The organism is Solirubrobacter soli DSM 22325 (assembly GCF_000423665.1).
Taxonomy (GTDB): domain Bacteria; phylum Actinomycetota; class Thermoleophilia; order Solirubrobacterales; family Solirubrobacteraceae; genus Solirubrobacter; species Solirubrobacter soli.
On sequence record NZ_KE384072.1, the window covers coordinates 164,661 to 219,551 of the forward strand.

Here is a 54,891-nt window from a genome sequence, read left to right on the forward strand (position 1 = left end):
CGCGGCCGGGTCGCCCCGACCACTGCCATTCAGGTAGGCAGTACCCGGTTGCGCTGGTTGAAGCCGATGTCGCCGTACGGATATGAGGCGGGTGCGGGGTCGGATGCCGCGTCCAGACGCGCGGTCTCCTCGGGGCTCAGGTGCAGGCCCGCGGCGCCGAGGTTGTCGTCGAGTTGCTCCATGGTGCGCGCGCCGAGGATCACCGAGGTCATCAGCGGGCGGTCGTGCAGCCACGCGAGGGCGACCTGCGCCATCGACACGCCACGGTCGGCGGCGATCGCCTGCACCGCCTCGATCACGTCCCACGTGCGCTGCTCGCTCGAACGGCGGTCGTAGGCCTCGACGCCCCGGTTCGGGTCGTCGCCGAGGCGGGTGGCGCCGGTCGGCCGCTCGTCGCGGGTGTACTTGCCGGTCAACCAGCCGCCCCCGAGCGGGGACCACGGCAGCAGCCCGAGCCCGGTCGACTCGCACGCGGGGATGACCTCCCACTCGATCTCGCGGGCCAGCAGGTTGTACTGCGGCTGCAGTGTCACGGGCCTCGCCAGGCCGCGGTGGTCCGCAAGGTCGACGACCTTCTGGACCTGCCAGCCGACGTGGTTGGAGAGCCCGACGTACGCGACCTTCCCGGCGCGGACGGCGTCGTCGAGGAAGCCCCAGGTCTCGTCCAGCGGCGTCAGCGGGTCGAACGAGTGCACCTGGTAGAGGTCGATGTGGTCGACCTGCAGGCGCGCCAGCGAGGCGTCGAGCGCTCGGCGCAGGTGCCGCCGCGAGAGGCCGAGGTCGTTGTGGTTGGACCCCATCGCGAAGCGGCCCTTGGTGGCGATCACCAGTTGGTCGAGCGTCTCGGGCGACTGCTTGGCCAGCCAGCGGCCGATGATGCTCTCCGACGCGCCGCGGGTGTAGACGTCGGCGGTGTCGATCAACGACCCGCCCACCTCGACGAAGCGGTCCAGCTGCGCGTGCGAGCCGGCCTCGTCGGTCTCGTTGCCGAACGTCATCGTGCCCAGCGCGTACGTGGACACCACGCAGCCGCTGCGGCCCAGGTTCCGGTACTCCATAAGCCGCGACGTTACCCCGTCGCGACGTCGGCGAACGCCTCGAGCGTCGGCACGGTCAGGTCGGGCCGGGCGTCGGCGGGCGGCGTGGCGCCACCGCCGGCGCGGCCCTGGCGGCGGTCGATCCACACTGACGTCATCCCCAGCGCCTTGGCCGGCACGTGGTCGTGGAAGAGCGACTGGGCGACGTGCAGGATCCGCTCGCGCGGGACGTCGATGCGCTCGAACGCGAACTCGAAGTTCTCCGTCCGCGGCTTGTAGCCACGGGCCTGCTCGGCCGTGATGACCCAGTCGAACTCGACGCCGAGGCGCGCGTTGGAGGCGGCGAACAGGTCGTCATCGCAGTTGGTGATCACGCCGAGCTTGAAGCGCTCCTTCAGGCGGGCGAGCGCGGCCGGGCTGTCGGGGAACGCCGGCCAGTCCTTGACCGACTGCCCGAACGCCGCCTGCTCGTCCGCGGTCGTCTCGAAGCCGAACTCGACCCCGAGCGCCCGCAGGCACCCCGCCAGCACCTCGGCGTAGCGCTGGTACGGACCCGCCTCGATGTCGGACTCGTGGCGGGCGAACGCCTCCAGCAGCGCGTCGTCGTCGACCCCGGTCGCGTGCGGCCGCAACGCGGTCAGGATGCCGCTTTCCCAGTCGATCAGCGTGCCGTAGCAATCGAAGGTCAGCGCGTCAAAGGACCGGTAGTCGATAGGGCTCATGCGCCGCATTGTGTCTTCTGCTGGGATGCCCGGCCATGACCGCCGTCCTTTGGCTCCTACTCCTGATTCCGCTGGCCGGCGGGCTGTTCGCCCAGCGACGCGTCCAAGAGGTCTTCATGCGCTACCGGCGCGTGCCCAACCGCGCTCGCGTCAGCGGGTCCGAGGTCGCGACGCGGCTCCTGGGCGAGCACGGGCTGCAGCGCGTGCGCGTCGAGGAGACGCCGGGCGCCCTGTCGGACCACTACGACGGCAGCGCGGGCGCGCTGCGGCTGTCGGAGCCGGTGGCAACCGAGCGCAGCGTCGCCGCGATGGGCATCGCCGCCCACGAGGTCTCGCACGCCTACCAGGACGCCGACGGCAACCGCGCGTACCGGATCCGCAAGGCCGTGGCCGAGCCGCTGGCGAGGTTCGCCCCGTTCTCGGCGCTGTTCTTCATCGGCGGATTCTGGTTCGGAGTCCCCGTCCTGATGGCGCTGTCGCTGCTGTACGTCTTCGGACTGGTGGTGTTCGCGCTGGCGACGCTCCCCGTCGAGCTGGGGGCGAGCCGCAAGGCGCTTGACCTGCTCGCGGCGTCCCACCTCGCTGACGCGGAGGAGGTCTCCGAGGTGCGTTCCGTACTGCGCGCGGCGGCCTTCACCTACGTGGCCGGGCTGACCCGCCAATTGGGCTTCTTTGCAGCGCTGATCCTGGTCGCGGAGGCCATGGACCGCGCCACATGAGGATTTGACTCAAACCCTCACTTCTCACTCAATCACCACAGTGGCCACATAGCGTCACTCGCAAGATGTGACTCCCTGAGGAGGAAGTGTGAGAGGTAAGTTGGCTTACGGCGCGGCGACCGTCGCGCTGGCGGCTGCCGTAGCGGCGTGCGGGTCGAGCTCCGAGAGCTCCAGCACGGCGACCCCGGCGAAGACCGCGAGCGGCTCGACCGCGACCAAGGAAGGCGGCACCGTCACGGTCCTGATGGGGACCGCCCCCGACTTCCTGGACCCGCAGGAGGGCTACACGACGCAGTCGGCCGAGGCGACGTGGATCTCGTATCTCGGCCTGTACACGTACGCGCACAAGAACGGCGAGGACGGCGGCAAGGTCATCCCCGGCGTGGCGCAGGACTTCCCGACGGTGTCGGCCGACGGCAAGACGTACACGCTCACGCTGCGCCAGGGCCTGAGCTACTCCGACGGCTCACCGGTGAAGGCATCGGACTTCACGTACACGATCCAGCGGGCGCTGAAGCTCAATTGGGGCGGCAAGTCGTTCTTCACGGGCTACATCAAGGGCGCCGAGGCCTATGACACCGGCAAGTCGCACACGATCTCGGGCATCCAGACCGATGACAACACGGGCAAGATCACGATCACGCTGACCAAGCCCTACGGCGCGTTCCTGAACGTGCTCGCGTTCCCGGCCGCCGGCCTGGTGCCGACCGGGACCAAGATGTCCAACCTCTCGAACACGCCGCCCCCGGGCGTCGGTCCATACGAGATCAAGAACGTGGTCCCGAACCGCTCGTTCGACGTCGTCCGCAACCCGAAGTGGACCGCGACCATGGTGCCCGGCGTCGCGCCCGGCCACGTCGACGTCACGGTCAAGATCGCGTCCAACACCCAGACCGAGGCCGAGCAGGTGCTCAACAACTCGGCCGACATCTTCGACTGGGCCGACCAGATCCCGCCCAGCCTCATTTCACAGGTGACATCGAAGGCCGCCGGCCGCTACAAGCAGCAGAACACGATCTCGACGTTCTACTTCTTCCTGAACACCCAGGCCAAGCCGTTCAACAACCAGCTGGCGCGCGAAGCCGTCAACTACGCGCTGGACCGGCGCGCGCTCAACCGCCTCAACGGCGGCAACTTCACGCAGACCTGCTGGTTCTTGCCCGAAGGCCTGGTCGGCCATCCGACGAGCGCCTGCCCATACGGCGATCCCAACGGCGCGCCGGATCTCAACAAGGCCAAGGCGCTGGTCCAGCAGTCCGGGATGGCGGGACAGCCGGTGACGGTCTGGTCGGAGACGCGCAGCCCGCGCAAGGAGTTCGCGGCGTACTACACCGACGTCCTGAACCAGATCGGGTTCAAGGCCAAGACGAAGGTCATCGCCGACGCGCAGTACTTCCCCACGATCGGCAACAAGAAGACCGAGCCGCAGACGGGCTTCGCGGACTGGAACCAGGACTTCCCGAACCCGAGCGACTTCTACCTGCTGATGGACGCCGGCTCGATCCAGGACACCAACAACCAGAACTTCAGCCAGGTCAACGACCCGCATATCCAGTCGGAGCTGAAGACCCTCAACGCGGTGCCCGCCGACAAGCTCGACAGCGTCGCCAACCAGTGGCAGCAACTCGACCAGTACCTGGCCCAGAAGGCCTACATCGCCGCTTACGGCCAGGAGAAGCAGCCGATGTTCTTCTCGGACCGCATCGACTTCCCCGCGGCGGTCTTCAGTCCGCTGTACGGGAACGACTGGTCATCGATCTCGCTGAAGTAAGTGGCGACCACTGAAGTAACCGGGACGGAGTTCTCCTCGGGCGCCACGCCCGAGGAGAACGCCCCACCCGGGATCGGCCCGTACGCGCTGGCCTGGCGGCGGCTGCGGCGCAACAAGACCGCCCTGGCGTTCGGCGCGCTGTTCTTGGCCGTCGTGATCGTCTGCCTGCTGGCGCCGGTCTACGCCGCTCACGTCGCGCACACGACCCCCAGCGCGAACCACCTGACCGAGCAGATCAAGCTCGGCGGCAAGCTCCATGACGTCGTGAGCGTCCAGGGGATCCCGATCGGTCCCACGTGGCATGGGCGGTTCTTCCTCGGCGCCGACTCCAACGGGCGCGACGTCGCGGTCCGGCTGCTCTACGGCGGACGCAACTCGCTCGAGATCGGCGGCGTGGCGACGCTGATCACCATGATGCTGGCCACGCTGATCGGCGTGTCGGCCGGTTACTTCCGTGGCATGACCGACGGCGTGCTCTCGCGCTGTCTGGACGTGCTCTGGGCCTACCCGGCGCTGCTCCTCGGCGTCGCGCTGGGCGTCACGCTGGCGGTCGGCGGGCTCAACCTGGGGCTGTTTCAGATCAAGGGCAACTCGCTGATGGTGCCGGCGGTGATCATCGGCGTCGTCTACGTCCCGTACGTGGCCAAGCCGGTACGCGGGCAGGTGATGAGCCTGCGCGAGCGCGAGTTCATCGACGCGGCGCGATCGCTCGGCCTCGGGAACATCCGGATCATGGCGACCGAGATCGTGCCCAACACGATCAGCACCCTGATCGTGTTCGTCCCGCTGATCATCGCCAACGCGATCCTCCTGGAGGCCGGGCTGAGCTACCTCGGCGCCGGCGTGCAGGACCCGAACCCGTCGTGGGGGACGATGATCTCCGACGGCATCCGGCTGATCCCGAGCGCGATCCACCTGACGATCGTGCCGGGACTGATGCTGGTCATCGCCGTGCTGGGGATCAACGTCTTCGGCGACGGCGTCCGCGACGCCCTCGACCCGCGCGCGAAGGTGCGCATCGAGCACTGACATGGCGCGCTTCGTCCTCCGTCGCATCGTGGGCGTGGTCGCGGTCCTGTTCGCGATCTCGGTGCTGACGTTCCTGATCTTCCAGGCGATCCCCAGCGGCGACCCGGCGCTGCGCCTGGCCGGGCGCCTGGCGACCCCGCAGCAGATCGCCGACGTGCGGGCCCAGTGGGGCTTCGACAAGCCGATCTACGACCAGTACGTGACGACCATGGGCAAGATCTTCGGCGGGTCGGTCGTCTCCTACACGCAGCAGGTCAACGTGCTGCAGGAGATCAAGCGCGACCTGCCGGCGACGATCTCGCTCGCGATCGGCGCCGGGATCATCTGGCTCGGGCTGGGCATCGTCTTCGGCGTGATCTCGGCGCTCTCGGCGGGGAAGATCCTCGACCGGGGGTTGACGGTGCTGGCGCTGATCGGCGTCTCGACGCCGGTGTTCTTCCTCGGCGCGATGATGCTCTACTACCTCGGCTACAAGCTGGGGTGGTTCCCGCTCGGCGGGTACATCCCGCTGACGCAGAACCCGTGGCAGTGGTTCACCCACCTGCTGATGCCGTGGTTCGCGCTGTCGGTGCTGTTCATCGGCGTCTACTCGCGGGTGCTGCGCTCGACGATGCTCGACACGATGAGCGAGGACTTCGTCCGCGCCGCGCGGGCGAAGGGCATCACCCAGACGCGCGTGATCGTCCGGCACGTGCTGCGCAACTCGCTGATCCCCGTCATCTCGCTGTTCGGCCTGGACTTCGCCGCGGTCATCGGCGGCGGCGCGATCCTCACCGAGAGCGTCTTCGGGCTGCACGGCGTCGGCCAGTACGCGGCCGACTCGATCGGGCGCCTCGACGTCCCGCCGATCCTCGTCATCACGATGCTGACCGCGTTCGTGGTGGTCGTGATCGGCGCGATCGTCGACATCGTCTACGCCATCCTCGACCCTCGGATCCGCCTATGACCCCGTTGTTGTCCGTCGCGGACCTGCGCGTCTCCTTCGCCACCGAGGAAGGGATCCTGCAGGCCGTGGACGGGGTGTCGTTCGACATCGCAGCTGGGGAGGTGGTGGCGATCGTGGGCGAGTCGGGCTCGGGCAAGTCGGTGACGGCGATGACGATGCTCGGCCTGACCCGCTCACCGAACGCCCGCTTCGAGGGTTCCGCCGTGTTCGACGGCACCGAGCTGCTGACCGCGTCCGAGTCCGAGCTCGAGGGCATCCGCGGCAATGGCATCGCGATGGTCTTCCAGGACCCGATGTCATCGCTCGATCCGGTCTACCGCGTCGGCGACCAGATCGTCGAGCAGATCCGGGCGCACGAGCCCGACCTGTCGAAGGGCGCGGCGTTCGATCGGGCGGTCGAGCTGCTCGGGCGGGTGGGGATTCCCCGGCCGGGCGAGCGGGCGCGGTCGTTCCCGCACGAGTTCAGCGGCGGCATGCGCCAGCGGGTGATGATCGCGATGGCGCTGTCGTGCTCGCCGGAGCTGCTGATCGCCGACGAGCCGACGACCGCGCTCGACGTCACGATCCAGGCGCAGATCCTGCGCGAGATGAAGGCGCTGCGCGAGGAGACGGGGGCGGCGATCATCATGGTCACGCACGACCTCGGGGTCGTCGCCGACATCGCCGACCGCGTGCTGGTGATGTACGCCGGGCGGGTGGTCGAGCAGGGCACGTTGGACGAGGTGTTCTACGACCCGCGGCACCCGTACACCTGGGGGCTGCTGGGCTCGATCGCGCGCGTCGACCGCGACCGCTCGCGACGGCTGCCGGCGATCCCGGGCTCTCCGCCCTCGCTGCTGGCGGCGCCGGCCGGATGTCACTTCCGGCCGCGTTGCCCGCACGCGTTCGCCAAGTGCACCGAGGTCCCGCCGCTGAACGGGCGCGACCGGTGCTGGCTGTCGCTCGAGGAGAAGCGCGAGCTGCGGATGGTCGACGGCGCGATCGGCCTGGCGACCGAGGAGACGGTGACCTCATGACCGCGCTGCTGGAGGTCGATCACCTGAAGGTGTACTTCCCCGTGCGGTCGGGCCTCGTCGTCTCCCGCACCGTCGGCAAGGTGCACGCCGTCGACGACGTCTCGTTCACCTTGCAGGAGGGCGAGACGCTCGGGATCGTGGGCGAGAGCGGGTGCGGGAAGTCGACGCTGATCCGGGCGCTCATGCGGCTCGTCGACAGCTCGGGCGGGTCGATCCACTTCCGCGGCGTCGACATCACTCGCGCACGCAAGCGTGAGCTGGCACCGGTCCGGCGAGAGCTGCAGATGGTCTTCCAGGACCCGCAGGGGTCGCTGAACCCGCGCAAGCGCGTCGGTCAGATCGTCGGGCTGCCGCTGAAGCTGCGGGGCGTCTCCGACGTGGAGGGTCGCTCGCGCGAGCTGCTGGCGCGGGTCGGGTTGAACCCGGAGCATCTGAATCGCTTCCCGCACGAGTTCAGCGGTGGGCAGCGCCAGCGGATCGGGATCGCCCGCGCACTGGCCGCGGATCCGAAGGCGATCCTGCTCGACGAGCCGGTCTCGGCGCTCGACGTCTCGATCCAGGCGCAGGTCGTAAACCTGCTCGAGGATCTGCAGGGCGAGCTCGGGCTCTCGTACCTATTCGTCGCCCACGACCTGTCGGTGGTGCGCCATGTCAGCGACCGGATCGTGGTCATGTACCTGGGCAAGATCGTCGAGGTCTCCCCCGCCGAGGAGCTCTACGACAAGCCGATCCACCCGTACACGACCGGGCTGCTGAGCGCGATCCCGATCCCGGACCCGCGCGAGAACCGCGCCCGCCCGCGCGCGGTCGTCGAGGGCGAGCCGCCGTCGCCGATCGACCCGCCGCCGGGGTGCCGCTTCCACACGCGCTGCCCCCACGCGACCGAGATCTGCCGCGCGGTGGAGCCGCCGTTGACCACGTATTCCAACGGCCATCTCGCGGCGTGTCATCACCCGCGCAACGTGGGCTTCGGCGAGATCGTCGCCGCGTCGCGCTCAGAGGCGTCGCCGGTCGCGGCGGGAGCGGAGCTGCCGGCCGCGGAATAGTTCACACCCGACGGCCGTCTGCACCTCCATGGCGCGGTACGGCGATCTCTATGTGAACGATGTGACGGGTGAGCGGGCGGTGGTGCTGCGCGGCGACGAGGACGCGCCGGGCGAGCCGATGCTCGTGCACCTGCACGTGCGCCCTGGCGGCGCGGTCTCGGGCGAGCATCTGCACCCCGCGATGCAGGAGCGCTTCGAGGTGCTCAATGGTTCGCTCGCGACGCGCGTCGACGGCGTCGAGCGCAGCCTGCGCGAAGGCGAGGCGGTGACCGTCGCGGCGGGCGTGTGGCATGACTGGTGGAACGCGAGCGGCGCGCCCGTCGACGTGCTGATCGAGCTGACGCCGCCGTCGCCACGCTTCGAGCTGGCGATCGCGACCTCGTTCGGCCTCGCCAACGCGGGCCGCACGAACGCCAAGGGCGTCCCGTCGCTGCTGCAGGTGGCGCTGCTCGGCGCGGAGTTCTCCGACGTGATCGTCCGCCGCCACCCGCCGGCCTTCGTGCAGCGGCTCGCGTTCGGTGTGCTCGGCTTCGTCGCCCGTCGGCGCGGGCTGCAGGCGATCTACCCGGAGTACCTCGGCCCGCACGGCTCGGTCGAGCCGGAGCCCGACGCGCTGGCTGCCGCCGGGCTGTCGCCCATCAGCCGATAGGCACCCGCGCGCGGACGGTCGTGCCGGCGCCCGGTGGGCTCTCGACGTGCAGCCGCCCGCCGAGTGCCTCGACCCGGTCGGCGAGGCCGCGCAGGCCGCTCCCGCCGTCGGGGCTCGCGCCGCCGACGCCGTCGTCGGCGATCGCGACCGTCCCGGAGCCGACCTCGATCTCCACCTGCGTGGCCGACGCGTACTTGGCGACGTTGGCCAGCGCCTCGGCGGCGACGAAGTAGAGCGCGACCTCGACCGGCTCGGGCAGTCGCCCCTCGAGCGTGGCGTGGACCGTGACCGGCACCGGCGAGCGGGCGGCGAGCGCCTCGAGCGCGGGCACGAGCCCGCGCTCGCTCAGCACCGCGGGGTGCAGGCCGCGCGCGAGGTCACGCAGCTCCTCCAGCGCGCCCATCAGCTCCTGGATGATCGGCTCGATCCCCGCGTCCGGGCCGAGCTTGCGGGCGAGCAGGCGGAGATGGATCGCGAGGCCGACGAGGCGCTGCTGCGCGCCGTCGTGCAGGTCGCGCTCGAGCTTGCGGCGCGCGCCGTCCGCCGCTTCGACGATCCGGGCGCGCGACCGCTGGAGCTTCCCCTGCGCGTCGACGTTCGCGATCGCCTGCCCGACGAGCTCGGCGAACGCGCGCAGCCGCTCCTCGGAGTCCGCCGTGAACGGCGCGTCCGCACTGCCCGCGGCGACCGCGCCCCAGAGCTCGCCGGCGACGACGATCGGCGCGCCCACCCCCGCCCGGATACCGAGCTCGCGGACCTCCTCGACGTGCGCGCCGTCGATGCCCTCGTAGGAGTCGGTCCTCGCCGGGAGGCCGGTGCGGCGGATCTGCTCGAGCACTGTGCCGGGATCGAGGTCGATCGGCGTGGGGACCGTGAGCGCCTCGAGCCCGGGCGCCGCCCAGTCCGAGAGCACGGTGGCGACGCCGGGTCCGTCGAAGCGGGCGGTCATCGCCGCGTCGGCCTTCAGGTGGCGCGCGACCTCGCGGGTGACGAGGTCCAGGACCTCCTCCGGCGCCGCGTTGCGCGCGACGAGGGTGGCGACGCGCCGCAGCGCTTCGACCTCCTCCAGCCGCGCCTGCAGCGCGCCCTGGAGTCGTTCGTTCTCCGCCCGCAGGTCCGAGGCCACGGGCGGATCGTCGCAGACCGCTAGGTTGTGATCAGGATGCGAGACCTCCCCGTCGGAAACGAACGCACGGTGCGGGTGTACGACACCGGCGGCGAAGGCCCGGCGCTGCTGTGGCACCACGGCTCGCCCCACACCGGAGCGCAGCTGCCGCCGCTGCTCGACGCCGCCGATGCGCGCGGGCTGCGACTGGTCACCTACGCGCGACCGAGCTACGGCGGTTCGACCCCGGCTCCGGGCCGCGACGTGGCCGGCGCCGCCGGCGACGTGCGGGCGCTCGCCGACGCGCTCGGCCTCGAGCGCTTCGCGGTGATGGGCGCCTCCGGCGGCGGGCCGCACGCGCTGGCGTGCGCGGCGCTGTTGCCCGGCCGGGTCACGGCCGCAGTGGTCCTCGCCTCCCCCGCGCCCTACACCGACGCGTTCGACTGGTTCGCCGGAATGCACGACCCGAGCAGCCTGCGGGCGGGCCTGGCCGGCCGCGAGGCCCGCGCCGCGCTCCCCGAGACCTTCGACCCGGAGAGCTTCACCGCCGCCGACTGGGCCGTGCTCGAGGCCGAGTGGGCGCCGCTCGGCCAGGACGCGTTCGCCGCCGGCCAGGCGGGTCCGGACGGGCTGATCGACGACGAGGTCGCGTTCGCGCATCCGTGGGGCTTCGACCTGGGGACCGTCGCGGCGCCCGTGCTCGTCGTCCAGGGCGGTCAGGACCGCGTCATCCCGCCCTCGCACGCCGACGCGCTGCTGCGCGCGCTCCCCGCGGGCGAGCTGTGGCTGCGCCCGCGCGACGGGCACGTGTCGGTCCTGCGCGCGTGCCCGGTGGCGATGGACTGGATATTCAGGGAGCGCTGAAGCGCAGGGCGCCGTCCTCGAGGGCGCCGTGGCGGATCGTCACGACGTCCTGCGCGTAGCTCATCCCGAGCCGCCAGGGGGCGTGTGAGCCGCCCTTGGGGAACAGGTGCAGCGAGCGCTGGACGTAGCCCGCGCTGAAGTCCAGCAGCGGGCGCGGCTCCACCGACGGGTCGTCGTCGACCGGCATGCACTGCCGGTAGCCATTGTCGTCCATGTGGGTGAGCAGGCGGCAGACGTACTCGGCGACGAGGTCGGCCTTCAGGGTCCAACTCGCATTGGTGTAGCCGATCGTGAACGCGAAGTTCGGGACGCGGCTGAGCATCATGCCCTTGTAGGCGAGGTGCTCGGGGAGTGACACCGGCGCGCCGTCGACGCTCAGCTCGATGCCGCCGATCGCCAGCAGGTTCAGCCCGGTCGCGGTGACGATGACGTCGGCGTCGAGCGCGGCGCCGGACTCCAGCAGCACGCCGGTCTCCGTGAAGCGCTCGATGCGGTCGGTGACGATCGACGCGCGGCCGGCCTTGAGCGTGCGGAAGAGATCCCCGTCGGGCACGAAGCAGAGGCGCTGGTCCCAGGGCCCGTAGGTCGGGTTGAAGTGGGTGTCGACGGCATAGCCGACCGGGAGCTGCTTGACCGCGCCGCGCCGCAGCAGCGAGCGCATCAGCTTCGGCCGGCGCTGGCTGATCTGGTAGAGCAGCGTGGCGATCGCGACGTTCTTCCAGCGCACGATCGGGTACGCGCGGCGCGCCCCCAACAGCTTGCGGAGCAGGTCGGCGAGCGGGTCGGTGGACGGGATCGCGAGCACGTAGGACGGCGAGCGCTGCAGCATCGTCACGTGCGCGGCCTCCTCGGCCATCGCGGGCACGAGCGTGACCGCGGTCGCGCCGCTGCCGATCACCAGCACGGACTTGCCCTCGTAGTCGAGGTCGTCCGGCCAGAACTGCGGGTGCACGAGCGCACCCGCATAGCGGTCCAGGCCGGGCCAGTCAGGCCGGTAGCCCTCGTCATAGCGGTAGTAGCCGCCGCACACGTAGAGGAACCCGCAGGTGACATCGGGGCGACCGTCGAGCGACACCGTCCAGCGGGCGTCGCGGGTCGACCACGCCGCGTGCGTGACCCGGTGACCGAAGCGCACCTTGTCCTCGATCCCCGCCTCGCGGGCGGTGTCGCGCACATAGTCCAGGATCGCCGGGCCGTCCGCGATCGCCTCCGACGCCGTCCACGGCCGGAACCGGTAGCCGAGCGTGTGCATGTCCGAGTCCGAGCGCACGCCCGGGTAGCGGAACAGGTCCCACGTGCCGCCGATCGTGTCGCGCGCCTCGAAGATCGCGTACGACTTGTGCGGCAGGCGGGCCTGCAGGTGATGCGCCGCGCCGATGCCCGACAGGCCCGCGCCGACGATCAGGACGTCGAGATGCTCGTTGCTCACTTCACCCGCAGTATGCGACCCATGTGCCGATGGTACGCGTCCTTGCGGGTCGCGCCCGCCACCGACCAGTCGCTCACGTAGATCGCGCCGTCGCGCCCCACGGCGATCCCGCCCGGGAAGTGCAGCCCGGTGGCGACCGTGCTCTTGGTGCCGTCGGGGGCGATCCGGATCACGCGGCCGGGGCGGAACTCGGTCGCGTACAGCGCGCCGTCCGGCCCGCCCGCCACCGCGCTGACGGTGGTGAGCCCCGTCGCGAGCAGCGTCGGCGCGCTGCCCGGCACCACGCGCCAGATACGCGCGTCGTGGCCCGCCTGCTGGTTGCCGGTGTACTCGCCGACGTAGAGCGCGCCGTCCGCGCCCGCGGTCAGCGCCGCCGGGACGGACTGCCCGTCGGCCGCGGTGTGCGGGAAGACCGCGATCGTCTTCACGTCGGAGCCGCGCACCTCCAGCAGCGTGTTGGCGGCGGAGTCGCTCACGTAGATCGCATCGCCGAGCGCGGCGACGCCGTACGGGTTGGAGACCTTGCCCTCGCCGTCCGGATCGTCGCGGTACTCGACCGCGGAGATGTCCGGACCGACGGTGCGCTTGCCGCCCGGAGTGACGAACACGAGCCGCCCCGCCTGGCCGCGGACGGCCTTCGGCACCTGCCGCGGCGGACGGTTCGGCGCGTCGTTGAACTCGGCCGAGATCGCGGTCGCCAGGCGCCCGTCCGGCAGCAGCGTGAGCTGGTCGGCGCCGAGGGAGAAGAACCCGTCGGGCACGCCGCGCATCGAGAGCAGCCCACCGGTGACGCGCTTCACGTGGCCGCCGGCGACGCGGACGATGCTTCCGGTCGCGCCGAAGCAGCCTTCGAAGTTGCACTGCTTGCCGCCGCTGCCGACGAGCGTGGCGTAGAGCGTCCCGTCCGCCGCGATCGCGAGTCCGCGCGGGCGGGAGAGGTGGTCGGCGACCACGGTCGCGGCCTGCGCGGGGGCGGCGAGGAGCGCCAGAGCGAGCGCGGTGAGGGCGGCGAGGCGGGTCACGGCGCGACTCTAACGGCGCGGGTGAGTCGGCTGCGTTTCGTTTTCCGAACGCAGCCGACTCACCTCGACGCGAGCGGGGCGCGACGGCCGAAGCCGCCGCGCCCCGCTCGATCACGGCGTCGTGGTGGACAGGGTGAACGTCAGCGTCTTCGAGTAGCTGCCGGTGCGCAGCGCGTCGGAGGCGCCGATCGCTTGCTCGAAGGACACCGTGACCGCGTCGTTGGACTTCGGTCCGGCGTAGGTGAGCAGCGTGGTCGGACTGGCCGAGCCGCCGACGGCCGCGAACGCACCGCCGGCGCCACCCGCGCTCGCCGCCTTCGCCCGGAGGGCCTGCGGCAGCGAGAACGTCCCGTTGACCAAGCGGCCGGTGGCGAGAGAGCTCGGGTCGGAGACGCTCAGCGTCGCGTCACCCGCGGTCGAGATGACGTTGGCGGTCGTCGCCGCGGTGTACGTCTTGGCGACGCCCGGGGTGAAGGCCCCGAAGCCCGCCGGCGTACCCAGCGAGAGCGACAGCGTGGCGGGCACCGACGCGCCCGCGCTCTGGTCGGCGGTGACCTTCTGGACCGTGATGCCGTTGCCGCCGAACTCGGCCCAGTTGAGGTTGAACAGGTTGCCGCCCGTCGCGCCACCGGTCACCGCACGGAACACGAAGAACAACTCGTGCTTGCCCGCCAGCGAGATCGGGAACGTCTGCGTCGACCAGACCGCCGCGGCGGTCGTGCTGCCGGTCGACGTGAGGTTCGCCGTGGTCACGATCGGCCCGGTGATCGAGTCGGCGCGGACCTCGATCGCCGCCAACGGCGAGCCGACCGTGCGCGGCGTGCCGTTGGCCGCCGGTTGCACGTCCGCGACGCGGAACGACACGGTGTCGATCTGGAACAGGTTGAACGGACCGTTGAGCTGGATCCAGTCGGCCGCCGCGAGGCTGCCGCGGTGCACGCCGGCACCGTTGTCCGTGTTGGCGGCCGTGTTCGTGCCGGACTGATTGACGACGAACTCGACCTCCTGGTGCTTCTGACGGATCTGCGTCTGGCTGACCGAGCTCAGCGGCGGCGCCTGACCGCCTGAGCCGCCCTTGTCCGTGTACGTCGCGCTGATCACGCCGAAGACGTTGCCGCCGTGCGACACGTCCTGGGCGTTGGTGGGCAGCAGGCCCGTGCAGCCGGTGGCGGTGAACTCGCCGTGGCCGTGCGTGTCATGGCCGAGCACGAACGTCACCTGGACGTCGCTGCAGTTGATCGATGGATCCTCCGGGTCGGTGACGGTGACCTTGTACGCGATGTCATCGCCGAAGGCGAACGTCCCGCCCTCGATCGGCGCGTTGACCACGATCGTCGGGCTGGTGTTGCCCGCGGTGATGAGCGTGCTCGTCGCGGTCTTCTCGCCGGAGGAGTCGTAGACCGTCAGGATCGCCGTGAAGCGGCCGGCTTTGGTGTAGGTGTGCGAGGGGTTGGCCTCCGTCGACAGCGGCGAGCCGTCGCCGAAGTCCCACTCGTAGCGGATCGAGTCGCCCGGATCCTCGTCGAGCGTCCCGGCGCTGGAGAAGTTGACCGTCAGCGGCGTCGGGCCGTCGGTGCGGTCCGTGCTCAGCACGGCCTTCGGCGGCCGCTTGCCCTTGACGTAGTCCCAGCGGTAGATGCCGGCGTCCAGGTTGGGCGTGAAGAAGCCGTCGCCATAGGTCATCAGGTAGAACGAGCCGTCCTTGCCCCACTGCATGTCCATCGGGTTGTCGCACTCGAAGGCGAACGCGGTGCCACCCACGGCGCCGCAGTCGAGGAACCCGTTGATCTTGAAGACGCGATTCTGCGAGTCGAGCTTGACCTCGCGCATCGTGTCCTGCGTGAACTCGCCCAGGACCACGGAGTTGTCGTAATAGGGCGGGAACTTCTTCGCGTTCGGGTTGGCCGCGTCGAAGTGGTACTTGGCGATGCCATGCGGGCCGACGCCACCGGTGTAGAGCTCCGGGAACAGGCGCGGGCACTCGGTCGTCGAGCCGGGCGCGATCGTGCCGGGCGTCGTGTCGTAGTAGCCGCGGCACGGGGTGCCGAGCGGCTGCGTCGCGTTGTTGTCGCGGTACGAGTACCAGATGTCCGGATCGGTCACCGGGGGCAGCTCACGCAGGCCGGGCTCGATGCCAGGCCCGCCGTCGCGCACCCAGCGCGAGTCGTTGATCTGGACCGCGGCACCGCAGTCATAGGCCTCTGGCGGGGTGGTCGCCGGGATGCCGGGCGTGGTGCTGCCGGTCGGGAACTCGCTGAAGTTCCACTTGTAGTAGCCGAGCTTGGTCGAATAGCACGTCGGCCAGCCGTAGTTGGCGGCCTTGCGGACGATCTCGTAGCGACCCGTGCCGGCCGGCCCGCGTGAGCGCTGCTGGACCTGGGAGTCCGGCGAGTAGTCCGACACGTAGGCCACATCGTTCTCGTCGACCTGCAGGCGGAACGGGTTGCGGAAGCCCATCGCGTAGATCTCGGGACGGGTCTTCGGCTGCGCCGCGCCGTTGACGACCGGGAACAGGTTGTTGGCCGGGATCGTGTACGCGCCGGTGCCGGAGCCGAGATCGGCCTTGTTGGCATCGGCGGCGGCGATGTTGTCCTTGACCTTGATGCGCAGGATCTTGCCGCGCAGGTCGTTGGAGTTCGCCGCGCCGCGGCGGGTGTCGCCGATCGGGTCCTGGAAGTTGCCGCCCCGCGTGGTTGTCGCGGTCGCGACCGTCCCACCGGTCAACGCGGCGCCGTCGGCGGTGATCTGGTTCTGGTCGGACTGCTGCTTGCCGCGGCGGAAGAACACGTTGACGTTGGCGGTCTGGACCGGGCCGCCGCTGGTCTGGATCTCGTTGGCGTCGATGTTCGAGAGGTCCTCGAGCGCCGTGTCGATCTGCGCCGCGGTGGCGTTGAACGGCAGCGCCGCCGTGGTCTGGCCGTTGAACGTCAGCGTGAACGTGCCCGCGGTCGCGCCGGTGACGCGGACGGTCTGCTGCTCGTCGGTCAGCTGGTCGTTGAACGGGCCGAAGCCGCCGGCGTTGATGCCGCCCGCCTCGTTGTCGTCGCCGGTCGGCATCCACAGGTTGCCGTGCTTGTCGAAGTCGATGTCACCCGCGACGTGGCAGCAGCGCTGGCGGTTGTCGGACACGCGCAGGATCTGCTGCTCGGAGTTGAGGTCCAGGTACGGCGGGTTGACGCCGTCCTCGACGAGCTTGAAGCGGCTCAGCTGGTTGTAGCCGATGTACGGATCCCACGCCGTGAGCGACGGGGCGTTGTTCGGCGGGGTCGTGTTCGGCGTCGTCTGGGTGACGATCTCGCCGGTCGAGAGCTTGACGTTCGTGACCGTCTGCGGCGCGTAGTAGAGGTAGATCCAGTGGTTGGTGGCGAAGTCGTTGTCGACCGCGCCGCCGTACATGCCCGTCTCGGCGTTGTTGTAGTAGACGCGCTGGGTCTGCGGCACCGCGGTGCTGCTGAAGTCGGCGACGATCGTCGTCGTGCCCTTGACCGGGTCGTGCAGGCGCACGGTGCCGGGGCGACCGGTCTGGATGATGCGGCCGTCGGGCAGCTGGTCGAACGAGATCGGCTCGTTGACGTTCGGCGGCGCCGAGATCTTGATCTGCTGGTAGTTCTTGAGCACCGTCGCGCCGCAGTCGCTGTAGACCGGGTCGCTCTGGCCCGTCGCCCAGCTGATCGCGCCCTTGAGATGGCTGGAGAGCGTGGCATCGAACGCGGCGGGGGTGTTGCCGAGCGCGGTGTAAAACGAGCGGCCGCCCTGGTAGTCCTTGCACCAGGAGATCGGGTGGTTGGAGCCCATCGTGCCGCCCGCGATGCCATCGAGCGTGTTGCCCTGCGGCTGCGCGCTGAACGGGTCCTCGACGACGGTGTCGAGCACATGCGAGACGCCGCGGACGTTGGTCGAGAAGTTGTAGAAGTTGTCGGTGCGGTCCCAGTACTCGGGCAGGCTCTTGCTCGCGTCGTGGACGCGGTCGAACACCTTCAGCGTGCCGGTCTGGACGTCGGTGCGGCTCGAGGCGCGCGTGCCGAGCAGGTTGGTCAGGAACGTCCACGGCGAGTCGGTCTCCACCGCCGAGCCGACGCCGACGAAGCCGCCGCCCTTGCGGAAGTACGCCTCGAAGTTCGCGCGCTGGGCGTCGTTGAGCGGGCTGGCGATGCCCGTGTTGAGGAACACCACCGCCCGGTAGGTGTCCAGGTTCGCCGGGGTGAACTGCGCTCCCACGTCGGCGGGAGCCGGGGCGGTGACGGTGTAGTTGCCGCTCGCCGCGCCGGACTGGATCGACGCGATGCCGGCGGCTGACAACGCGTCCTGCGTGCTCGTCACGACGAGCACCTTCGCGGGTTCGGCGGGTGCCGCCTTGATCCGCTTGGCCTGCGCTGTGGCAGGCACGAGCAGAGCCAGACTCAGCAGAGCCAGGCCCGTGCTTCTCCTCCTCATGTGGACTCCTTTTGTCCTGCGAGTGACCCTATTCGGCTCCGTCCCAATGCTCCACGGAACGGCGCCTTCCGACCCCCACAGGGGACCCCTCCGTCCACTTCGTCGGGTCCCCGCACGAATCTCTCACGAACCAGTCATCCGCGTCAAGCGCAATCTCGCCGCCGGTCGGGTCGCTAGAACACGTGGGGCAATGAGCGACGTTCCGACCGTCCTCCTGTTGCACGGGATGCAGTCCAATCGCGCCACCTGGTGGCGGGTGGGACAGGACCTCACCGACCTGGGCTGGCGTGTGCTCGCCGTCGATCTGCTCGGCTACGGCGGGCGGGTCGGCCCGCGGTCGGCGACCGTGGAGACGATGGCCAATGACGTGCTCACCCAGGTGCACGGCCAGCGCGTCGACCTGATCGTCGGCTACTCGCTCGGCGCGATCGTCGGGCTCAAGCTGGTCGGGCTGCGGGCCGGGCGGGTGCGCGGGATCGCCCTGGAGGACCCGCCGGCCGCGAACGGCTCACTCGATCTCGGGCTCATCGCCACGAGGCTCGAGGCCGCGGTCGCGCGCTCGCACGCCGACCCCGAGGCGGAGGTCGCCGGCCTGCTCGCGTCGCACCCGTTGTGGGCCACCGACGATGCGCGGCGGCTGGTCCAGAGCCAGCGCTCGCTCGACGTCGAGCACGTCGGCGCGTTCCTGCGCGCCAACCACTGGGACCTGCCAGAACTGGTCGCCGCCAGCCCGGTTCCGGTCCACCTCCTCACCGCGGCACTCGAGAGCGAGAGCGCGCTGTTGGAGCCCGACCGCGGAACGCTGCTGTCGACGCTGCCGCCCGAGCGGGTGAGCCGGATCACCGGCGGGCACACGCTGCACCGCGACCGCCCGGCGCTGTGGCTCAACGCGGTGTTGACGTTCGCCGAGTCGCTCGGCCTGCGCGCGCCCGTCCGCGCCTGACGTCGAGCCGGCACATCAGCGAGCGAACGCGAGGCGGGCGGTGCCGAGGAGCTGGCCGCCGTCGAGTGGGCGGATCGGCAGGAGGTTGATGAACAGCGCGATCGCGTTGAAGCCGATGGTGTAGGCCGCAACCCGGTCGATCGCGAGGGCGAGCGCCGTGCCCTCCTCCACGACGTTGCCGAGGGCGCCCGACGCGAGGACCGCGGCGATCAGGACGGCGAGCGTCGCCGCCGGGCCCGCCGCGATGATCAGCGCGTGCCGGCCGGGACGGATCCGGCCGTCGTCGTCGAACTCGACGAACCCGCCGAACAGGTTGAGCTCGATCGCGGTCGGGTGGGCGCCGAGCGCGCGGCCGGCGAACAGGTGGCCGAGCTCGTGGATGAGGATCGAGAGGGCGAACGCCAGCACGACGCCGAGCCCCACGAGCAGCACGTAGCCGGGGCCCGGGGTCGTCTTGATGACGTCCAGCGTCCCGTACCGGTCCAGCCAGGCCGCGGCCGCTTCAAGGTCGCCGCGCGGCATCGGCGGCGTCGGCGCGATCCGCATGTCGTCCAGCCCGCGCGTCGCGCGGTAGGCGGCGAACAGCGCCACGACGACGAACAGCGGCGAGACGCGCAGCGGCACGCCCGCGATCCGCAACTGAGGTCCTCCCGGCCAGAGCTCCATCGGGGCCCGTATCGGCGCGAGCCCCGCTGGAGTTGACACGTTGGCGCTACGTCTGGACGCGGGACCGCGCGGCGGCCAGGAGCCCGGCCCCGAGCACCATGACCGCGTTGAACGCGGCGACGAACATCGCGACACGTTCGATCGCCACGCCCGTGATCGAGTCGTCGGGGGCCGCGCGGGCGACCGCGACGCTCGTCAGGAGGAGCGCCAGCGACGCGGCCGACCCGGCGGCGGCAGCGGCCCTACCAGCGGCGGCTCTGCCGGGGGCGGGCGGTGCGGCAGGGCCGTGGGCGCAACCGCCCGCGTGGAGCGCGTGGGCGGCGCGCTGGTGGGCCGCGAACGAGAGCACGAACAGCACGGTGACCGCGACGCCGGTGGCCACGACGTGCGCGGGCGACGGCGTGGCGAACCAGAGGTAGGCCGCCACCAGGTCGCCCTCTTGCGAGCTGCTCAGCAGTGTCGGGGGCAACGACCGCATCGTGACCTCCGTGAGCCCGCTCGCCGCCTGCCAGCCCGCCACGGGCGCGACGACGACCAGCGGCGGCGGGATGCGCATACGGGCGTATCGGCGGGCAGCACGCCGACTATGAGCGGGCCTGCCGCGCTGTGGACGCGCTACGCCGGTTGTGCCACCTGCGCCGGGGCGAGCGCGAAGTCGTAGGTCACGGTGCCGTCGACGGGCGTGACCACGAGGTCCTCCTTGACGGCGCCGGCGACGTCGCCGTCGAGGTACTCGCCGCCCTTGAAGAACAGCTGCGTGATCAGCGGCTCGTGGCCCTCGGCGCCGACGATCAGGTGGACGTGGGCGGGCCGCCACGGGTGCCAGTCGCAGGCGGCGACCATCGCGCCGGTCGGACCGTCGTGCGGGATCGTGTACGGCGCCGGGAGGATCGTGTTGACGGTGTAGCGACCGTCGGCGTCGGTGATGACCTTGCCGCGGAAGATCCCCGCCGGAAGGTCCGGGTGAAAGCCGGAGTAGAAGCCCTCGGCGTCGGCGTGCCAGACGTCGAGCACCGCGCCGGCGAGCGGGGCGCCGTCGGCGTCGGTCACGCGGCCGGTGAGCGTCAGTGGGTCGCCGGGCTCGTCCGCGCGGCGCGGGAGCTCGAACGGCGCTTCCAGGACGGGCGCGTCGGGCAGGTGGTACGGGCCGAGGATCGTGCCCGTCGAGCCCGCGCGCCCGCGGAACGCGTTGCGCTCGACGGTCGTCTCCACGAACACGTCGAGGAACAGCGGCCACTCCCCCGCCTCGCCGACGTCGATCAGCCACTGCTTGGCCGTCGCGTACTCCTCGTAGGTCACGTCGTGCTCGACGATCACGCCGCGGATCGCGTCCAGCAGCGAGCTCACCAGGGTCTCGGCGCGGTTCATGTCTTCTCTCCTCTGTCGATCGCCGACGGGTGCCGCGCCAACGCGGTCACCCGGATGTCCATGTACGGGAAGAGCGGCAGTGCGCTCACGAGCTCATGCAGCTCGTCGGTGGAGCTGACGTCGAAGATGCTCACGTTGGCGTAGCGGCCGGCCACCCGCCACAGGTGCGCCCAGCGGCCGTCCCGCTGCAGCTCCTGCGCGTACGCCTTCTCGCGCGTCACGAGGTCCGCGCGTGCGGCCTCGGGCATGTCCGGCGGAAGGTGGACGGTCATCTCGGCCATGAAGATCATCGATCAAGCCTGAAGTGCTCGAGGCGGTCCTCGTCGAGGTCGATCCCGAGGCCGGGCCGCGGCCGCGGCGCCATGTGACCGTCGCGGATCTCCGGCGGCTCCGCCAGCAGGTCGTCGGCCAGGTCGAGGAAGTTCGTCGCCTCGGCGGGTCGCCGAGCGGTGGCGCTGAACGCCGACGCGAACGTCACGGTCGCCAGCGCGCCGATCCCGCCCTCGTACTGCGAACCGACCACGACGGGGGTCGTGCGCCCGAGCGTCAACCCGAGGATGCGGCGCGACTCGGTGAACCCGGTTCGCGCGACCTTCACGCTGACCATCCCGACCGCACCGTCGTCGAGCTCGCGGGCGACGTGGGCGAGGCTGATGCAGCTCTCGTCGCCGACCAGCGGCACGGTCCAGCGCGCGGCGAGGCGGGCGCGGCCGCGGCGGTCCTCGATCGCGATCGGCTCCTCGATCGCGGCGACGCCGAGCTCGGCCAGTTCCTCGCCCGCGCGTTGCGCCTGTTCCAGCGTCCAGCCGCGGTTGGCGTCGACGTAGAGCTCGGCGTCCGGCAGTGCTTCGCGGATCGCCTTCGTGGCGGCGACGTCGGTCTCGACCTCGCGCCCGACCTTGACCTTGAACGTCCGGATGCCGTGCCGCTCGTGCATCGCGACCGCCTCCTCGGCCATGGCGTGCGGCTCGTCGAAGCTGACCATGTGGGCGACGGGCACCGCCGGCGCGAAGCCGCCCAGCAGCGCCGCGCAGGGCGTGCTCAGGAGCTGGCCGACGAGGTCCCAGACCGCGAGGTCGATGGCGCCGCGCGCGACCCGGTCGCCGGGCGTCCCGCCGCAGCGCGCGTCGATCAGCTCGGTGGCGAGCGGATCGATGCCCTCGAGCGCGGGGCCGAGCCGGTGGCGGATCGCCGCGACGATCGTCGCCTGCGTCTCGCCGTAGGTGTACGGGCGCGGCTGCGCCTCGGCCTGCCCGACCAGCCCTTCGCCGGCGTGCACGCGCACGAGCACGTTGTCCGCCCGTTCGACCGCGCCCGAGGCGAACCGCCCCGGCACGCGGTAGGGCACCGAGTAGGGGATCGCCTCGACCTTGGTGATGGTCGCGGTGCCGCGTGCGGCTACCAGCCCCATGTCTGCTCCAGGTCCGCCTCGTGCGGGGAGACGCGGCCGAAGACGCCGCGGTGGAACAGCAGCGGCTCGCCCCGGCGGGAGTCGAGATGCTCGACGTGGCCGAGGTAGAGCGTGTGGTCGCCCGCCTCATGGCAGGCGTGCAGGCTGCAGCCGACGTGGGCGATCGCGCCGCGCACGAGCGGGACGTCGCCTTCGTGGACGAACAGCTCGCCGGGCTCCGCGAGGGGGCGACCAGCGAAGTGCCAGGCCGTGCGCTCCTGGTCGCAGCCGAGCACCGAGACGCCGAAGCGGCGGGTGTCCGGCAGCAGGCGGTGCATCTTCGCGCGGTGGTCGATCGAGACGAGCACCAGCGGCGGGTCGAGTGACACCGACGTGAACGCATTGGCGGTCATCGCGTGGATCTCGCCCTCGCGCTCGGTGGTGACGACGGTCACGCCGGTGCAGAAGCGGCCCAGCGTCCGGCGCAGGTCGGCGGGGGCGACGGTCGTCTCAGGCGGCATGCGCCACCGCCAAGCGCGCACGCAGCGTGCTCGAGCTGATCTTCTCCCGCCGGCCGACCTCGTGGAGCAGCGGGACGGTCTCGACGTCCACGCCGAGTGCGCGGATCGCGTCCGGCGTCCCCTCGCGGCCGCGGCCAAGCGCGAAGTCCTCACCCACCACGAGCGCGCGCATGCCGAGGTGGTCCACGAGGTGCTCGACGAACTCCGCCGCGGGCATCCCCATCAGCGCACGCGTGAACGGGACGACCACGACGTCGTTCGCGCCCGCGCGCTTGAGGCGGATCACGCGCTCGTCCAGACCGCAGAGGTCCGGGAGGCCAGGCGGCTTGGCGACCGCGTCGGGGCGGGGCGAGAACGTGACAGCGGTGAGCGGCAGCCCGCGCGAGCGAGCGACGTGCGCCGCGCGGGCGACGAGCGTCCGATGGCCGCAGTGCACGCCGTCGAACGTGCCGGCCGTCACCACACATGGGGTGTGGTGAGTTCTGAAGAGGCGCTCGATCACGACAGGAAGCGGTTGACGTCCGTCGGGTTGATCAGGTCGGGCGCGGTCCAGCCGTCGAGGTCGTACTCGGCCATGCAGGTCTCGGCGAAGCCCTTGTAGGCGTCGGCCTGGCCGGTCGCCTGGGCGTTGAGCAGCACCTCGAGGCGGATGTTCTCGTGGTTGCCCGCGTAGTTGCGCTCGTAGAGCTCGTGGCGGCCGCCGAACTCGGTGCCGACGGCGTCCCAGATCAGCTTCATCAGCTTCACGCGCTCGACCGAGTCGTAGCCGTTGGAGCCGCGCACGTAGCGGTCCAGCAGCGGCCGCATGTCCTCGTTCTTGAAGTCGACGGCGTGCGAGTTCATGTAGATCAGCGCGCTGCCGAGGTCCTGCTCGATGATCTCCTTGATCCGCGGGTAGGCCTGGGTGGCGAAGACGCGGTAGCTCAGCCCGTAGTCGAGCTTCGGCAGCACCGTCCCGCCCGCCCACTCGTCCGGCGTGCGCGCCATCGCGTCCGTCAGGCCCCAGAAGAGGTTGCGCCACGCGAGCACCTCGCCCACGCGGGCCTGGACGCCGCGGAAGTCCTTCGCGCCTGTGGCATCGACGCCCTTGAGCAGCAGGCCGGCGATGAAGTCGAGCTTGACCGCGAACCGCGTGCAGCCCTGGAAGGTGAAGCGGGGGATGAACCCGCTGGCCGGGAAGAACGCGTTGATCTTGTCGACGTCGCCGTAGACGAAGACGTTCTCCCACGGGATCAGGACGTTGTCGAAGATCAGGATCGAGTCGTTCTCGTCCAGCCGGCTCGACAGCGGGTAGTCGAACGGCGAGCCCATGACCTCGGCGGTCATCTCGTACGACGGGCGTGAGATCAGCTTCAGCCCTGGCGCGTTCATCGGGACCGCGAAGATCAGCGCGAACTCCTTGGTCTTGATCGGCGCGGCGCCGTAGTGGGCGACGAAGTTGTAGTTCGTCAGCGCGCTGCCGGTCGCCACGACCTTCGCGCCCGAGACGATCAGCCCGTTGTCGGTCTCGCGCTCGACGTGCACGTACACGTCGCGCACCTCGTCGATGCCACGGTCACGGTCGATCGGCGGGTTGACGATCGCGTGGTTGAAGTACAGGCAGCGCTCCTGGGAGTCCTTGTACCAGCGGTGCGCGTTCTCCTGGTAGGGGTCGTAGAACTCGGCGTTGGCGCCGAGCGTGGCCAGGAAGCTCGCCTTGTAGTCGGGAGAGCGACCCATCCACCCGTAGGTCAGCCGCGCCCACTGGGCGATGGCGTCGCGGTCGGCGACCTGGTCGGCCGCGTTGCGCGGCGCGCGGAAGAAGCGGTGGGTGAACCCGCCGTTGCCCGTGTCGGTCGGGCACGTGAGCACGTCCGCGTGCTGCGGATCGTGCAGCGCGTCGTAGAGCCGGGCGACCATGCGCGTCGCGTTGCGGAACGCCGGATGCGTGGTGACATCGGCGACGCGCTCGCCATACGCGTAGATCTCGCGTCCGTCACGGATGCTCTCGAGGTACTCCGCGCCCGTCATCGGCAGCACGGTGGCGGGAGCCTGTGTCTCAACGGCCATCTCTCTCCTTCGAATCGCCTGGCCGAGGAAACTACGGTCGATTGTGTAACGACTCAAGACGAATCTGCAACGGATTGAGACCGAAACTGCAACAATTCTGCGGAGTCATGGAGCTCCGACACCTGCGAGCGTTCGTCGCGGTCGCCGAGGAGCGGCACTTCGGCCGCGCCGCCGACCGCCTGCACATGGCCCAGCCGCCGCTCTCGCAGCAGATCCGGCGTCTGGAGGCAGAGCTCGGCGTCGAGTTGCTGCACCGCACGACGCGGCGGGTCGAGCTCGCGCCCGCGGGCGAGGTGCTGCTCGACCGCGCCCGCTCGATCCTCGCCGACGCCGACGCCGCCGCGGAGGACGCACGCCGCGCCGCGGGAGGCGAGGTCGGCCGGCTCGCGATCGGCTTCACCGGGTCGGCGACGTACGCGCTGCTTCCGTCGCTCGCGACCGCGTTGAGAGATCGGCTGCCGGGCGTCGAGCTCGAGCTGCGCGGTGAGCTGCTCACCCCGGCCCAGGTGAGCGGGCTGCACGACGAGACGCTGGACATCGCGCTGCTGCGGCCGCCGGTCCGCGACCGCGCGCTCGCGCTCGAGGTCGTCCGCTCCGAGCCGCTGGTCGCCGTGCTGCCGGAGCGTCACCCGCTGGCGGCACTCGACGCGGTCCCGGTCGCGCGCCTGGCGACCGAGCCGTTCGTGAGCTACCCCTCGCACTTCCGCTCGACCCTGCACGACGCGGTCGAGGACGCGTGCGCCGCCCACGGCTTCGCCCCGATCGTCGCGTTGGAGGTCTCGGAGACCGCGACGCTCGTGTCGTTCGTGGCGGCGGGCATCGGGGTGTCGCTCGTGCCCGAGTCGGTGATGCGGCTGACGGTCGCGGGCGCGATCTACCGGCCGCTGGCCGATGAGCCGGCGCGGGTCGAGCTCGCGCTCGCCCACCGGCGCGGCGACGAGAGCCCGGTGCTCGCGAGGGCGCTCGAGATCGTGCGCACGACGCTCAAGTAGGGGCGACGAGCGCGAGCGCCATCAACGCCGCGGTGATCGCGACGGTGCCGATCGGTATCCAGCGCCGCCGTCGCCAGCGCGGCCGATGACCGCTCCCCGCGTAGCCCAGGCACGCGACGGCGCCCGCGAGCAGCAGCGCGTCCATCGAGGCCATCGTGAGCGCCCAGAAACTCCAGTCCACGACCTCGCCCCACGTGTCCGGGTGCACGCAGCACGGGTCCCCGTCGCTGATCAACGGGTCGGGCCGCTGGGCGGCGATCACCGCGCTCAACATCACCCACAGCGCGCCGTAGAGGGAGAGCAGGACCGCCCCGAGGCCGACGAATGCGCTGACGAGGCGTCCCATCGGCGCCACCGTAGGGCGCGCGTGTCGAGACGTCTCGCACGCGCCGTGCGCATTCCGTGCAGACAGCTACGCGAACGATGCCGCCATCATCAGCGCCAGGCCGCCGGCGGCGAGGATCGGCAGCCAGCGAAGGCTGCGCCAGCGCGGCCAGCGGCGCTCGCTCGCGTAGCCGAGGAGCGCGACGCCGCCAGCGAAGATCAGCGCGTCGGTCGAGGCCAGCGTGAGCACGATGAACAGGTCGTCGAGCACCGGCCGCTGCACGACGAACGACGCGGCGAACAGGACCCACACGGCGCCGAAGAACGAGAGCCCGACGATGGCGATGCCCGCGAGCATCGCCGACACGCGACCGACGAAGACGATCACTCCGTCAGCGTAGTCGACGTGCGATGCTCGGCGCGCGAAAGGAGGTGATACATGGCCGATCAACGCCCCGCGACCAACGAGCGGATCCTGCGGTTGCTCGAGGAAGTGCAGGCGCAGCTCGCCGAGGTCTCGCGGCAGCAGCAGGAGCTCGCCCGGGCGCTGCGCCAGCAGTAGCCCCGAATGGCTGACCCCCGGGGTGGATGGGTGGACGGGTCGGCCGCAGCGGCGTATAACCGTGCTCATGCGATCCTCATTCGCCGTCGCGGCGGTGGTCGCCGCGGCTCTCCTCGCCGTGCCGGCTGAAGCGAAGGACGGCGTGCGGGCGAAGCTCGACCGCCCGGTGGCGCTCACCGGGGCGAAGACCGTGACGGTGAAGTGGCGACTCGTCGACGAGCACGGCGAGCCCTTCAAGGCATCCGGGATCTACCTGCGCGTGTCGTCGTGCGGCCGCGCGCGCGTCGAGGTTCCGGCGAAGGCCGAAGGCGACGGCTACGTCGCACGAGTGCGCGTCCCGCCGCGCGGACTGCGGAAGCTGATCGTCGGGCTCGAAGGGTTCAAGACCGCCGACGGGCGCACGACCCGCGCGGACCGGTACTTCCAGTTCGACCCGCCGCTCGCGCGCGACTGCCGCTAAGAGGCGGTCTCGAGCGGGATCGGGTTCGGGTGCGCCCGCGCCCACTCGACCACGTGGTCGAGGAGCCGGCCGTACAGCGCCTCGTCGGTCTCGGGGTGCTCGAAGTCGAGGATGCGGTCGATGTCGGCATTGATCTCGTCCTTGACCGCGCGGTCGAACAGCGAGGACGCGGTGAGCCGGTCGCGGACGAACTCGGCGAGGCGCTCGAAGTCCTCGTTCCAATGCGCATTGCCGTGGCGCCGGGCCTCGTCGGCGAGCTTCTCGACGGCGCGGATCAGCTCACCCTGTTCGGTCTCCGCCCGCCCGCTGCGCGGGACGTAGCGCCTGAACAGCTCCGCGGCCTCTTCCCGGTAGCGCATGGCCCGGGAATGTACGTGGGAACACCCCGGTGAGGTGTTCCCACGCAGTGACCGTCGGAGCCCTGACGCGGCGTCGTCAGCTGAGGACGCGGCCGAGCGTGTCGAGCTGCTGCGCGAACTGGCGCTTCAAGGTCCGGCCGAGGACGGGCTGCAGCAGTCGCATCGCGCCGCCGAGCTCGCCGTAGGCGCGGAAGCGCATGCGGGTGCCGTCGCCGTCGGGGTCGAGCGTGATCCGCAGGTGCACGGGCGTGCCCTCGACCACCCGCAGCGCGAACACGCGCCCCGGCTCGAACTCGGAGACCTCGACGACGGAGGCCACCTCCTTCCCACCGGGCATCCGGTGGACCTCGCGCAGGCGGGTCCCGACGGCCATCGGACCGTCGGGCACGGAGGAGACGGTGTTGGTCTGCCAGGTCGGCAGGCGCTCGGGGTCGCTCACGTAGTCGAAGACGTCGGTGGGCGAGCGGTCGAAGCGGGACTCGAGGGTGAAGTCGATCATGGGGAGGGTTCCTTGACGAGGTTCCACCAGGCGGCGAAGGCCGTCCGGCGCCAGCGATCGCCGGTGTCCTCACCCGCGAACACGCGTGCGAGGAACGGGCCGGCGAACAGGTCGAGAGCGGTGACCGGCTCGAGGTCACGGCGGATGTCCCCGCGCGTTCGACCGCGCTCGATCAGCGCCAGGCCGACGTCGCGGCGGGGGAGCAGAACGGTGCGGCGGAACGCCGCGATCAGCTCTGGATGACGCCGATGCTCGGCCATCAGCCCGCCGATCAATGCGACGTAGGCGGCGCCGTCGGCGGGGAAGCCGAGCTCGACCGCCTGCCAGAGCTCGGCGCGCGTGTCGCCGAGGTCCGGCACCGACAGGACCGGCAGCTGGGCGGCGATCACGGCGGCGACGAGTGCGGGCTTGTCGGCATGGCGACGGTAGATCGCCGGCTTGCCCACGCCCGCCTCGGCCGCCACCGCCTCGATGGTCATCCCGGCGAAGCCGGCGGTCGTCAGCAGGCGCAGGGTCGCGGCCTCGATCGAGCGGTCCACGGCTGGGTCACGTGTGCGAGCCATAACGTGACGACAACGTTACGGTATGTCGACTCCGCCGACATCAGGGCGAAACCCTGATTCGCCCGATTCGGGCGATGCGATCTCGCTCCACTCTCAATAGCGTCGGCGCATGATCGGACGAGCGCTCTTGATCGCCGCGGCCGTCGCCGCCCCTGCACAGGCGCAGGACGCGCCCCCGCGGCTGGCAGCGCCCGCCGACTGCCCCATGAACCCGAACTGCGTCCCCGGGCTCAAACGCAGCTACGACGTCGACGCGACGCCGCACCTGGTCAAGCTGACCGACCCGGACGCCGGGATCCAGGCGCTCGACGACGGCGTCGGGGAGGTCGCCGTCGCGTTCACGTCCAACCCCGCGCTCTCGCGGCCCGACATCCTCACGCTGCGCGACGACAAGCACATGGTCGGTCCCGACCGCGTCCTGCCGGTCGTGCGAACCGCGCTGCTCGACCGCTACGGATCGGCGCTCAGGCGGCGCCTGAACGAGACCTCACGCCTGCTCAGCACGCTCAAGCTGCGTGGCCTCAACCAGCAGGTGTTCGACGGGCGGGCGCCGGAGGCCGTGGGCGGGGAGTTCGTCGACGCCAACGGCCTCGGCGGCAACGCCAAGCGCCGGCCGGGGCCGCGGATCGTCGTCGGGTTCCAGGAGTTCGACGAGAACAAGACGCTCGCGTATCTGTACGCCGAGTCGTTGCGCGCGGACGGGTTCCGGGTCACCGTGCGCTCGGGCGGCGGCCTGCGCAAGGAGACGCTCGCTTCGCTGAAGGCGGGCCGGATCGGCATGTATCCCGCATACTCGGGCTCGCTGCTCGAGTACCTCGGCGGGAAGACGCTGCGGAGCGCGCTCGCGAAGCTGCGCGCCGAGCCGCTGCAGCAGTCGCGCGCGCAGAACCGCAACGCGTTCGCGATGAAGAAGGACCGCGCGGCCGCGCTCGGGATCCGGACGCTCTCCGACCTCGCGCGCGTCTGGAAGGCCGCGTCGCTAGGCCGCTTCGATCGCCTCGCGGGCCAACGACCGGAGCGCCGCCAGGCGCTCGGCCGGGTGCAATGAGCGGGCGTACTCGTGCGCGTCGGCCTCGCCGGCGATCCGCAGGACCTTGCGCGAGCGCTCCGTTGCGGAGTGGAAGAGGAACGCGCCGAGGATGTAGCCGTCGACGTCGGCGTCGCTGATCCGCGACACGGCGGTGCTCGACGGCGGGGCCGAGTGGTACTCCGGCTCGCGCGCGGGCTCGCTCGGGTCGTAGTCGTCGCGCTGGCGCCCCGCCTCGCGGCGCGCGGCGTCCATCTCGTCGGCGACCTGCCGGTGGTCGTCGGCGAGCGGCGGCACGTAGCCGACGCCGTACTTGAGCTCGACGCCGGTCAAGCCGCCGTTGGCGTGCTCCTCGACCAGCTCCTCGGCCTTCTCGGCGGACACGTCGCCGCGGGCGATCCCGCGGCGGACGAAGTCGGCGGCGGTGAACGAGAGGTCGCCGTTCTCGACGCGCTCGACGATCGCCTCCGGCAGCTCGAGCAGCCGCAGTGCCTTGCGCGTCCAGGCCGGCGGGGCGCCGACGATGCGCGAGACCTCCGCGGCGGTCAGGTCCGGGTCCTCGGCCATGATCAGCCGCGCGGCGCGGGCGAACGCGACCGGCTCGGGCTTGGTCTGGTGGAAGTTCTCGGCGAACTGCATCGAGAGCGCCTCGCGGCGCGAGATGCCGTCGACGACGGTGAAGCGCCACTCGGAGTCCTCGCCGTCGGCCTGGTCGAGCAGCCGCAGCGCCGCGTAGCGCCGGTTGCCGGCCAATAGCTCGTACGGGATCTCCCCGTCGCCGGTCTCGCGCACCAGCGGCGGGTGCAGGAGCCCGGTCTCGCGGATCGAGACGGCGAGTTCGTGCAGGTCCTCCAACGCGCCCGTGCGCATGTTCGTCATCACGCGCACCTCGTCGAGGCGGGCGAGGATCGGGCGGTGGGCCTTGGCGGCGGTGTCGGCGACCGGGGCGCGCCGGAGGTCCTCCCCCAGCGCTTCACGCGCCTTGCGGGCCTCCTCCTCGCGCATCTGCGCGACGGCTTCCTCGGCTTCTTGGAGCTTGTCTACGGACATCGGGCGCGACACTCAAGCAGGCGCGCCGGATAGTCCCTCGACCGTTTCCCAGAAACTGCGGCGATCTGTTTCGGACTCCCGGTGCAGCCCGAGGTAATGCTCCGGACGGGGCGCGCGGTCGTGCCAGAAGCGCCCCGATGGGACGTCCGCGCCGCACAGCCACACGAACGTGTCCGCGCCCTGCTGCGGGGTGCGCAGGATCGGGCGGGTGAGCTTGGAGAAGCCGGGAAGCGAGTGCGTGATGCCGGGCGTGTCGACCCACCCCGGATGGCCGCTGGACGCGTGCACCCCGCGCCTCGCCCACTCCCCCGCCAGCACGACCTGCATCCGCTTGGTGCGGGCGTACGCGGTCACGCCTTTGTACTCGCCCTTGGCGTACTCGACGTCGTCGGTGACGAGCTTCTGTGTGTACATCCCGCCCGACGACACCCAGATCGAGCGTTCGGCCGGCAGCAGCTTCGTGAACAGGTGCGGGCCGAGGACGTGGGTGGCGAGGGCGAGCTCGTGGCCCTCGGCGGTCAGGGTGCGCGAGGGCGGCATCACACCCGCGTTGTGGATGACCGCGTGCAGCGGCCCTTCCCACCTCGCGGCGAAGGCGCGCACCTCGGCCAGCAGGCTCACATCGAGCTTGTGCACCGCGAACGGCAGCGCCGCGTCCCCGCGCACCGCCACGTGCACCGTCGCCCCGGCACGCGCGAGCCCGTCCGCGATCGCCCGCCCGAGGCCGCTCTTCGCGCCCGTGACGAGCACGACCTTGCCGTCGAGCCGCGGCATCGGTCCCCACGACCGCCGCCGCAGGAGGTAGCCGACGTTCCCGTAAGTCACCATCTACGCGATGGACGCCGATGTGATCGTCGTGGGCGGAGGGCTGGCCGGCCTGGTGGCGACGGCCGAGCTCGCCGCGGCCGGCAAGCGCGTGATCCTCGTCGAGCAGGAGCCGGAGGCCTCGCTCGGCGGGCAGGCGTTCTGGTCGCTCGGCGGGCTCTTCATGGTCGATAGTCCGGAGCAGCGGCGTCTACGGATCAAGGACTCGCGCGAGCTGGCGTGGCAGGACTGGCTCGGAACCGCCGGCTTCGACCGGCCCGACGACCTGTGGCCGCGGCGCTGGGCCGAGGCGTACGTCGACTTCGCCTCCGGCGAGAAGCGCGCGTGGCTGAGCGGCATGGGCGTCAAATGGGTGCCGAACGTCGGCTGGGCCGAACGGGGCGGGTACGGAGCGATCGGGCACGGCAACTCCGTCCCGCGCTTCCACCTCACCTGGGGGACCGGGCCGGGCGTGCTCGAGCCGTTCCTGGAGCGCCTCGGGGGCGCCGACGTGCGCTTCCGCCACCAGGTCGACGAGCTGAGCGTCACCGCCGGCGCCGTCGACGGCGTCAAGGGCACGATCCTCGCGCCCGATGCCGCGCGGCGCGGCGCGCCGAGCAACCGCGACGCCGTCGGGTCGTTCGAGCTGCACGCGGGCGCGGTGATCGTCACCTCGGGCGGCATCGGCGGCAATCACGAGCTGGTACGGCGCAACTGGCCGGAGCGGCTCGGCAAGGCACCGCGACGCATGGTCTCCGGCGTCCCCGCCCACGTCGACGGCCGCATGATCGAGATCACGCGGAAGGCGGGCGGAACGGTCATCCACCCCGACCGGATGTGGCACTACACGGAGGGGATCCGCAATTGGGCGCCGATCTGGCCCGACCACGGCATCCGCATCCTCCCCGGCCCGTCCTCGCTGTGGCTCGACGCGACCGGCAACCGCCTCCCGGTCCCGCTGTTCCCCGGCTTCGACACGCTCGGCACGCTCGCCCACATCATGCGCACGGGCCACGAGCACACGTGGTTCATCCTCACGCAGAAGATCATCGAGAAGGAGTTCGCGCTCTCCGGCTCCGAGCAGAACCCGGACATCACCGGCAAGAGCGTGCGCGAGCTGCTCAAGACCCGTATCGGGGGCGGTGCGCCGCCGCCGGTCGAGGCGTTCAAGCGCCACGGCGAGGACTTCGTGGTGGCGGCCGACCTCCCGGCGCTCGTCAAGGGCATGAACGGCATCAGCGACGTCCAGTTGGACTACGAGCGCATCGAGGCCGAGGTCGTCGCCCGCGACCGCGAGCTCGACAACCCGTACACGAAGGACCTGCAGGTGACCGCGATCCACGGCGCGCGGCGCTATCTCAGCGACCGCATCACGCGCGTCGCGACGCCGCACAAGCTGCTCGACCCCGCCGCGGGCCCGCTGATCGCGGTCAAGCTGCACATCCTCACCCGCAAGACGCTCGGCGGCCTGCACACGGACCTCGATGCCCGCGTGCTGAACACCGAGGGCGAGCCGGTTCCCGGGCTGTACGCCGCGGGCGAGGTCACCGGCTTCGGGGGCGGCGGGATGCACGGCTACCGCGCGCTGGAGGGGACCTTCCTCGGCGGCTGCCTGTTCAGCGGGAGGACGGCGGGCCGCGCGTTGCGGTGAAGCCGCCAGCGGCGCAGCAGCGGCTGGACGTACCACGTCCACAGCGCGCCCAGAGCGGCGACGGCGCCGACCACGCCGGCCACCGGGCTCTGCAGCAGGACGACCGAGACGAACAGCAGCGCGCCGACCATCGCGAGCGCCACGGCGGCCAGGCCGGCGATCGCGTAGCGGTTGGCCATCCGCACGACGTGCTCCTTGTCGTTGCAGCGGAAGAGCATGCGGTGCTGGGCACTCGGAGCGATCAGCAGCATCGCCGCCAGCCCCGCGGTGCAGAGCGTCGCGAGATAGAGGTGGCGCTGGGCGGGTCCGACGTGGCCGAAGCGCGCGGTGAACGGCACCGTCAGCAGGAAGCCGAACAGCACCTGCACGCCGGTCTGGGCGACGCGGACCTCCTGCAGCAGCTCGGCCAGGTGGCGATCCGTCCGCTCGTGCGGCGTCTCGTTGCGGGTGGATAACTCAGGTGCGAGGCGGCTCATCGTGGTCGAGCGCCCGCCGCAACCACGCGTCGCGGAACGTCCCGCCCGGGTCGAAGCGCTCGACCAGCGCGTAGAAGTCGTCCGCGCGCGGATACTGCGGCGCGCTCAGGAACACTTTGCCCCAGTGCGGGCGCGCCTGAAACACCGAAAACGCGGCCTCAAGGGGCGCGAGGGCGGTCTCGACCGCCTCCTGATCGCGGATCCACGTGAAGTGGAAGCCCACCGTGTCGCGCTCGTACATCGGGCTCATCCACAGCGCGTCGGCGGCGATCGTGCGGATCTCGCACACCTGCAGGACCGGGCGGAGCCGGTCGCCCAGCGCGCGCAGCGCACAGACCGCGTCCACAGCGTGTTCGCGGGGCAGGAGGTACTCGCTCTGGATCTCCTCGCCGTTGGACGGCGTGAAGCCCATGCGGAAGTGCGGCAGCCGGTCCCACCACGGCCCGGGGACGCCACGTTGCGCGGTCGCGTTGACCGGGTCCATGCCGATGATCGGGTGACGCTCGACGGTCGCGGGCGTGGCGTCGAAGAGCGTGTCAACGTCGGTGGACGCCTTGACCCACACCGCGTCGACCGTCGCGCCCAGGCGCGTGAACGCGCTGACGCTGTAGCCCGCGCCGGTGATCGCGTCGAAGTGCTCGGCGAGCGCGTCCCAGGAGAGGCCCTCGAAGACGCGTTGGCGCAGCTCGAACGTGGGCTGGACGTCGAGCGTCAGGCGGGTGATGACGCCGAGCGCACCGAGGCCGACGACGGCGCCGTCGAAATCCGCGTCGCCGCGGGCGAGGCGCACCACCTCGCCGTCCGAGCGCAGCAGCTCCAGGGCGCGCACCGCCGTGGCCAGGTTGCCGTTCGCGTTCCCCGAGCCGTGCGTCCCCGTCGCGATCGCGCCCGCCACGGAGATGTGCGGGAGCGACGCGAGGTTGTGCAGCGCGAGGCCGTGGCGGTCCAGCTCGACCGTCAGCTCGCCGTAGGTCAGGCCGGCGCCGAAGCTCACGCTGTCCCCGTCGATCGTCACGTCCGCCGGCAACGCGCGCAGCGACACCAGCGCATCCGCGTCGCCGATCGCGTTGAAGGAGTGGCGCGAGCCGAGCACGCGCAGGCTGCTCGCGCCCGTCACCACCTCACGCAGCGCGTCGAACGTCTGCGGGCGGTGGACCCGGGCCGCGCGGTAGGCGAAGTTCCCGGCCCAGTTATGTTCGGACATACGAGAGCTCGAAGTCGAGCCGGAACTCGTCCTCGTCCGGGCCCTTGATCTCCCACCGGCCGTCGATCCGCCCGCCGCTGAACGCGCCGATGTAGCGCTGCGCGAAGTCCGGGTCGTCGCGCTCCAGCGTCCACGTGGTCCCGTCGAACGTCATCGCGTAGATCCGGGTCACGCCGCGCGAGTCGAAGTAGTGCTGGACGAAGTCGTCCCCGTCGGCCCCGATCAGGCACAACCCGTTCGGCGCCCCGGGCAGGTCGACCTCCGAGCGCTGGAGCAGGAACGCGCCGCCCAGCGTCCACTCGAAGGTCGTCACCGCTCGCGCGTCGCCGAGCGAGCTCTCGGTGTGCCAGGTGCCGACCAGCGGTTGTAGAGCTTGCATCACGTCATTGCATCACCGCGGCTTGACCGAGACCGTCCTCGTCGTCGTGGTGCGGTTGCCGGCGGCGTCGGCGGCGACGACCCGCACCCGGACCTTGACCGTCTTGCGCGGCTTGCCGACGACCTTCTTGGCGGGCTTGAGCGTGATGCTGCGGGCGCCGGTCACGCCCACGAGGCTCTGCTTCGCCAGCGCGACGTTGTACGCGCTGATCCGGGCGCTGTTCACCGTCCCTTCGAGCGTGACGTCGAGCGAGACGGGCTCGCCGGCCGTCACCTTGACCTTCAAGCCCTTCAGGAACTCGGCGAGCTTGACCGTCTTGGGGGCGGTGAGGGTGATCGCAGGCGCGGTGGTGTCGCGGGCGGGGTCGTCGTCGGCGACCGTCAGCGTGGCGTTCGCGCCGGCCGTCGTCAGGGCGTCGGCGGGCCTGAGCGAGAGCGTGATCGTCCGGTCGGGGGCGTCGAGCGTGTCGTTCGCGATCGGGACGCTGAAGGACTTGACGGTCTCCCCCGGCTCGAACAGCAGCGGGCCGGTGACGTCCCCGGCGGTGTAGTTGACGAGGGTCGTCCCGGTCGTCGTGCCGCCGCGGACGACGCTGATCGTCGCCGTGCCGGCGCCCTCGCTCACCGTCGCGGCCGCGACGCCGAACGAGACCGTCGCGGGCGGGACGACCGCCAGGCCCTCGAGCGCCGTCGCCGTGCGGCCGATCGGCGTCAGCGCGCCGGTCGCGAGGTCGACCCGCGACAGGTACGGGACCGTGAGCGACGCGGTGCGCGTGGTCACGTAGCCGGTGCCGGACGGCGAGATGTCGAAGTTCGCGGTCTCCGCCCCGCCGAAGGCGCCGAGGCCGAGCGGGCCGATCGTCGTCATCAGGCCGGTGTTCGGATTGGCCAGGGTGACGAGCGTCGCCGGCGTCGTCGCGATGCCGTAGAGCTTCGCGGCCGGGTCGTAGGCGACCGCGGTGACGCCGGAGGCGGCGGGGCTCAGGTCGGTGTCGACGGTCTGGACGCCGGTGGCCGGGTTCACCCGCAGGTTCTTGTCCGCGTCGTTGACGACGCGCAGGCGGTCGGCGACCGGGTTGAAGTCGACGCCGTACGCGTTGCCGTGGGGGATGTTGAACGGCGCACCGATCACGGTCGCGTTCCCGTTGCCGGGGTCGATCGTGTACAGCCGCAGGGTGTCCGTCGCGCCTCCGTCGACCGCCGTGAGCGCGTACAGCCGGTCGCCGTTGCGGAAGTCGATGCCGACCACCCGCTCGGCCGGCCCCGCGGCGAGGCCGTTGATGCCGTGCGTGCTCGTGACCACGCCCGGGTTCGCGCTGTCGAACGTGATCAGCGCCTCGCCGCCGACGATGCCGACCATCGGCTCCGCGCCCGCCGGCGAGGCCGCGGTGCACACGACGAGAACAGTCAGGACACCAGCGCGCCGCCACATCGGCGTGACCTCCGGGTTCGGGGGCGCGAGAATCTATAGGAACCGATGAGCGACATCCTCCAGAGCAACCTGCGGGAGTCCAACCGCTTGCGCGTGCTGGAGCTGCTGCTGCGGCATCCCTCGCGTTCGCGGGCGGAGCTCGGGCGCCGGCTCGGGCTCTCGCGCGCGACCGTGACCGCCGTGCTCTCCGAGCTCGAGCGGGCGGGGATGGTCTCCCAGCAGTCCGAGGAGCTGGGCGACGCGGGGCGCAAGGCGATCGGGCGGCCCCCGCTGCACGTGTCGCTCGCGCCGGACGCGGCGTACGCGGTCGGGCTGGACTTCGGGCACCGCCACGTGCGCGCCGCCGTCTGCGACCTCGGCGGGACGATCGTCGCGCAGCGCTGGGCGGAGAGCGACGTCGACGAGCGGCCGTTCGAGAGCTTCGACCAGGCACGTGAGCTCGCAGCGGGCGCGCTGACCGACGCCGGCGTGGACGCGGCGCGGGTGATCGGCGCCGGGGCCGGGCTTCCCGCGCCCGTCGACGTGACGACCGGCAGTGTCTACGCCGAAGGCATCCTCCCCGGGTGGGCCGGCATCGTGCCCGCGACGGAGCTCGAGCAGCGCCTCGCGATGCCGGTGCAGGTGGAGAACGACGCCAACGCGGGCGCGATCGGCGAGCACCTCTTCGGCGCCGGGCGCGGCGTCGCCGACATGATCTACGTGCAGCTCGCGGCGGGCATCGGCGTCGGGATGATCCTCGGCGGGCGGCCGTTCCGGGGCGCGGTCGGCGTCGCGGGCGAGATCGGCCACACGACCGCGGTGCCCGGCGGGCGGCTCTGTCGCTGCGGGAACCGAGGCTGCCTGGAGACGATCGCCAGCTCGGTCGCGGTCGGCGAGCTCGTGGAGCGCAGCGGCGGCGGTGGCGGGTCGATGCCGGAGCTGCTCGAGCGGCTGCGAGCCGGCGACCGCGGCGTCACGCGGGCGTTGGCGGACGCGGGCGCGGCGGTCGGCGTCGCGCTGACGTCGATGGTCAATCTCCTGAATCCGTCGGTGCTGATCATCGGCGGCGAGCTCTCCGAGGCGGGCGACGTGCTGCTCGACCCGATCCGCGCGGAGATCGCGCGCTCGGCGCTCCCGCCCGCAGCCGCCGCCGTGCGGGTCGTGGGTGCCGAGCTCGGCACCCGCGCCGAGGCACTCGGCGCCGCGTCGATCCAGCTCGCGCGCGCACCGCAGGCGCTGGCGGAGCGGCTCGGGCCGTGAGTGTCTACGCGCGTCACGAGGAAGCCGTCCTGCGCTTCTTCATGGAGCGTGTGCGCTCGCCCGCGCTCGCGTGCGACCTGACCGCCGAGACGTTCGCGACCGCGCTGGTGGAGACGTTGGACCCGTCGCGCCAAACCGAGGCGGAGTGGGTGCTCGGGCTCGCCAACGCGCAGCTGCTGCGCGCCTACCGGGTCGGCACGGTCGACGACGCCGCACGGACGCGGTTGAAGCTGCCGCCGGTCGTGCTCGACGACCGCACGCTCGACCGCGTGTGGGGATTGCGCGGCGAGGATCGCAACGACGCGCGCAAGCCGAGGTTGTCGCCGCGGGTGGTGGTGGGCGAGGCGGCCCGCGGGCGCGGCGTGGTCGGGGCGGTCGCGGCGGGCGCGGGCGGCGCGGGCGGCGCGGCCGGCGCGGGCGGCGCGGCCGGCGCGGCCGGCGCGGCCGGCGCGGCCGGCGCGGCCGGCGCGGCCGGCGCGGGCGGCGCGGCCGGCGCGGGCGGCGCGGCCGGCGCGGGCGGCGCGGGCGGCGCGGCCGGCGCGGCCGGCGCGGCCGGCGCGGGCGGCGCGGCCGGCGCGGGCGGCGCGGGCGGCGCCGCGAGTGTCGAGTTTCGCGCGGACAGCGCGCGAACCTCGACACTCGCGAGCGGTGAGGTGGTGTTGCCGGGCCTCGCGGCTGCGTTGGACGCCGTCGCCGAGCGGCAGCGGGGCGGGCGGACGCGGCGTCGGCGGCTCGTGATCGCGGCGCGGGTGGTGCTCGCGCTGGTCACGGTCACGTGGGTGGCCGGGGAGGCGGTCATTCCCGATCGGCCGGCGTCGGCCAGCGGGCAATGGCTGCCGTACGAGACCGAGCACGCACGCGGCGAGTTCCCGCGGACGTGGTACATGGCGGAGCCGGGTAGCGCCGAGTTCACGACATTCGCGACCGGCGATCGCGTCCGCTGCGCCGCGATGGGCGCGCGGGACGCGCTCGTGTCGATCACCGCCCGCCGCCCGGACAACCCACGTTGCGCGGGGAAGGTCGAGCGGCTCCGGCACGGCCTGTGGGCGTTCGTCGTGCTCGGCCCACGGGCGCCGGAGGCGGTGCGCGACGAGGCGGCCGCGATCGTCGAGCGCGTCAGACGTCCTGCTTGAGCACGTGCAGGCCTGAGAGCGGCCCGCCGCCCGCCGCCATGAACGCGCCACCCTCGTGCAGCGAGCCGACGTCGATCGTCGCGAACCCGAACGCGTCGATGACCGCCGCGAACCGTTCCTTCGCGCCCGCGTCGTCACCCGCGTAGAAGACGACCTGGCGCCCCTCGGCATGGCGGGGGTCGGCCGCGATCACCCGCGCGAACATCGTGTTGAAGGCCTTGACGACGTGCGCGCCCGGGGCCAGCGACGCCACCCGCTCGCTGCTCGTGCCGTCGCCGAAGTCCTCGACCTGCAGCGGCGAGAAGCTGATGAACGCGTTGGTGGCGTCGATCAGCACCTGGCCGTCCCAGCTCAGCCCGGCGAGCGCGTCGGGGACCGCGCGCCACGGCACGGCGAGCAGGACGAGCTCCGCCGACGCGGCCTCGGCGACCGTCCCGGGCGTCGCGCCGACCTCCGCGGCGGCCGCGGCCAGCGACTCCCCGCCGCGGCGGCTGGCGATGGTCACGTCATGTCCGGCGGCGACCGCATGGCGGGCGACCGCCTGCCCGATGTTGCCCGCCCCGAGGATTCCGAATCTCATACCGCGACCCTACGGGTGCGGCACATCGTTCCCTCTAGGACGCGTTGCTTGACGTACGGAGTAATTTGTCCGCCGCCTCGCGGAACCGTGAGACGTTGGCCAGCTTGATGTCCTCGTAGCCGCGGACGACGTCCGCGAGATCCGCGACGTCGACCGCGACCGACGCCGGCGCCGAGGCCACCAGAGCGAGGTACTCCTCGGGCAGCGCGCGTTCCACACGCCGCACCTCGGCCCGCCCGAACGGGTCGAACGCGGTCCCGCGCAGACGCCGCCCAGCCCGCAGCAGCCGGAACGCCGGGACGAACCAGGCGCCGAGCTTGAGCTTGCGGTCCATCCCCAGCGCCCGCAGGACCGGCGGGTGCAGGAGGAACTTGACCTTCGCCCCCTCGGGCAGATCGCGCAGGCCGAGCAGGTGCAGGCGCGCGACCTCGTACTCGTCCTTGTAGGCGGTCAGCTTGTGCAGGCCGCGGGCGACCGCGAGCGTGAGCGCGTCGTCGCCGCGCGCGGCCACGGTCTCCAGCGCCTCTGCGTAGCGCTCGGCGGCACGCCGCCCGCCCCAGCCGACCAGGTCCGGGATGCGGATCTCCAGCAGCCGCCGCAGCTCGCCCTCGGCCGGCGCGAGCCGGTCGACGAGCGCGCGCTCGGCCCGCGTCAGCTCCACGCGTGCCTCACGCGGCGCGAGCAGCTCGGCCACCGCCTCGGGCGCGCCGACGACCGCGCGGCCCCAGTCGAACGCGAGCAGGTTCTGCTCGACCGCCACCCCGTTGAGCTCGAACGCCTGCCGCAGCGCGCCCAGCGAGACCGGGATCGTCCCCAGCTGCCACGCGGCGCCGAGCACCATCACGTTCGCGGGCATGTGGTCGCCGAACAGCTTCAGCGCCAGCTCCTGCGCGTCGAAGAAGCGCGCCTCGCGCGTGGCGGCGTCGATCCCCGCCCGCGCGGCACTGAGGTCCGGTGCGCCGGCACGCACGTTCACCACCATCTCAGCGGTGGGAACGACGCTGGTGGAGATCGCCGCCACGGTCCGTGCCGGATCGGTCATCGCGAGGTGCTGAGCGGTCGCGGTGGCGATCACGTCGAGGCCGACGAGCACATCGACCGCGCCCGCCGACGGGGTCGGCACGCCGCCGTCGCCGCCGATGTGCACGTCCGAGGAGACCGGGCCCGCCTTCTGCGAAAGCCCCGTCATGTCCAATCCCTGGACGGAGCGGCCGTCGAGCATCGCGGCCATCCCGAGCACCTGGCTGACGGTCACGACACCCGTGCCGCCGATCCCCACGAGCCGCACGCGGGCCTCCGACACAGCGATCGTCGGCTCGCCCAGGTCCGGCGCGGCCGGCGCGACCTTGCGGGCCGCCTTCGGCGCGATCACCTCCATGAACGACGGGCAGTCGCCCTCGAGGCAGGAGAAGTCCTTGTTGCACGAGCTCTGGTGGATGCGGGTCTTGCGGCCGAACTCGGTCTCGACCGGCTCGACGGACAGGCAGCCCGACTTCTCGCCGCAGTCGCCGCAGCCCTCGCAGACGCGCTCGTTGATCCGGACCTCCTGCGGCGGCGCCGCCACCGTCCCGCGCTTGCGGGCACGGCGCAGCTCGGTCGCGCAGGCCTGGTCGTGGATCAGCACGGTCACGCCCTCCACCGCGGCGAGCTCCTTCTGCGCGCGCCGCAGCTGCTTGCGCGGGCGGACCTCGTAGGAGACGCCCTCGTGCCGCGACGGGTCCTCGGTGGTGACGATCACCCGCTTGACGCCCTCGGCCTTCAGCGAGCCGATCAGGTCGGTGATCGACATCCCGCCCGGGACGTCCTGCCCGCCCGTCATCGCGACCGTGCCGTTGTAGAGGACCTTGTAGGTGACGTTCAGCTTCGCCGCCACCGCCGCGCGGATCGCCAGCGAGCCCGAGTGGTGCAGCGTCCCGTCGCCGAGGTTCTGGACGAAGTGGCGTGGCTCGAGGAACGGCGCGGCGCCGATCCACTGCACCCCCTCCCCGCCCATCTGCGTGAGCCCGCGCACGTCGCCCGCATTCGCGCCGCCGAGCATGACCATCGTGTGGCAGCCGATGCCGGCGCCGACGAGCGTGGAGTCGTCGACCTGGGTGGAGGTGTTGTGCGGGCAGCCGGAGCAGAAGTGCGGCGCGCGGGTCGCGCCGACGAGCGGGACCTCGACCACGCGGGGCGCGAACGGCACGCCGAGCCGCGGCGCCAGCACGGCGGCGATCTTGTCGGCGTTCAGCGCGCCCGTCGACGGCACGAGCCGGGCGCCCGCCTCGTCGCGCTCGCCGAGCACGCGCGGCCCCACGCCGTAGAGCGCCTCTTTGACGAGCCGCTCGAGGAACGGGCCCTTGTCCTCGATGACGACGATCTCGTCGAGCCCGGCCGCGAACTCGCGGACGATCCGGGGCTCCAGCGGGAACGGCATGCCGATCGCCAGCACGCGGACGTCGTCGACGCCGAGGTCAATCAGGGCCTGCAGCGTCTGCTGGGCGGCGACGCCGGAGGCGACGACCCCGAAGCGGGCGCCCGACGGCCCGACGATGCGGTTGACCCCGTTCAGCCGCGCGTATTCCAGAGCCAGCGGCAGCCGGACCTCGCGCAGCGTGCGCTCGAGCTCGAGCGAGTGCGGCGTCAGCAGGTGCGGGCTCGGGCGGTGGACGTACGGCGCGCCCTCCCACTCGAGGATCGGCATCAGCGGGGTGATGCGGCCCGCGCCGACCTGGATCGCGGCGGTCGCGTCGGCGACCTCGGTCGGGACCTTCAGCGCCGACCACAGCCCCGAGGCGCGCGAGCACGCGATCGCGTGGCGGCCGAGATCCAAGGCTTCCTGCACCGTCCCCGGTGCGAAGACGGGAACCTCGAGCGCCGCCAGCAGCGACTCCGACGCGCTCGGCAGCGTCGAGGACTTCGATTGCGGATCGTCGCCGCACAGCGCGAGGACGCCGCCGTTCGGGTCGGTGCCGGCGTAGTTGCCGTGGCGGATCGCGTCGGCGGCGCGATCGACGCCGGGCGCCTTGCCGTACCAGACGCCCAACACGCCCTCGACCCGCGCGCCCGGCAGCTGGGACGCCATCTGCGAGCCCCAGACCGCGGTCGCCCCCAGCTCCTCGTTGACGCCCGGCCGGTGGACGAGCCCGTCGACGTTCAGTCGCGCCAGCTCCTTGTCCAGCCCGCCCAGCGGCGAGCCCTGATAGCCCGAGGCGAGGATGCCGCGGCGCGGGCCGTCGGCAGCGCGCTGATCGATCAGCAGGCGCACGAGCGCCTGGACGCCGGAGAGGAAGACCTGGCCGTCAGCGGCCTCGTAGCGATCCGCAAGCCGCGCGGGACGCCGGTGGGAGATCGGGAGCACCGCCATTGGTAAAAAAGTAGACCAAGCGGTGCGAACCATCAACCCCGGAGCCGGTTGACGAATACCGGTACGCCCGCTGCGGCGCATCCGCAGCGCCTCGCGCCACCCACGCTGCTCACGGCCCAAAGGGCCGCATCGCGAGCGCGGCCGGCCCGAGCCACTGGCGGCTACACCACATCGGTCGGACCGACCATTCGTCAACCGACTCCCAGGCGGCGCAACTCCCGTCCAGTCTCGGCCTCCCAGGCACCCTCCATCCCGCGCAGGTGCTCGTCCATCACGGCCGCGATCTCCGCGGGCTCGCCCGCTCGCAAGGCGGCGAGCGTGCGTGTATGGATCTCCACCACCCATTCCGGGATCGGTGGCTGGCGCAGCGCCAGATCGCGGCCGATCTCGAGCGCCCGCAGCAGCGAGCGCATCAGCCCGACGACGGTCGGGTTGCCGGTCGCCTCGGCCATCCGCAGGTGGAACTGCATGTCGAGCTGGAGGAAGCGGTCCTCGCGGTCCAGCGGGTCACCCGAGCGCAGCAGCTGCTTATGCGCCTCGATGGTCAGCTGCATGCGCTCGAAGTCGGCCTCGCGGGCATTGACCGCCGCGAACTGGGCGACCTGCGGCTCGAGCAGGCGCCGCGCCTCGAGCACGCTCGCGACCTCGGCCAACCGCACATCGGACTCCTGGCGCAGGAGCTCGATCGGCACGTACCCCGACGCGACGAAGATCCCGCCCGTCGCCCCAGGATGGACCTCGAGGACGCCGGCCTTCTGCAGGACCTTGACGGCCTCGCGCAGCGTCGGGCGGCTGATCCGCATCGCCTCGGCCAGCTGGCGTTCCGACGGCAGCCGGTCGCCCTCGGCGAGCTCGCCGTGCCGGATGCGCTGCGCGATCTGCTCGACCGCGCCTTCGAAGGCCCTGCGTGGGCCGATCGGCTCGAATTCCACGGCCTTACCGTCGCATAACCGGTCGTGACGAAGCTGTTCTCATGTCGTTGGAGGATCACGTCGCCGAGGTGCTGCGGGCGGTGCCGCCACGGACGCGCGGCGACGTGTGCATGCTGGGCGTGTGGGTGACGGCGCAGGGAAGCGCGGTGATCGGCTGGAACACGTCGAGCTTCAACGGCGCCGCGTGGGAGTGGAACCAGTGGCGCTTCGCCTGTCCGATCGCGCGCGTCGTCGAGCACGCGCCGCCGCCGGAGCGCATCGAGCAACTTCTGTGCGAGATGCACCGGGACGGGCGGATCGCCGCCGCGCTCGGCCACGCCGTCGGTTTCATCGTCGACGGCGAACTGGCACCCTGTAGCGCCTGACGACGTTCGCGATCATCGGGACGGGCTGGCGGTCCGCGTTCTTCTGCCGGCTGGCGCGGATGGCGCCGGACCGGTTCCGCGTCGTGGGCGTGGTGTCACGCTCGCGTGACGAGTTCGAGGGCGTGCCGGTGTTCCGCACGGTCGACGAGTTGCCGCGCTCGGACTTCGTGATCGTCTCGGTGCCGTGGGCGGTCGCGCCGGACGCGACCCGCTCGTTGGTCGCGCGCGGCGTCCGGGTGCTCGTCGAGACGCCGCCGGCACCGGACCTCGACGGGCTGCGCGCCCTGTGGGCGGACGTCGGGGCATCGCGTCTGGTCCAGGTGGCGGAGCAGTACCTGCTGATGCCCGGGCACGCGGCGCGGCTGACGGCGGTCGGCGACGGCACGATCGGCGAGCCGACCTCCGTCCAGGTCTCGTCGACGCACCTCTACCACGCGGTCTCGATGATCCGCGGGCTGCTCGGGGTCGGCTTCGAGCCGGCGCGGGTGACCGCGAGAGCGTTCTCCGCGCTGCTCGCCGATCCGGTCAGCTTCGACGGCTGGCACGGCGACGTCGAGCCGCGCGAGCGCCGGACGACGCTGGCCACGCTCGACTTCGGCACCCGGATGGGGCTCTACGACTTCACCGACAACCAGTGGTGGAACCCGCTGCGGACGCGGCGGATCGTCGTGCGCGGAACCACCGGCGAGCTCGTCGACGACGCGCTCGTGCGGCTCGCCGATCCGCGCACGGTCGTCGAGTCGCACCTGATCTATCGCCGGACGGGGATCGATCTCAATCTCGAGGGGTCGGATCTCGACCACATCAGCCTCGACGGCCGCGTGCTGTGGCGCAACCCGTTCTTCGGCGCGCGCTTCTCCGAGGACGACCTTGGCGTCGCGATGCTGCTGGCGGCGACGGGAGCGTGGGCGCGGGACGAGGGCCCGGAGCCGTACCCGCTCGCCGAGGGACTGCAGGACCACTGCCTGAGCGTCGCGATCGGCGAGGCGCTGGCGACCGGGCAGGACGTCGATACCGGCGTCGAGCCCTGGGCCACCTAGCATCGTCGGACATGCAGAGCCGCACCTTCGGCCGAATCGGCCGTGATGTTTCCGAAATCGGTTTCGGCGCGTGGCAGGTCGGCGCCGACTGGGGCGAGGTCGACGAGGACACCGCGATCGAGACGCTGCACGCCGCGGCCGGCGCGGGCGTGACGTTCTTCGACACCGCCGACGTGTATGGCGACGGCCGTTCGGAGCGGCTCGTCGGACGGCTCATGCGCGAGCGGCCGGGCCTGCACTACGCGACCAAGATGGGCCGGCGGATGGAGCAGACGGTGGAGAACTACTCGCCTGAGCACTTCCGCGCCTGGAACGACCGCTCGCGGGAGAACCTCGGGGTGGACACGCTCGAGCTCGTTCAGCTGCACTGTCCGCCGACCGACCTCTACTACCACCCCGAGGTCTTCGAGGATCTCGACGCGATGGTCGCCGAGGGCCGGATCGCGGCCTACGGCGTGAGCGTCGAGCGGGTCGAGGAGGCGCTGAAGGCGATCGAGTACCCGAACGTCGCGAGCGTCCAGATCATCTTCAACCCGTTCCGGATGCGGCCGGCGGAGGTGTTCTTCCGCGAGGCCGCCGCGCGCGGCGTCGGCGTGATCGTGCGCGTGCCGCTCGCCTCGGGGCTGCTGAGCGGCAAGTACACCCGCGAGACGACCTTCGGCTCCGACGACCACCGCAACTACAACCGCGCCGGAGCGGCGTTCGACGTCGGCGAGACGTTCGCGGGCGTGCCGTTCGAGGTCGGGCTGGACGCGGTCGAGGAGCTGCGGCCGCTGGTCGGCGGCGACGCCACCCTCGCCCAGTTCGCGCTCCGCTGGATCCTGATGTTCGACGCCGTCACGACCGTGATCCCGGGCGCCCGCAACCCCGAGCAGGCGCGCGGGAACGCGGCCGCGGCCGAACTTCCGGCCCTGGACGCGGCGACGCTGGACGCGGTGCGCGCGGTCTACGAGACACGAATCTCCCCGTACGTGCACCAACGCTGGTAGACGATCCTTAGCCGAGAGTCCCGACACGGAGGAGAAGGTCATGGGTTGGCGGAACTAGCTTTCGACGCCGTCGACGGTGTCGATCCCGTCGCGCTGAGCGGTGTCGGTCCCGAGGCCGCCGTGGAGCACGTCGGCCTCGAGGTCCAGCGAGAAGAGTTGGTCGTTGCCCGCGCCGCCGTCGAGCACGTCGCGGCCGGCGCCGCCGATGAGGTTGTCGGCGCGGTTCGCCGCGCTGAGCGTGTCGTTGCCGGCGCCGCCGTCGAGCGTCGCGGTGGAATAGAGCACGCGGCCGCCGACGCCGTTGAGCGTCGGCATGCTGATCTGGTCGTCGCCGGCGAGGCCGTTGACGACGAGCGTCACGGTCGCGGTCGCATCGATGTTCGTGTCGAGCCCCTGCACGGCGATGTGCGAGAGGCTGTTGTTGCCGAACGCGGCCTTGTTGGAGAGCACGATCTTGTCGTTGCCGGCGGTCCCGGTGACGGTGATCGTCTTCTTGGCGCCGCTGAACGTCTTCGTGAAGCACACGCCGTCCTTGGCGCAGGTCTTGGTGGCGGCGTTGGCCGCGCCGGGCGCGAGCGCGAGGCCCGCGAGCGTGGCGGCGGCGATGAGGTGGCTGATTCGCATGCTGATTGAGACGCCGGCGACGGCGCCGACCGCGTGCGGGTAGCCGGAGGCCGGTGGCGGTCGACCGCCAACAAGATCCTCAGAGCGCGGCGCGGGCGACGCGGATCGCCGTCGCGCGGGCGCTCTTGCCCGCGTGCAGCACGCGCACCGTGACGAGGCGACGGCCGTCGCTGGCGACGAGCTCGCGCGGTCCGCGCACCCAGAACGCCCCCATGCCGACGCCGGAGACCATCCGCGCCTGCTGGTCGGGGATGTTCGCCCACTCGCTCGTGGTCTGTGTTCGCTCGACCTCCGCCCGCTGCCAGCGCACGAGCGCCTGCGGCGCGCTGTCGACGATCACCTTGACCGCGCCGCCGTACTCGCAGGTGACGATGTCCGGGTCGCGCGCGACGAGCCGCGGGGCGCCGGCGACGGCGGCGACACGTGGCGAGCATGGCGGCGGGGGCTTCGGCCGCGCGGCGGGCGCGGCGGCCGAGCCGCCGCATCCCGCCACCGCGAGGCACAGCACGAGCACGCGACGCATCGCACCGATTCTCGCCCGCGGAGATGAGTGTCAGGCCACCGTCGCCAGCCACTCCGTGAACGCCGGGCCGGCGAGGCGGGCGTCCGGGCCCGGGAGGAGCGCGCCGGACTCGTACAGCGCGCTGTCGGCGTCGCCCAGCGTCCCGCCCTCCTCGACGCGCACGCCCTCCGGGGCGACGAGCCGCGCGACCTCGACCAGGCGCTCCTCGCGCGGGCCGGCGATCTCCCAGATCGGCCCGCCCTCGACCTCGTCGGTGAGCGCGAGGTACACGAGCGACTCGGCGACCGCGCGGGCGGCGACGAGCTGCGTGCGCATCGGCGGGACCCGCGCGACGTCGCCCTGGCGGCCCCACGCGAGCATCGTCTCGACGAACTCGTGGAACTGCGCCGCGCGCAGGACGCGGACGTCGAGGCCGCTCTCCAGCCACGCCCGCTCGTGCACCAGCTTGGCGCCGTTGTAGCCCGAGTTGAACGTGTCGATGCCGATGATCGACACGACCACCGCGCGGGGCACGCGCGCGGCGACGAGGTTGCGCGTCGCGGCCTCGAAGAAGGCGGCCGCCTCCGCACCGTCCGGCGACGCGCCCGTCGCGCAGTCGATGATGCAGGTCACGCCGTCGAGTGCCTCGCTCAGGCCCTCGCCGGTGACGACGTCCACGCCGAGCGAACGCGCGATCTCGACGGTCTGTACCCCCTGCTCGCGCAGGACGTCGACGACATGCTCGCCGACGCGGCCGGTTGCTCCCACCACTGCGATCTTCATTCGTAGTCTCCTTGTCACATCGGTTCGAACTCGGGGGTCAACGCCTTGACCCGTGGCGACGAACGGATGTGACCGATGACCGACGCAGATTTCCTGGCCATGCAGTTCGAGACGCACCGGCCGCACCTGCGCAAGGTGGCGTACCGGATGCTGGGCTCGCTCACGGAGGCCGACGACGCCGTGCAGGAGGCCTGGCTGCGCCTCTCGCGTTCCGACGCGAGCGAGATCGAGAACCTGCGCGCGTGGCTGACGACCGTCGTCGCCCGCGTCAGCCTCAACGCGCTGCGTGCCCGCAACACCCGCGCCGAGGCGCCGCTGGACGAGATTTACGTCCCCGACCCGCTCATCACCTCAGACGTCGACCCCGAGCACGAGGCCCTGCTGGCCGACAGCGTCGGGCTCGCGCTGCTCGTCGTGCTGGAGACCCTGACCCCGGCCGAGCGCCTCGCGTTCGTCCTGCACGACATGTTCGCGATGCCGTTCGACGAGATCGCGCCGATGGTCGGCCGCACCTCGACCGCGACGCGTCAGCTCGCCAGCCGCGCCCGCCGCCGCGTCCAGGGCGAAGCCCCCGCCCCGACCGAGGACCTGCCGAGGCAGCGCGAGGTCGTCGACGCGTTCTTCGCCGCCGCCCGCGAGGGCGACTTCGACGCGCTCGTCGCCGTCCTGCACCCGGACGCCATCCTGCGCGCGGACGGCGCCGACGGATCGGAGGTGCGGCGCGGCGCGCAGCAGATCGCCCGCAACGCGATGCGGTTCGCCCACCTCGCCCCCCACGTCCGCCCCGTGCTGGTCAACGGCGGCCCGGGAATCGTCGTCGCCCCCGAGGGCAAGGTCGTCACCGTCATGGCCTTCACCGTCGTCGACGGCCGGATCGCGGCGATCGACGCGATCGCCGACCCGGGGCGGCTCAGCTACGTCGAGCTCTAGTGCACTCCGAGCGGGGGGTGTGTTGATTGACTCCCGCATAGCGGGAGCGGAGCAACACACCCCCACTGACGCGCCATCTCGAACAGTGCGAAGGTGTTCGAGACGCGCCACCGGCGCCGCAAGTGATCACAACCGATCTCGCGTGGTCTCCGTGGACCGTACCTCGACGGTCTCCCTGCACGGCGCGGCGAGTCACCGTGGCCAGGCGTCGCCGAGGACGGCGGCACGACCGACTCGGCCGGGGCGCGGCAGCGGCTCCCCTCCCTCAGTGCTCGGCCGTTCCCGGCGCACGAACACAACGACGCGCCGCCTCGCTCGCTCACCGAGAGCGGACCTAAGCCGTGATCCGCTCGATCAGCGCCAGGGCGCCCCGCTGGCGCGAGTCCATGTACGGCGCGGCGACCGTGACGGTGTCCTCCGCACACGTGATCGACAGGGGCCGGAACCACCCACGGCCCTCCCCCACGACCGCGGTCGCCGTCCCGGCGGGCCAGCGCCGGAGCGTCGCGCGCGGGCGGGCCAGGAACCAGCCGCCCATCCCCACGAGGTGCAGCGTGCCGTGGTCGTCGAGGACGAGCATCATGTCCTGCGGCAGCTCGAAGTCGCGCCGGACCTCCCGCAGGACGACCTTGTCGGCGAAGACGGCGCTCACGTGATCGACGACGACGTCGGCGCGGCGGATCAAGGCGGCGGCGATCACCTCGGCTCCGATCCACCCTTGGGCGAGCCGCAGCATCCGCCTGCCTCCGACACCGCCTGCAGTCTCTGTGATCGTCATCGCGCCGAGTGTCCGTGCGATGAGGACCCTCGCGCAATCGGGAGGCCACCCCGAACTTTTCACAGGCCGGCGGCGAGGAACACGATCGTGAACCTCTTTACACGGCCCGGCGGTGGGAAGAGGATGAACGCGATGGCGACCCCCGACGGCACCGCCCACGCGGCGGCGATCTCGAAGCTGCACCCGAAGCTGCGGATGCTCGCGAACGGCTCGACCGAGGTCAACGCGCTGCGCGCCGAGCACGCGGCGGCGGTGCGCGTCAGCGCGGCCGTCGCCCGCGAGATCCCCTATCGGCGCGCGCAGGGCGCGGCGCCCGCCGACACCGCTCCCGACCACGTCGAGACACGGACGCTCACGACCGACCCCGAGGCCGAGGTCAGCGTGTTCGTCGGGCTCACCTCGACGACCCGCGGGTCCGAGGGCTTCACCGGCGTGACCGCGACGCGCGCCGACCAGCTGACGGCCGAGCTGTCGGTCGCCGACGCGCGCGAGCTGCGCAACCGGCGCGAGGTGACATCGGTCGAACTCGGCCAGCCGCTGACGCTTCCCAGCCCGGAGACCACGCCGGGGGAACCGGCCGCGCCGTCCGACGACCTGCGCAGGATCGCCCACTCCGACCAGCACGACTTCGGCAAGGGCGTGCTGATCGGCCTGATCGACGTCGGCGGCTTCGACTTCGCGCACCCCGACTTCCTCGACAGCGACGGCAGGACGCGGTTCGTGCGCATCTGGGACCAGGGCGGCGACACGCACCCGAGCCCCAAGGAGCGCGGCACGACCGAGTTCGACTACGGCGCCGAGCTGCGCAAGGAGGACCTCGACCACGCGCTCGCCTCGGCGAAGGACGTCGGCCTCCCGCCCACCGAGCTCGAACGCCAGTCGCAGATGGAGGACGGCGCGCACTCCACCCACGTGGCCAGCATCGCCGCCGGCAACCTGGGCGTCTGCCGGAAGGCGTGGATCGCCGGCGTGCTGATCTCGATCCCCGACTCCGACGCCGATCGGCGCCGCTCGTTCTACGACTCGACCCGGCTCGCGCACGCCGTCGACTACCTGCTCGCCGTCGCCGCCGAGCTGGGCGGGGAGAGCGGCCCCGTGCCGCTCTCGATCAACGTCAGCCTCGGCACCAACGGCGCCGGGCACGACGACTCGGCCGCGGTGAGCCGGTGGATCGACTGGGCCCTCTCCAAACCGGGCCGCAGCGTCTGCGCCGCCGCGGGCAACGCGGGGCAGGAGCGGGCGGAGGTCGACGGTGACATCGGCTGGGTGATGGGCCGCGTGCACTCGAGCGGGCGCGTCGGCGCGCGTGAGCTGGGCGTCGACGTCGAGTGGAACGTCGTCGGCAACGGCGTCGCCGACCTGTCCGAGAACGAGCTGGAGATCTGGTACGGACCACAGGATCGCTTCGCGGTGCAGCTCAAGCCGCCGGGTGAGCCGTGGACGGAGCCGATCGAGCCGGGCGAGTACATCGAGAACCGCCAGCTCCCCGACAAGACGTTCTTCTCCGTCTACAACGAGCTCTACCACCCGGTCAACGGCGCGAACTACATCGCGCTCTACCTCAGCCCGTTCCTGCGCAGTGAGGGCGTGGTCGGCGTCAAGGCGGGCGAGTGGCTGATCCACCTGATCGGCCGCGAGGTCCGCGACGGCCGCTACCACGCGTGGATCGAGCGCGACGACCCGCGCAAGCTCGGCCGGATCGGGGCCAAGGAGGCGTGGCAGTTCCCGTCGTTCTTCTCCGAGCGCTCGATGGTCGACAAGTCGACGATCTCGACGCTCGCCTGCGGAGCGCGGATCGTCGCGGTGGCGAACCTGGACGAGGCGCGGCGGCGGATCGCGATCACGAGCAGCCAGGGCCCGACGCGCGACGGGCGCGAGAAGCCCGACGTGGCCGCGCCGGGGACGGACATCGTCGCCGCCCGCGGGTTCGGAGGCGGCTGGGTCGGGATGAGCGGCACGAGCATGGCGAGCCCGTACGTCGCCGGCGTGATCGGGCTGATGCTCGGCGCCAACCCGCAGCTCACCGGCGCGCAGATCAACGGCATCCTCAAGCGCACCGCCCGGCCGCTGCCGGGCGCGGACTTCAGCTGGGCCGACGACGCGGGCTCGGGCGCGATCGACCCCGCCGCGTGCGTCGTCGAGGCGACCGCGATGCTGACCCGCAAGGACCTGACATGAACCTCACCGTGTTCCAGGCCGACAAAGGGGACTGTCTCCTGCTCGAGACCGCCGACGACAAGCGGATCCTGATCGACGGCGGGACCTCGTCGTCGTTCAAGGAGCATGTCGCCACGGCGCTCGGTGCGCTCCGCGACGCCGGCAAGCAGCTCGACGTGATCTACGTCTCGCACATCGACGACGACCACATCGGCGGCGTGCTGGCGCTGTTGGAGACCGAGCTCGACTGGCGCGTCCACGAGTTCCAGCTCGGCGCCGGCAACGCCCGCCACCCGGTGCCGAAGGTCGCGCGCCCACCCGCCGTGGGCGAGCTGTGGCACAACGCCTTCACCGAACAGGTCGACACCGACCCTCGGCCGATCACGGCGCTGCTCGCGGAGACGGCCGCGGTGCTCGACTTCCGCGACGACGAGGAGGACCGGCGCCTCGCCGAGGCCCACCGTGACCTCGGCGCGAGCGTCGACCAAGGCATCCGGCTGTCCCGCCGGGCGGGCGCCGACCAGCTCGGCATCCCGGTCAACCGGGCGTTCGGCGGCAAACTCGCACTCGTGCGGGACGGGCAGGGACCGATCGCGCTCGGTGCGCTGTCACTGACGGTGATCGGCCCGTTCGAGGAGGACCTCGCGACGCTCCGCGGCCAGTGGCGGACGTGGGTCGACGCCAACCAGGCCAAGCTCGCCAAGTCCAAGGCGCGGATGCTGGCCGACGTCCAACGGATCGGCGCGAGCGAGACGGAGCTGTTCACGACCGCGCTGGCGTTGCGGGCCGACGAGTTGGGCGACCGCAAACAGGTCACGGCGCCGAACCTGGCGTCGCTGATGTTCCTCGCCGAAGAGGACGGCAAGCGCATCCTGCTGACCGGCGACGGCCACGCGAACGACATCCTGCGCGGGCTCGAGCGCGCCGGCCACGACACGCTCCACGTCGACGTGCTCAAGGTCCAACACCACGCCTCGGAGTTCAACATCACGCCAGAGTTCTGCCGGCGCGTGACCGCCGACCGCTACGTGATCACCGGCAACGGCGCCCACGCCAACCCGGACCTCCGCGCGCTCGACGCGATCATCACCGCCCGCGACGGCGCGCACTACGAGCTGGTGTTCAACTCCAGCCCGGTGGCGACGGACAACGCCGAGCATCGCGCCCACATGCAGCGGGTCGTCGACCTCGTCGAGCAGCGCGGCGTGCCGGCGCGCTTCCTCGACGACGACTCGTTCGCGATCGAGGTCTGATCAGCCGGCGCGGGCGACGATGCTCAGCTTCGCGAGCGCGTCGCGCTGGATCCGGGAGACGTGCATCTGCGTGCAGCCGACGATCTCGCCCACCTCGGCCTGGGTCAGGTCGGCGCCGAAACGCAGCAGCAGCACGCGCTTCTCGCGCGTCGTCAGCACCCGCATCAGGTGCATCACCGTGGCCACGTCCTCGGCGTGCGAGTAGCCGATGTCCTCGGAGCCGACGATGTCGCGCAGCGCGGGTCCCTCGTCCGTGTCGAGCTCGTTGGTGCGGTCGAACGACGCGCTGTCACGGGCGCGGCACGCCGCGAGGCCGTCCATTACCTGCTCGATCGTCACCCCCAGGTAGCGGGCGAGCTCGCCGGGCGACGGCGGGCGGCCGAGGTCGGCGCTCATGCTCGCGGTGACGCGCTCGATCTGCAGCGCCCGCTCCTGCAGCTCACGCGGCGGGCGGACGGTCCAGGTGAACTCGCGGAAGTGGCGGAAGATCTCCCCGCGAATCGTCGGCTCGGCGAACGCCACGAACGCCGCCCCTGAGGAGGGGTCGAAGCGGTCGACGGACTTGATCAGGCCGATCGAGGCGACCTGCTCGAGGTCCTCGAACGGGACGCGCCCCTGCCGGCGGGCGTAGGCGCGGGCGATCCGCCGCGCCATCGGCAGATAGCGGGTGACCAGATGGTCGCGCAGCGCGGGGTCGCCGCTCGCGTGATAGCGCGCGAACAAGGCGCGCTCGGAGTCACGACTCTGACCGCGGCCGGCGCTGAGTGGGAGATGCTCGGCGTGCGTCAACGGCGCCTCCCCGCAGGCAAAGGCGGAGCGGCGCGTGACGTGGCGTCAAAGACGAGAAATCGGTGTGAGCATGCCGGCATCGGCCCTGAGTCCATTCTCGCTGCGGCGGCCGCATGGCGCATGATCTCGGGATGTTCGAAGGCTTCGCCGTCACCGATGTCGACACGCCGCGCGGGACGATCCGGGCGCGGGTGGGAGGAGCGGGCCCGCCGCTCCTGGTGCTGCACGGCTTCCCGGAGACCCACCTGATGTGGCATCCGGTCGCCGCGACCCTCGCCGAGCGCTTCACGGTGGTCGCTCCCGACCTCCCCGGCTACGGCGACTCGTTCCGCCCCCCGGTCACCGACGACCACTTCAGCCACTCCAAGCGCGCGTGGGCGGCCGACCTGATCGCGGCGATGCGCGAGCTGGGCCATTCGTCCTTCGCCTTGGTCGGCCACGATCGCGGCGGGCGCGTCGCCTACCGGATGGCGCTCGACCACCCGGACGTGGTGAAGCGGCTGGCGGTGCTGGACATCGTCCCGACCGGCGAGATCTGGGCCCGCGTGGACCCCGTGCTGATGCTCGGCTACTGGCATTGGGCGTTCCTCGCCCAGCCCGCTCCTTTGCCCGAGCAGCTGATCTCCGCGGCGCCCGACACGTTCTGGCTCGCCGGCGAGCGGATCGGGCTCAAGCCCGGCGATCCGCGCTACCCCGATGACGTTCTCGCCGTCTATCGCGCGCAACTCGACGACCCGGATCACGTGGTCGCGGTCTGCGAGGACTACCGGGCGAGCGCGACGATCGATCGCGCCCACGACGCCGAGGGCGGGACGATCGATTGCCCGGTGCTGGCGTTGTGGGGCGGAGCGGGCGGCCTGCCGCGCTTCTACTCCGATCCGCTCGATCTCTGGCGGGCGTTCGCCCCGCACGTCACCGGCCGCGCGATCGAGGGCGCGTCGCAC

At 71.7% G+C, this 54,891-nt stretch carries 56 protein-coding genes (1 of these 56 cut by a window edge); 23 read left to right on the plus strand and 33 right to left on the minus strand.

Annotated elements, in window-relative coordinates; all coding sequences use genetic code 11:
• Positions 1-29: 29 nt before the first annotated feature.
• Together G569_RS0139680 and G569_RS0139685 are read right to left on the minus strand one after the other, a co-directional pair.
• Positions 30-1,058, minus strand: a complete 1,029-nt coding sequence (locus G569_RS0139680) for an aldo/keto reductase (RefSeq protein WP_028067520.1) — start codon at positions 1,056-1,058, stop codon at positions 30-32.
• 11 nt (positions 1,059-1,069) lie between these two features.
• Positions 1,070-1,759, minus strand: a complete 690-nt coding sequence (locus G569_RS0139685) for a haloacid dehalogenase type II (RefSeq protein WP_037502772.1) — start codon at positions 1,757-1,759, stop codon at positions 1,070-1,072.
• A 35-nt stretch (positions 1,760-1,794) separates the two neighbouring features.
• Between G569_RS0139685 and G569_RS0139690 the strand changes: the two genes are divergently transcribed.
• From G569_RS0139690 to G569_RS0139725, 7 genes are all read left to right on the plus strand, one after another.
• On the plus strand, positions 1,795-2,478 hold the full coding sequence (locus G569_RS0139690) for a zinc metallopeptidase (protein WP_028067522.1): 684 nt from the start codon (positions 1,795-1,797) through the stop codon (positions 2,476-2,478).
• A gap of 88 nt (positions 2,479-2,566) precedes the next feature.
• Positions 2,567-4,249, plus strand: coding sequence for an ABC transporter substrate-binding protein (locus G569_RS0139700; RefSeq protein WP_157592630.1), 1,683 nt, complete (start codon positions 2,567-2,569; stop codon positions 4,247-4,249).
• On the plus strand, positions 4,250-5,278 hold the full coding sequence (locus G569_RS0139705) for an ABC transporter permease (RefSeq protein WP_211233213.1): 1,029 nt from the start codon (positions 4,250-4,252) through the stop codon (positions 5,276-5,278).
• A 1-nt stretch (position 5,279) separates the two neighbouring features.
• On the plus strand, positions 5,280-6,224 hold the full coding sequence (locus G569_RS0139710) for an ABC transporter permease (RefSeq protein WP_028067525.1): 945 nt from the start codon (positions 5,280-5,282) through the stop codon (positions 6,222-6,224).
• Entirely contained in the window at positions 6,221-7,240 is a 1,020-nt protein-coding gene (locus tag G569_RS55535; RefSeq protein WP_037502496.1) for an ABC transporter ATP-binding protein, read from the plus strand. Before G569_RS0139710 ends, G569_RS55535 begins: the two co-directional genes overlap by 4 nt.
• Positions 7,237-8,286 (plus strand): ABC transporter ATP-binding protein, encoded by a 1,050-nt coding sequence (locus G569_RS55540; RefSeq protein ID WP_037502499.1) that lies wholly within the window; start codon positions 7,237-7,239, stop codon positions 8,284-8,286. The genes G569_RS55535 and G569_RS55540 overlap by 4 nt, the downstream gene beginning before the upstream one ends.
• A gap of 52 nt (positions 8,287-8,338) precedes the next feature.
• Positions 8,339-8,935, plus strand: a complete 597-nt coding sequence (locus G569_RS0139725) for a cupin domain-containing protein (RefSeq protein ID WP_211233214.1) — start codon at positions 8,339-8,341, stop codon at positions 8,933-8,935.
• Here G569_RS0139725 and G569_RS55545 read toward each other — a convergent pair.
• A complete protein-coding gene (locus G569_RS55545; protein ID WP_053227697.1) occupies positions 8,925-10,061 on the minus strand; it encodes a GAF domain-containing sensor histidine kinase in 1,137 nt (378 codons plus the stop codon). The genes G569_RS0139725 and G569_RS55545 overlap by 11 nt on opposite strands.
• 36 nt (positions 10,062-10,097) lie before the next feature.
• Between G569_RS55545 and G569_RS0139735 the strand changes: the two genes are divergently transcribed.
• Positions 10,098-10,904 carry an alpha/beta fold hydrolase gene (locus G569_RS0139735; protein ID WP_037502505.1) on the plus strand — a complete coding sequence of 269 codons (807 nt, stop codon included), beginning with the start codon at positions 10,098-10,100 and terminating at the stop codon, positions 10,902-10,904.
• Here the strand turns inward: G569_RS0139735 and G569_RS0139740 are convergent.
• The 3 genes from G569_RS0139740 to G569_RS0139750 all read right to left on the minus strand — a co-directional run bounded on the left by G569_RS0139740 (position 10,891) and on the right by G569_RS0139750 (position 17,741).
• The gene (locus tag G569_RS0139740) at positions 10,891-12,333 is read right to left on the minus strand and encodes a flavin-containing monooxygenase (RefSeq protein WP_028067528.1); all 1,443 of its coding nucleotides are present in this window, start codon (positions 12,331-12,333) and stop codon (positions 10,891-10,893) included. The two genes, G569_RS0139735 and G569_RS0139740, sit on opposite strands and share 14 nt — an antisense overlap.
• Positions 12,330-13,355: a ScyD/ScyE family protein gene (locus G569_RS0139745; protein ID WP_028067529.1), complete on the minus strand. Its 1,026-nt coding sequence runs from the start codon at positions 13,353-13,355 to the stop codon at positions 12,330-12,332. The genes G569_RS0139740 and G569_RS0139745 overlap by 4 nt, the downstream gene beginning before the upstream one ends.
• Before the next feature lie 111 nt (positions 13,356-13,466).
• Positions 13,467-17,741, minus strand: a complete 4,275-nt coding sequence (locus tag G569_RS0139750) for a ThuA domain-containing protein (protein WP_028067530.1) — start codon at positions 17,739-17,741, stop codon at positions 13,467-13,469.
• A 238-nt stretch (positions 17,742-17,979) separates the two neighbouring features.
• On the opposite strand from G569_RS0139750, the gene G569_RS60015 reads away from it, so the two are divergent.
• A complete protein-coding gene (locus G569_RS60015) occupies positions 17,980-18,732 on the plus strand; it encodes an alpha/beta fold hydrolase (RefSeq protein ID WP_053227698.1) in 753 nt (250 codons plus the stop codon).
• A gap of 15 nt (positions 18,733-18,747) precedes the next feature.
• Here the strand turns inward: G569_RS60015 and G569_RS0139760 are convergent, their stop codons facing one another.
• The 8 genes from G569_RS0139760 to G569_RS0139795 are packed head-to-tail and all read right to left on the minus strand — an operon-like array spanning position 18,748 to position 24,726.
• A complete protein-coding gene (locus tag G569_RS0139760; protein WP_037502512.1) occupies positions 18,748-19,398 on the minus strand; it encodes a site-2 protease family protein in 651 nt (216 codons plus the stop codon).
• A 46-nt stretch (positions 19,399-19,444) separates the two neighbouring features.
• Complete coding sequence (locus G569_RS0139765; RefSeq protein ID WP_028067532.1) at positions 19,445-19,954, minus strand: hypothetical protein; 510 nt, start codon at positions 19,952-19,954, stop codon at positions 19,445-19,447.
• Between the two features lie 59 nt (positions 19,955-20,013).
• Positions 20,014-20,766: a dioxygenase family protein gene (locus G569_RS55555; RefSeq protein ID WP_053227699.1), complete on the minus strand. Its 753-nt coding sequence runs from the start codon at positions 20,764-20,766 to the stop codon at positions 20,014-20,016.
• The gene (catC, locus tag G569_RS0139775) at positions 20,763-21,056 is read right to left on the minus strand and encodes a muconolactone Delta-isomerase (protein WP_028067533.1); all 294 of its coding nucleotides are present in this window, start codon (positions 21,054-21,056) and stop codon (positions 20,763-20,765) included. The genes G569_RS55555 and catC overlap by 4 nt, the downstream gene beginning before the upstream one ends.
• Positions 21,053-22,177, minus strand: coding sequence for a mandelate racemase/muconate lactonizing enzyme family protein (locus G569_RS0139780; RefSeq protein ID WP_037502514.1), 1,125 nt, complete (start codon positions 22,175-22,177; stop codon positions 21,053-21,055). Before G569_RS0139780 ends, catC begins: the two co-directional genes overlap by 4 nt.
• Complete coding sequence (locus tag G569_RS0139785; protein ID WP_028067535.1) at positions 22,165-22,677, minus strand: flavin reductase family protein; 513 nt, start codon at positions 22,675-22,677, stop codon at positions 22,165-22,167. Before G569_RS0139785 ends, G569_RS0139780 begins: the two co-directional genes overlap by 13 nt.
• Positions 22,667-23,179 carry a nucleotidyl transferase family protein gene (locus tag G569_RS55560; protein ID WP_306765391.1) on the minus strand — a complete coding sequence of 171 codons (513 nt, stop codon included), beginning with the start codon at positions 23,177-23,179 and terminating at the stop codon, positions 22,667-22,669. The genes G569_RS0139785 and G569_RS55560 overlap by 11 nt, the downstream gene beginning before the upstream one ends.
• Positions 23,176-24,726, minus strand: a complete 1,551-nt coding sequence (locus G569_RS0139795) for a 4-hydroxyphenylacetate 3-hydroxylase N-terminal domain-containing protein (RefSeq protein WP_037502517.1) — start codon at positions 24,724-24,726, stop codon at positions 23,176-23,178. Before G569_RS0139795 ends, G569_RS55560 begins: the two co-directional genes overlap by 4 nt.
• A gap of 107 nt (positions 24,727-24,833) precedes the next feature.
• On the opposite strand from G569_RS0139795, the gene G569_RS0139800 reads away from it, so the two are divergent.
• Positions 24,834-25,718 carry a LysR family transcriptional regulator gene (locus tag G569_RS0139800; protein WP_028067537.1) on the plus strand — a complete coding sequence of 295 codons (885 nt, stop codon included), beginning with the start codon at positions 24,834-24,836 and terminating at the stop codon, positions 25,716-25,718.
• On the opposite strand, the gene G569_RS0139805 is transcribed toward G569_RS0139800, so the two are convergent.
• A complete protein-coding gene (locus G569_RS0139805) occupies positions 25,711-26,064 on the minus strand; it encodes a hypothetical protein (RefSeq protein ID WP_028067538.1) in 354 nt (117 codons plus the stop codon). The two genes, G569_RS0139800 and G569_RS0139805, sit on opposite strands and share 8 nt — an antisense overlap.
• 66 nt (positions 26,065-26,130) lie before the next feature.
• Complete coding sequence (locus tag G569_RS0139810) at positions 26,131-26,430, minus strand: hypothetical protein (protein ID WP_028067539.1); 300 nt, start codon at positions 26,428-26,430, stop codon at positions 26,131-26,133.
• A 51-nt stretch (positions 26,431-26,481) separates the two neighbouring features.
• Between G569_RS0139810 and G569_RS66210 the strand changes: the two genes are divergently transcribed.
• Positions 26,482-26,604, plus strand: a complete 123-nt coding sequence (locus G569_RS66210) for a hypothetical protein (RefSeq protein ID WP_306765392.1) — start codon at positions 26,482-26,484, stop codon at positions 26,602-26,604.
• A gap of 67 nt (positions 26,605-26,671) precedes the next feature.
• Positions 26,672-27,064 carry a hypothetical protein gene (locus G569_RS0139820; RefSeq protein WP_037502521.1) on the plus strand — a complete coding sequence of 131 codons (393 nt, stop codon included), beginning with the start codon at positions 26,672-26,674 and terminating at the stop codon, positions 27,062-27,064.
• On the opposite strand, the gene G569_RS0139825 is transcribed toward G569_RS0139820, so the two are convergent.
• From G569_RS0139825 to G569_RS55565, 3 genes are all read right to left on the minus strand, one after another.
• Positions 27,061-27,423: a hypothetical protein gene (locus tag G569_RS0139825; protein ID WP_028067541.1), complete on the minus strand. Its 363-nt coding sequence runs from the start codon at positions 27,421-27,423 to the stop codon at positions 27,061-27,063. The genes G569_RS0139820 and G569_RS0139825 overlap by 4 nt on opposite strands.
• Before the next feature lie 76 nt (positions 27,424-27,499).
• Entirely contained in the window at positions 27,500-27,922 is a 423-nt protein-coding gene (locus tag G569_RS0139830) for an SRPBCC family protein (RefSeq protein WP_028067542.1), read from the minus strand.
• On the minus strand, positions 27,919-28,485 hold the full coding sequence (locus G569_RS55565; protein WP_064750567.1) for a TetR/AcrR family transcriptional regulator: 567 nt from the start codon (positions 28,483-28,485) through the stop codon (positions 27,919-27,921). Before G569_RS55565 ends, G569_RS0139830 begins: the two co-directional genes overlap by 4 nt.
• 109 nt (positions 28,486-28,594) lie before the next feature.
• On the opposite strand from G569_RS55565, the gene G569_RS0139840 reads away from it, so the two are divergent.
• The gene (locus tag G569_RS0139840; protein ID WP_028067543.1) at positions 28,595-29,533 is read left to right on the plus strand and encodes a glycine betaine ABC transporter substrate-binding protein; all 939 of its coding nucleotides are present in this window, start codon (positions 28,595-28,597) and stop codon (positions 29,531-29,533) included.
• Here G569_RS0139840 and G569_RS0139845 read toward each other — a convergent pair.
• Together G569_RS0139845 and G569_RS55570 are read right to left on the minus strand one after the other, a co-directional pair.
• Entirely contained in the window at positions 29,465-30,562 is a 1,098-nt protein-coding gene (locus G569_RS0139845; protein WP_157592632.1) for a ParB/RepB/Spo0J family partition protein, read from the minus strand. The two genes, G569_RS0139840 and G569_RS0139845, sit on opposite strands and share 69 nt — an antisense overlap.
• Positions 30,563-30,574: 12 nt before the next feature.
• Entirely contained in the window at positions 30,575-31,390 is an 816-nt protein-coding gene (locus G569_RS55570) for an SDR family NAD(P)-dependent oxidoreductase (protein WP_037502524.1), read from the minus strand.
• 7 nt (positions 31,391-31,397) lie between these two features.
• Here G569_RS55570 and G569_RS0139855 point away from each other — a divergent pair, with 7 nt between their 5' ends.
• Positions 31,398-33,017, plus strand: a complete 1,620-nt coding sequence (locus G569_RS0139855; RefSeq protein WP_028067545.1) for an FAD-binding dehydrogenase — start codon at positions 31,398-31,400, stop codon at positions 33,015-33,017.
• Here G569_RS0139855 and G569_RS55575 read toward each other — a convergent pair.
• From G569_RS55575 to G569_RS0139875, 4 genes are read right to left on the minus strand one after another with little or no spacing between them, the layout of a single operon-like run.
• The gene (locus tag G569_RS55575; RefSeq protein ID WP_053227702.1) at positions 32,942-33,493 is read right to left on the minus strand and encodes a DUF6328 family protein; all 552 of its coding nucleotides are present in this window, start codon (positions 33,491-33,493) and stop codon (positions 32,942-32,944) included. The genes G569_RS0139855 and G569_RS55575 overlap by 76 nt on opposite strands.
• Complete coding sequence (locus G569_RS0139865) at positions 33,474-34,697, minus strand: FAD-binding protein (protein ID WP_028067546.1); 1,224 nt, start codon at positions 34,695-34,697, stop codon at positions 33,474-33,476. The genes G569_RS55575 and G569_RS0139865 overlap by 20 nt, the downstream gene beginning before the upstream one ends.
• Positions 34,684-35,076 (minus strand): hypothetical protein, encoded by a 393-nt coding sequence (locus G569_RS0139870; protein WP_028067547.1) that lies wholly within the window; start codon positions 35,074-35,076, stop codon positions 34,684-34,686. Before G569_RS0139870 ends, G569_RS0139865 begins: the two co-directional genes overlap by 14 nt.
• A gap of 12 nt (positions 35,077-35,088) precedes the next feature.
• Complete coding sequence (locus tag G569_RS0139875) at positions 35,089-36,471, minus strand: DUF4394 domain-containing protein (protein WP_028067548.1); 1,383 nt, start codon at positions 36,469-36,471, stop codon at positions 35,089-35,091.
• Between the two features lie 81 nt (positions 36,472-36,552).
• On the opposite strand from G569_RS0139875, the gene G569_RS55580 reads away from it, so the two are divergent.
• Together G569_RS55580 and G569_RS65765 are read left to right on the plus strand one after the other, a co-directional pair.
• A complete protein-coding gene (locus G569_RS55580) occupies positions 36,553-37,746 on the plus strand; it encodes an ROK family transcriptional regulator (protein ID WP_037502527.1) in 1,194 nt (397 codons plus the stop codon).
• Positions 37,743-38,879 (plus strand): hypothetical protein, encoded by a 1,137-nt coding sequence (locus G569_RS65765; protein ID WP_028067549.1) that lies wholly within the window; start codon positions 37,743-37,745, stop codon positions 38,877-38,879. Before G569_RS55580 ends, G569_RS65765 begins: the two co-directional genes overlap by 4 nt.
• Here the strand turns inward: G569_RS65765 and G569_RS0139890 are convergent.
• The 3 genes from G569_RS0139890 to G569_RS0139900 form a co-directional block, all read right to left on the minus strand.
• A complete protein-coding gene (locus G569_RS0139890) occupies positions 38,863-39,459 on the minus strand; it encodes an NADPH-dependent F420 reductase (RefSeq protein ID WP_028067550.1) in 597 nt (198 codons plus the stop codon). The genes G569_RS65765 and G569_RS0139890 overlap by 17 nt on opposite strands.
• Positions 39,460-39,493: 34 nt before the next feature.
• Entirely contained in the window at positions 39,494-42,805 is a 3,312-nt protein-coding gene (locus G569_RS0139895; protein WP_053227703.1) for an indolepyruvate ferredoxin oxidoreductase family protein, read from the minus strand.
• Positions 42,806-42,996: 191 nt separating this feature from the next.
• Positions 42,997-43,737 (minus strand): FadR/GntR family transcriptional regulator, encoded by a 741-nt coding sequence (locus tag G569_RS0139900; RefSeq protein ID WP_028067552.1) that lies wholly within the window; start codon positions 43,735-43,737, stop codon positions 42,997-42,999.
• 41 nt (positions 43,738-43,778) lie between these two features.
• Between G569_RS0139900 and G569_RS0139905 the strand changes: the two genes are divergently transcribed.
• From G569_RS0139905 to G569_RS0139915, 3 genes are read left to right on the plus strand one after another with little or no spacing between them, the layout of a single operon-like run.
• Positions 43,779-44,102 carry a hypothetical protein gene (locus G569_RS0139905; protein WP_028067553.1) on the plus strand — a complete coding sequence of 108 codons (324 nt, stop codon included), beginning with the start codon at positions 43,779-43,781 and terminating at the stop codon, positions 44,100-44,102.
• Positions 44,099-45,142 carry a Gfo/Idh/MocA family protein gene (locus G569_RS0139910; protein WP_028067554.1) on the plus strand — a complete coding sequence of 348 codons (1,044 nt, stop codon included), beginning with the start codon at positions 44,099-44,101 and terminating at the stop codon, positions 45,140-45,142. Before G569_RS0139905 ends, G569_RS0139910 begins: the two co-directional genes overlap by 4 nt.
• 11 nt (positions 45,143-45,153) lie before the next feature.
• The gene (locus G569_RS0139915; protein WP_028067555.1) at positions 45,154-46,131 is read left to right on the plus strand and encodes an aldo/keto reductase; all 978 of its coding nucleotides are present in this window, start codon (positions 45,154-45,156) and stop codon (positions 46,129-46,131) included.
• Between the two features lie 54 nt (positions 46,132-46,185).
• Here the strand turns inward: G569_RS0139915 and G569_RS0139920 are convergent, their stop codons facing one another.
• From G569_RS0139920 to G569_RS0139930, 3 genes are all read right to left on the minus strand, one after another.
• Entirely contained in the window at positions 46,186-46,755 is a 570-nt protein-coding gene (locus G569_RS0139920; protein WP_028067556.1) for a calcium-binding protein, read from the minus strand.
• 79 nt (positions 46,756-46,834) lie between these two features.
• Positions 46,835-47,278, minus strand: coding sequence for a hypothetical protein (locus G569_RS0139925; RefSeq protein ID WP_037502534.1), 444 nt, complete (start codon positions 47,276-47,278; stop codon positions 46,835-46,837).
• 30 nt (positions 47,279-47,308) lie between these two features.
• On the minus strand, positions 47,309-48,040 hold the full coding sequence (locus G569_RS0139930; protein ID WP_028067558.1) for an SDR family oxidoreductase: 732 nt from the start codon (positions 48,038-48,040) through the stop codon (positions 47,309-47,311).
• Between the two features lie 75 nt (positions 48,041-48,115).
• Between G569_RS0139930 and G569_RS0139935 the strand changes: the two genes are divergently transcribed.
• Positions 48,116-48,970, plus strand: a complete 855-nt coding sequence (locus G569_RS0139935; protein WP_028067559.1) for a sigma-70 family RNA polymerase sigma factor — start codon at positions 48,116-48,118, stop codon at positions 48,968-48,970.
• A gap of 334 nt (positions 48,971-49,304) precedes the next feature.
• Here G569_RS0139935 and G569_RS0139940 read toward each other — a convergent pair whose 3' ends face one another.
• Positions 49,305-49,748, minus strand: a complete 444-nt coding sequence (locus G569_RS0139940) for a hypothetical protein (RefSeq protein WP_157592633.1) — start codon at positions 49,746-49,748, stop codon at positions 49,305-49,307.
• A 132-nt stretch (positions 49,749-49,880) separates the two neighbouring features.
• Between G569_RS0139940 and G569_RS0139950 the strand changes: the two genes are divergently transcribed.
• Both G569_RS0139950 and G569_RS55595 read left to right on the plus strand, forming a co-directional pair.
• Complete coding sequence (locus G569_RS0139950; protein WP_064750572.1) at positions 49,881-51,926, plus strand: S8 family serine peptidase; 2,046 nt, start codon at positions 49,881-49,883, stop codon at positions 51,924-51,926.
• On the plus strand, positions 51,923-53,158 hold the full coding sequence (locus G569_RS55595) for an MBL fold metallo-hydrolase (protein WP_037502537.1): 1,236 nt from the start codon (positions 51,923-51,925) through the stop codon (positions 53,156-53,158). Before G569_RS0139950 ends, G569_RS55595 begins: the two co-directional genes overlap by 4 nt.
• Here the strand turns inward: G569_RS55595 and G569_RS55600 are convergent, their stop codons facing one another.
• The gene (locus G569_RS55600; protein WP_157592635.1) at positions 53,159-53,881 is read right to left on the minus strand and encodes a sigma-70 family RNA polymerase sigma factor; all 723 of its coding nucleotides are present in this window, start codon (positions 53,879-53,881) and stop codon (positions 53,159-53,161) included.
• A 197-nt stretch (positions 53,882-54,078) separates the two neighbouring features.
• Between G569_RS55600 and G569_RS0139965 the strand changes: the two genes are divergently transcribed.
• Positions 54,079-54,891 carry the 5' portion of an alpha/beta fold hydrolase gene (locus G569_RS0139965; protein ID WP_037502795.1) on the plus strand. 60 nt of this gene lie beyond the right edge of the window, so the window shows 813 of its 873 coding nt (coding positions 1-813); its start codon is at positions 54,079-54,081; the stop codon falls past the right edge of the window.

What these genes read in the sequence shown, in the direction of transcription:
- G569_RS0139680 (WP_028067520.1), bottom strand. Translation starts at nt 1,058, where the DNA reads ATGGAGTACCGGAACCTGGGCCGCAGCGGCTGCGTGGTGTCCACGTAC.
- G569_RS0139685 (WP_037502772.1), bottom strand. Translation starts at nt 1,759, where the DNA reads ATGAGCCCTATCGACTACCGGTCCTTTGACGCGCTGACCTTCGATTGC.
- G569_RS0139690 (WP_028067522.1), top strand. Translation starts at nt 1,795, where the DNA reads ATGACCGCCGTCCTTTGGCTCCTACTCCTGATTCCGCTGGCCGGCGGG.
- G569_RS0139710 (WP_028067525.1), top strand. Translation starts at nt 5,280, where the DNA reads ATGGCGCGCTTCGTCCTCCGTCGCATCGTGGGCGTGGTCGCGGTCCTG.
- G569_RS55535 (WP_037502496.1), top strand. Translation starts at nt 6,221, where the DNA reads ATGACCCCGTTGTTGTCCGTCGCGGACCTGCGCGTCTCCTTCGCCACC.
- G569_RS55540 (WP_037502499.1), top strand. Translation starts at nt 7,237, where the DNA reads ATGACCGCGCTGCTGGAGGTCGATCACCTGAAGGTGTACTTCCCCGTG.
- G569_RS0139735 (WP_037502505.1), top strand. Translation starts at nt 10,098, where the DNA reads ATGCGAGACCTCCCCGTCGGAAACGAACGCACGGTGCGGGTGTACGAC.
- G569_RS60015 (WP_053227698.1), top strand. Translation starts at nt 17,980, where the DNA reads ATGAGCGACGTTCCGACCGTCCTCCTGTTGCACGGGATGCAGTCCAAT.
- G569_RS0139760 (WP_037502512.1), bottom strand. Translation starts at nt 19,398, where the DNA reads ATGGAGCTCTGGCCGGGAGGACCTCAGTTGCGGATCGCGGGCGTGCCG.
- G569_RS0139765 (WP_028067532.1), bottom strand. Translation starts at nt 19,954, where the DNA reads ATGCGCATCCCGCCGCCGCTGGTCGTCGTCGCGCCCGTGGCGGGCTGG.
- G569_RS55555 (WP_053227699.1), bottom strand. Translation starts at nt 20,766, where the DNA reads ATGAACCGCGCCGAGACCCTGGTGAGCTCGCTGCTGGACGCGATCCGC.
- catC (WP_028067533.1), bottom strand. Translation starts at nt 21,056, where the DNA reads ATGATCTTCATGGCCGAGATGACCGTCCACCTTCCGCCGGACATGCCC.
- G569_RS0139780 (WP_037502514.1), bottom strand. Translation starts at nt 22,177, where the DNA reads ATGGGGCTGGTAGCCGCACGCGGCACCGCGACCATCACCAAGGTCGAG.
- G569_RS0139785 (WP_028067535.1), bottom strand. Translation starts at nt 22,677, where the DNA reads ATGCCGCCTGAGACGACCGTCGCCCCCGCCGACCTGCGCCGGACGCTG.
- G569_RS0139795 (WP_037502517.1), bottom strand. Translation starts at nt 24,726, where the DNA reads ATGGCCGTTGAGACACAGGCTCCCGCCACCGTGCTGCCGATGACGGGC.
- G569_RS0139800 (WP_028067537.1), top strand. Translation starts at nt 24,834, where the DNA reads ATGGAGCTCCGACACCTGCGAGCGTTCGTCGCGGTCGCCGAGGAGCGG.
- G569_RS0139805 (WP_028067538.1), bottom strand. Translation starts at nt 26,064, where the DNA reads ATGGGACGCCTCGTCAGCGCATTCGTCGGCCTCGGGGCGGTCCTGCTC.
- G569_RS66210 (WP_306765392.1), top strand. Translation starts at nt 26,482, where the DNA reads ATGGCCGATCAACGCCCCGCGACCAACGAGCGGATCCTGCGGTTGCTC.
- G569_RS0139820 (WP_037502521.1), top strand. Translation starts at nt 26,672, where the DNA reads ATGCGATCCTCATTCGCCGTCGCGGCGGTGGTCGCCGCGGCTCTCCTC.
- G569_RS0139825 (WP_028067541.1), bottom strand. Translation starts at nt 27,423, where the DNA reads ATGCGCTACCGGGAAGAGGCCGCGGAGCTGTTCAGGCGCTACGTCCCG.
- G569_RS0139830 (WP_028067542.1), bottom strand. Translation starts at nt 27,922, where the DNA reads ATGATCGACTTCACCCTCGAGTCCCGCTTCGACCGCTCGCCCACCGAC.
- G569_RS55565 (WP_064750567.1), bottom strand. Translation starts at nt 28,485, where the DNA reads ATGGCTCGCACACGTGACCCAGCCGTGGACCGCTCGATCGAGGCCGCG.
- G569_RS0139840 (WP_028067543.1), top strand. Translation starts at nt 28,595, where the DNA reads ATGATCGGACGAGCGCTCTTGATCGCCGCGGCCGTCGCCGCCCCTGCA.
- G569_RS0139845 (WP_157592632.1), bottom strand. Translation starts at nt 30,562, where the DNA reads ATGTCCGTAGACAAGCTCCAAGAAGCCGAGGAAGCCGTCGCGCAGATG.
- G569_RS55570 (WP_037502524.1), bottom strand. Translation starts at nt 31,390, where the DNA reads ATGGTGACTTACGGGAACGTCGGCTACCTCCTGCGGCGGCGGTCGTGG.
- G569_RS0139855 (WP_028067545.1), top strand. Translation starts at nt 31,398, where the DNA reads ATGGACGCCGATGTGATCGTCGTGGGCGGAGGGCTGGCCGGCCTGGTG.
- G569_RS55575 (WP_053227702.1), bottom strand. Translation starts at nt 33,493, where the DNA reads ATGAGCCGCCTCGCACCTGAGTTATCCACCCGCAACGAGACGCCGCAC.
- G569_RS0139865 (WP_028067546.1), bottom strand. Translation starts at nt 34,697, where the DNA reads ATGTCCGAACATAACTGGGCCGGGAACTTCGCCTACCGCGCGGCCCGG.
- G569_RS0139870 (WP_028067547.1), bottom strand. Translation starts at nt 35,076, where the DNA reads ATGCAAGCTCTACAACCGCTGGTCGGCACCTGGCACACCGAGAGCTCG.
- G569_RS55580 (WP_037502527.1), top strand. Translation starts at nt 36,553, where the DNA reads ATGAGCGACATCCTCCAGAGCAACCTGCGGGAGTCCAACCGCTTGCGC.
- G569_RS0139890 (WP_028067550.1), bottom strand. Translation starts at nt 39,459, where the DNA reads ATGAGATTCGGAATCCTCGGGGCGGGCAACATCGGGCAGGCGGTCGCC.
- G569_RS0139895 (WP_053227703.1), bottom strand. Translation starts at nt 42,805, where the DNA reads ATGGCGGTGCTCCCGATCTCCCACCGGCGTCCCGCGCGGCTTGCGGAT.
- G569_RS0139905 (WP_028067553.1), top strand. Translation starts at nt 43,779, where the DNA reads ATGTCGTTGGAGGATCACGTCGCCGAGGTGCTGCGGGCGGTGCCGCCA.
- G569_RS0139915 (WP_028067555.1), top strand. Translation starts at nt 45,154, where the DNA reads ATGCAGAGCCGCACCTTCGGCCGAATCGGCCGTGATGTTTCCGAAATC.
- G569_RS0139920 (WP_028067556.1), bottom strand. Translation starts at nt 46,755, where the DNA reads ATGCGAATCAGCCACCTCATCGCCGCCGCCACGCTCGCGGGCCTCGCG.
- G569_RS0139925 (WP_037502534.1), bottom strand. Translation starts at nt 47,278, where the DNA reads ATGCGTCGCGTGCTCGTGCTGTGCCTCGCGGTGGCGGGATGCGGCGGC.
- G569_RS0139930 (WP_028067558.1), bottom strand. Translation starts at nt 48,040, where the DNA reads ATGAAGATCGCAGTGGTGGGAGCAACCGGCCGCGTCGGCGAGCATGTC.
- G569_RS0139935 (WP_028067559.1), top strand. Translation starts at nt 48,116, where the DNA reads ATGACCGACGCAGATTTCCTGGCCATGCAGTTCGAGACGCACCGGCCG.
- G569_RS0139940 (WP_157592633.1), bottom strand. Translation starts at nt 49,748, where the DNA reads ATGACGATCACAGAGACTGCAGGCGGTGTCGGAGGCAGGCGGATGCTG.
- G569_RS0139950 (WP_064750572.1), top strand. Translation starts at nt 49,881, where the DNA reads ATGGCGACCCCCGACGGCACCGCCCACGCGGCGGCGATCTCGAAGCTG.
- G569_RS55595 (WP_037502537.1), top strand. Translation starts at nt 51,923, where the DNA reads ATGAACCTCACCGTGTTCCAGGCCGACAAAGGGGACTGTCTCCTGCTC.